Source organism: Nitrospira defluvii, assembly GCF_905220995.1.
GTDB lineage: Bacteria > Nitrospirota > Nitrospiria > Nitrospirales > Nitrospiraceae > Nitrospira_A > Nitrospira_A defluvii_C.
Genome location: NZ_CAJNBJ010000021.1, coordinates 1 through 57,671 on the forward strand (window position 1 = coordinate 1; position 57,671 = coordinate 57,671).

General features: G+C 60.9%; 46 protein-coding genes and 1 pseudogene. 21 read left to right on the forward strand and 26 right to left on the reverse strand.

Translation table 11 applies throughout. The features are described from left to right. Positions 1-182: 182 nt before the first annotated feature. The 7 genes from KJA79_RS21640 (at position 183) to KJA79_RS21670 (ending at position 13,035) form a co-directional block, all read left to right on the forward strand. Positions 183-2,795 carry a hypothetical protein gene (locus KJA79_RS21640; RefSeq protein ID WP_213044186.1) on the forward strand — a complete coding sequence of 871 codons (2,613 nt, stop codon included), beginning with the start codon at positions 183-185 and terminating at the stop codon, positions 2,793-2,795. Between the two features lie 20 nt (positions 2,796-2,815). After that, positions 2,816-3,625, forward strand: coding sequence for a hypothetical protein (locus KJA79_RS21645; RefSeq protein ID WP_213044187.1), 810 nt, complete (start codon positions 2,816-2,818; stop codon positions 3,623-3,625). 27 nt (positions 3,626-3,652) lie between these two features. Next, entirely contained in the window at positions 3,653-8,971 is a 5,319-nt protein-coding gene (locus KJA79_RS21650; RefSeq protein WP_213044188.1) for a hypothetical protein, read from the forward strand. 2 nt (positions 8,972-8,973) lie between these two features. Beyond that, complete coding sequence (locus KJA79_RS21655; RefSeq protein WP_213044189.1) at positions 8,974-10,695, forward strand: hypothetical protein; 1,722 nt, start codon at positions 8,974-8,976, stop codon at positions 10,693-10,695. Between the two features lie 52 nt (positions 10,696-10,747). Further along, positions 10,748-11,290 carry a hypothetical protein gene (locus KJA79_RS21660; protein WP_213044190.1) on the forward strand — a complete coding sequence of 181 codons (543 nt, stop codon included), beginning with the start codon at positions 10,748-10,750 and terminating at the stop codon, positions 11,288-11,290. Positions 11,291-12,145: 855 nt separating this feature from the next. Beyond that, positions 12,146-12,628, forward strand: coding sequence for a hypothetical protein (locus KJA79_RS21665; protein WP_213044191.1), 483 nt, complete (start codon positions 12,146-12,148; stop codon positions 12,626-12,628). A gap of 113 nt (positions 12,629-12,741) precedes the next feature. Then, on the forward strand, positions 12,742-13,035 hold the full coding sequence (locus KJA79_RS21670) for a hypothetical protein (RefSeq protein WP_213044192.1): 294 nt from the start codon (positions 12,742-12,744) through the stop codon (positions 13,033-13,035). 377 nt (positions 13,036-13,412) lie between these two features. Here KJA79_RS21670 and KJA79_RS21675 read toward each other — a convergent pair whose 3' ends face one another. Continuing rightward, complete coding sequence (locus tag KJA79_RS21675; protein ID WP_213044193.1) at positions 13,413-13,973, reverse strand: MarR family winged helix-turn-helix transcriptional regulator; 561 nt, start codon at positions 13,971-13,973, stop codon at positions 13,413-13,415. 117 nt (positions 13,974-14,090) lie between these two features. Between KJA79_RS21675 and KJA79_RS21680 the strand changes: the two genes are divergently transcribed. The 9 genes from KJA79_RS21680 (at position 14,091) to KJA79_RS21720 (ending at position 28,748) form a co-directional block, all read left to right on the forward strand. Further along, on the forward strand, positions 14,091-15,260 hold the full coding sequence (locus KJA79_RS21680) for an efflux RND transporter periplasmic adaptor subunit (protein ID WP_213044194.1): 1,170 nt from the start codon (positions 14,091-14,093) through the stop codon (positions 15,258-15,260). A 12-nt stretch (positions 15,261-15,272) separates the two neighbouring features. Further along, positions 15,273-18,470 carry an efflux RND transporter permease subunit gene (locus tag KJA79_RS21685; RefSeq protein WP_213044195.1) on the forward strand — a complete coding sequence of 1,066 codons (3,198 nt, stop codon included), beginning with the start codon at positions 15,273-15,275 and terminating at the stop codon, positions 18,468-18,470. A 612-nt stretch (positions 18,471-19,082) separates the two neighbouring features. Next, a complete protein-coding gene (locus KJA79_RS21690; protein WP_213044196.1) occupies positions 19,083-20,072 on the forward strand; it encodes an alkaline phosphatase family protein in 990 nt (329 codons plus the stop codon). 106 nt (positions 20,073-20,178) lie between these two features. Then, the gene (locus KJA79_RS21695; protein ID WP_213044197.1) at positions 20,179-20,538 is read left to right on the forward strand and encodes a hypothetical protein; all 360 of its coding nucleotides are present in this window, start codon (positions 20,179-20,181) and stop codon (positions 20,536-20,538) included. Next, positions 20,535-22,937: a hypothetical protein gene (locus KJA79_RS21700; RefSeq protein WP_213044198.1), complete on the forward strand. Its 2,403-nt coding sequence runs from the start codon at positions 20,535-20,537 to the stop codon at positions 22,935-22,937. The genes KJA79_RS21695 and KJA79_RS21700 overlap by 4 nt, the downstream gene beginning before the upstream one ends. A gap of 228 nt (positions 22,938-23,165) precedes the next feature. Next, entirely contained in the window at positions 23,166-23,633 is a 468-nt protein-coding gene (nrfH, locus tag KJA79_RS21705) for a cytochrome c nitrite reductase small subunit (RefSeq protein WP_213044199.1), read from the forward strand. Between the two features lie 14 nt (positions 23,634-23,647). Continuing rightward, a complete protein-coding gene (locus KJA79_RS21710; RefSeq protein WP_213044200.1) occupies positions 23,648-25,024 on the forward strand; it encodes an ammonia-forming cytochrome c nitrite reductase subunit c552 in 1,377 nt (458 codons plus the stop codon). A 790-nt stretch (positions 25,025-25,814) separates the two neighbouring features. Beyond that, complete coding sequence (locus tag KJA79_RS21715) at positions 25,815-27,527, forward strand: IPT/TIG domain-containing protein (RefSeq protein ID WP_213044201.1); 1,713 nt, start codon at positions 25,815-25,817, stop codon at positions 27,525-27,527. A gap of 231 nt (positions 27,528-27,758) precedes the next feature. Next, a complete protein-coding gene (locus tag KJA79_RS21720; RefSeq protein ID WP_281412716.1) occupies positions 27,759-28,748 on the forward strand; it encodes an L-threonylcarbamoyladenylate synthase in 990 nt (329 codons plus the stop codon). A gap of 274 nt (positions 28,749-29,022) precedes the next feature. Here the strand turns inward: KJA79_RS21720 and modA are convergent, their stop codons facing one another. Next, the gene (modA, locus tag KJA79_RS21725; RefSeq protein ID WP_213044203.1) at positions 29,023-29,829 is read right to left on the reverse strand and encodes a molybdate ABC transporter substrate-binding protein; all 807 of its coding nucleotides are present in this window, start codon (positions 29,827-29,829) and stop codon (positions 29,023-29,025) included. A gap of 429 nt (positions 29,830-30,258) precedes the next feature. Here modA and KJA79_RS23230 point away from each other — a divergent pair. The 4 genes and pseudogenes from KJA79_RS23230 to KJA79_RS21750 all read left to right on the forward strand — a co-directional run bounded on the left by KJA79_RS23230 (position 30,259) and on the right by KJA79_RS21750 (position 37,075). Then, positions 30,259-33,439: pseudogene (locus KJA79_RS23230) on the forward strand (efflux RND transporter permease subunit). Further along, positions 33,436-34,674 (forward strand): efflux RND transporter periplasmic adaptor subunit, encoded by a 1,239-nt coding sequence (locus KJA79_RS21740; protein ID WP_213044206.1) that lies wholly within the window; start codon positions 33,436-33,438, stop codon positions 34,672-34,674. Before KJA79_RS23230 ends, KJA79_RS21740 begins: the two are co-directional and overlap by 4 nt. A 50-nt stretch (positions 34,675-34,724) precedes the next feature. Then, positions 34,725-36,359 carry an efflux transporter outer membrane subunit gene (locus tag KJA79_RS21745; RefSeq protein ID WP_213044207.1) on the forward strand — a complete coding sequence of 545 codons (1,635 nt, stop codon included), beginning with the start codon at positions 34,725-34,727 and terminating at the stop codon, positions 36,357-36,359. Between the two features lie 251 nt (positions 36,360-36,610). Beyond that, on the forward strand, positions 36,611-37,075 hold the full coding sequence (locus tag KJA79_RS21750; RefSeq protein ID WP_213044208.1) for a hypothetical protein: 465 nt from the start codon (positions 36,611-36,613) through the stop codon (positions 37,073-37,075). A 218-nt stretch (positions 37,076-37,293) separates the two neighbouring features. On the opposite strand, the gene KJA79_RS21755 is transcribed toward KJA79_RS21750, so the two are convergent. From KJA79_RS21755 to KJA79_RS21765, 3 genes are all read right to left on the reverse strand, one after another. After that, positions 37,294-37,761, reverse strand: a complete 468-nt coding sequence (locus KJA79_RS21755; RefSeq protein WP_213044209.1) for an energy transducer TonB family protein — start codon at positions 37,759-37,761, stop codon at positions 37,294-37,296. 327 nt (positions 37,762-38,088) lie between these two features. After that, on the reverse strand, positions 38,089-40,515 hold the full coding sequence (locus KJA79_RS21760) for a TonB-dependent receptor (protein WP_213044210.1): 2,427 nt from the start codon (positions 40,513-40,515) through the stop codon (positions 38,089-38,091). A 104-nt stretch (positions 40,516-40,619) separates the two neighbouring features. Continuing rightward, positions 40,620-40,940, reverse strand: a complete 321-nt coding sequence (locus tag KJA79_RS21765; protein WP_213044211.1) for a hypothetical protein — start codon at positions 40,938-40,940, stop codon at positions 40,620-40,622. 175 nt (positions 40,941-41,115) lie between these two features. Between KJA79_RS21765 and KJA79_RS21770 the strand changes: the two genes are divergently transcribed. After that, a complete protein-coding gene (locus tag KJA79_RS21770; protein WP_213044212.1) occupies positions 41,116-42,174 on the forward strand; it encodes a 3-deoxy-7-phosphoheptulonate synthase in 1,059 nt (352 codons plus the stop codon). Between the two features lie 223 nt (positions 42,175-42,397). On the opposite strand, the gene KJA79_RS21775 is transcribed toward KJA79_RS21770, so the two are convergent. The 21 genes from KJA79_RS21775 to KJA79_RS21875 all read right to left on the reverse strand — a co-directional run bounded on the left by KJA79_RS21775 (position 42,398) and on the right by KJA79_RS21875 (position 57,526). Further along, complete coding sequence (locus KJA79_RS21775) at positions 42,398-44,623, reverse strand: TonB-dependent receptor (RefSeq protein WP_213044213.1); 2,226 nt, start codon at positions 44,621-44,623, stop codon at positions 42,398-42,400. 94 nt (positions 44,624-44,717) lie between these two features. Further along, complete coding sequence (locus tag KJA79_RS21780; RefSeq protein WP_213044214.1) at positions 44,718-45,056, reverse strand: hypothetical protein; 339 nt, start codon at positions 45,054-45,056, stop codon at positions 44,718-44,720. Then, on the reverse strand, positions 45,056-45,316 hold the full coding sequence (locus KJA79_RS21785) for a hypothetical protein (protein WP_213044215.1): 261 nt from the start codon (positions 45,314-45,316) through the stop codon (positions 45,056-45,058). The genes KJA79_RS21780 and KJA79_RS21785 overlap by 1 nt, the downstream gene beginning before the upstream one ends. A gap of 307 nt (positions 45,317-45,623) precedes the next feature. After that, the gene (locus KJA79_RS21790) at positions 45,624-45,926 is read right to left on the reverse strand and encodes a hypothetical protein (protein ID WP_213044216.1); all 303 of its coding nucleotides are present in this window, start codon (positions 45,924-45,926) and stop codon (positions 45,624-45,626) included. A 323-nt stretch (positions 45,927-46,249) separates the two neighbouring features. Beyond that, positions 46,250-46,408, reverse strand: coding sequence for a 50S ribosomal protein L33 (gene rpmG, locus KJA79_RS21795; protein WP_213044217.1), 159 nt, complete (start codon positions 46,406-46,408; stop codon positions 46,250-46,252). 221 nt (positions 46,409-46,629) lie between these two features. Then, positions 46,630-46,866, reverse strand: coding sequence for a 50S ribosomal protein L28 (gene rpmB / locus KJA79_RS21800; RefSeq protein ID WP_213044218.1), 237 nt, complete (start codon positions 46,864-46,866; stop codon positions 46,630-46,632). A 36-nt stretch (positions 46,867-46,902) separates the two neighbouring features. Beyond that, positions 46,903-48,150: a zinc metallochaperone GTPase ZigA gene (gene zigA, locus KJA79_RS21805; RefSeq protein WP_246507859.1), complete on the reverse strand. Its 1,248-nt coding sequence runs from the start codon at positions 48,148-48,150 to the stop codon at positions 46,903-46,905. 13 nt (positions 48,151-48,163) lie between these two features. Beyond that, positions 48,164-49,369 (reverse strand): GTP-binding protein, encoded by a 1,206-nt coding sequence (locus tag KJA79_RS21810; protein ID WP_213044219.1) that lies wholly within the window; start codon positions 49,367-49,369, stop codon positions 48,164-48,166. A gap of 86 nt (positions 49,370-49,455) precedes the next feature. Beyond that, a complete protein-coding gene (gene rpsN / locus KJA79_RS21815; RefSeq protein WP_213044220.1) occupies positions 49,456-49,761 on the reverse strand; it encodes a 30S ribosomal protein S14 in 306 nt (101 codons plus the stop codon). A gap of 41 nt (positions 49,762-49,802) precedes the next feature. Then, complete coding sequence (gene rpsR, locus KJA79_RS21820; RefSeq protein WP_213044221.1) at positions 49,803-50,018, reverse strand: 30S ribosomal protein S18; 216 nt, start codon at positions 50,016-50,018, stop codon at positions 49,803-49,805. A gap of 36 nt (positions 50,019-50,054) precedes the next feature. Next, complete coding sequence (locus tag KJA79_RS21825) at positions 50,055-50,267, reverse strand: hypothetical protein (RefSeq protein ID WP_213044222.1); 213 nt, start codon at positions 50,265-50,267, stop codon at positions 50,055-50,057. A 25-nt stretch (positions 50,268-50,292) separates the two neighbouring features. After that, on the reverse strand, positions 50,293-51,582 hold the full coding sequence (locus KJA79_RS21830; RefSeq protein WP_213044223.1) for a dihydroorotase: 1,290 nt from the start codon (positions 51,580-51,582) through the stop codon (positions 50,293-50,295). Continuing rightward, entirely contained in the window at positions 51,579-52,151 is a 573-nt protein-coding gene (locus KJA79_RS21835; protein ID WP_213044224.1) for a hypothetical protein, read from the reverse strand. Before KJA79_RS21835 ends, KJA79_RS21830 begins: the two co-directional genes overlap by 4 nt. Positions 52,152-52,167: 16 nt before the next feature. Continuing rightward, positions 52,168-52,974 (reverse strand): ZIP family metal transporter, encoded by an 807-nt coding sequence (locus KJA79_RS21840; protein ID WP_213044225.1) that lies wholly within the window; start codon positions 52,972-52,974, stop codon positions 52,168-52,170. Between the two features lie 42 nt (positions 52,975-53,016). Beyond that, complete coding sequence (moaB, locus tag KJA79_RS21845) at positions 53,017-53,565, reverse strand: molybdenum cofactor biosynthesis protein B (RefSeq protein WP_213044226.1); 549 nt, start codon at positions 53,563-53,565, stop codon at positions 53,017-53,019. Next, positions 53,562-53,915 (reverse strand): hypothetical protein, encoded by a 354-nt coding sequence (locus KJA79_RS21850; RefSeq protein WP_213044227.1) that lies wholly within the window; start codon positions 53,913-53,915, stop codon positions 53,562-53,564. The genes moaB and KJA79_RS21850 overlap by 4 nt, the downstream gene beginning before the upstream one ends. Further along, positions 53,915-54,205, reverse strand: a complete 291-nt coding sequence (locus KJA79_RS21855; RefSeq protein ID WP_213044228.1) for a DUF3386 family protein — start codon at positions 54,203-54,205, stop codon at positions 53,915-53,917. Before KJA79_RS21855 ends, KJA79_RS21850 begins: the two co-directional genes overlap by 1 nt. A 13-nt stretch (positions 54,206-54,218) precedes the next feature. Beyond that, positions 54,219-55,235, reverse strand: coding sequence for a CobW family GTP-binding protein (locus tag KJA79_RS21860; protein ID WP_213044229.1), 1,017 nt, complete (start codon positions 55,233-55,235; stop codon positions 54,219-54,221). Beyond that, positions 55,225-55,503, reverse strand: a complete 279-nt coding sequence (locus KJA79_RS21865) for a hypothetical protein (RefSeq protein ID WP_213044230.1) — start codon at positions 55,501-55,503, stop codon at positions 55,225-55,227. The genes KJA79_RS21860 and KJA79_RS21865 overlap by 11 nt, the downstream gene beginning before the upstream one ends. Continuing rightward, positions 55,500-56,567 (reverse strand): WD40 repeat domain-containing protein, encoded by a 1,068-nt coding sequence (locus KJA79_RS21870; protein WP_213044231.1) that lies wholly within the window; start codon positions 56,565-56,567, stop codon positions 55,500-55,502. Before KJA79_RS21870 ends, KJA79_RS21865 begins: the two co-directional genes overlap by 4 nt. Next, entirely contained in the window at positions 56,555-57,526 is a 972-nt protein-coding gene (locus KJA79_RS21875) for a CobW family GTP-binding protein (protein WP_213044232.1), read from the reverse strand. The genes KJA79_RS21870 and KJA79_RS21875 overlap by 13 nt, the downstream gene beginning before the upstream one ends. Positions 57,527-57,671 lie beyond the last annotated feature (145 nt).

Genomic DNA, 57,671 nt, shown 5'->3' on the forward strand with positions numbered 1-57,671 from the left:
ATTGCCTCTGAGACGGTGTGGCTGGATCCGACCCGGCCGCCGGAGCGGCCCACGCCGGGCTATGTGCTCTCGGCGGCGGTGTTGGCCCGGGTCGCCCCCTTCGGCGCCGCCGGCCAGGCCCCGGCGCGCCGACGGCGACGGACCACAGCAGTCACGACATAATTCAATTGGGATGACACATCATGCCTGAACCGACCGCAGCCACCTATCGCTTCTACTCCTGGCTTCGCCAAGGACTCCTCGCGAGCCTCTCCGGTCCCGGCGCTTCCGGCCCGGCCACAGCAGGACGCCTTGCCCTCCCCGTCCGCCTCCGGGTGAACGACCGCGCGCCCATCGACGTCAACGTGCAACTCTATGGTCCCGGCGACATCACCGGCCTCGACGCGCGCGAGATCATTCGCACCGAACCGCATGCCCACATGACCGACTTCGAGCCGAACTATTTTCCGACCATCGAGTTCGATCGGCCCGACTTCCCATGGCTCTTCACCCCGGCGGCGGCCGACAGCGCGCGACGCCTCCGGCCATGGATCTGTTTGATCGTCGTTCCCAAGGAACGGGCCACGCTCAAGACCAACCAGCAGCGGCCTTTGCCCGCGCTCACCTGCGCCCTGGAAGACTTACCCGACCTCGACCAGTCCTGGGCCTGGGCCCATGCCCAGATCGTGGCGGAACAACGCTCGACGCCCGATCCTTCACCGCGCGCCACGTTGCAACAGATCCTCAACGACCATCCTGAACGCACGCTCTCGCGGCTGCTGGTGCCCCGGCGCCTCGATCCCAATACGCCCTACTACGCCTGCCTCGTGCCGACCTACGAGGTGGGTAGGAAAGCCGGTCTCGGCGAGCCGATCACGCCGGAAGACGAACAGGCCTTGAAACCGGCTTGGTCGAAGAACACTGCGGCCGGACCGGTCACGCTGCCGGTGTTTTTCCAGTGGGAGTTTCGAACCGGCCTCGCGGGAGACTTCGAATCGCTCGCACGCCGATTGAAAGCTCAGCCCCTTCCGTCCAGCGTGGGCTTGCGGCCGGTAGACATCCGGACTCCCGGCTGGGGCATGCCGACGTTGCCGCCTGGCGCACCGGGCAGCCTGTTGGATCTAGGTGGAGCCCTTCTGACTCCCGAGACCCAGCCGCGTGACTGGCCTGACCAACCGCGCAAGGCATTCCAACTGGCCCTCGGCGCCATCCTCAACGCGCCGGCAGCGATGGCCGGTACGAGCGGAGCCCCAGCACTCCTCGGCCCGCCTCTTTATGGGCAATGGTACGTAGATCGAGACAGCCTACCGCCCGCCGACCAGCCGCCGCACTGGTTCCGCGATCTGAATCTGGATCCGCGCCACCGCATCGCCGCCGGTATCGGCACCATGGTGATCCGCAACGAACAGGAGCCGTTGATGGCCTCGGCCTGGGATCAATTGGAACAGGAACGGCGGGATCGACAGCGGCTCAAGCGCGCGCAGCTGGCGGAGGCCGTCGGCGACAGTCTCTCGAAGAAACATTTCGCCGCGCTCGACCCGGCGAGACTGCTGCAACTCACGGGGCCCGCGCTGCAAGCATTGACGGGCATCGCCACGTCCCCCGCGACGCCGCCGACTGCCACCGACAAGCTGTTGTCCGGCCATCCGGCCGTGACCGGCGCCTTCCGTCGTCTGACCCGGATGAATGGGCCGATTACGTCCCACGCCGCCACATTCGACGCGCTTCGGCTCCCCGCCAACTCGCCCGCCTCGACGGCAGGACAGGCGTTTCGCCCGCTCATGCAATTTGCCATCGCGACCAAGCAGCGGCAGGCCCCGGCGCTGCGCGAGTGGTCGGAGCTGAAGGCGGACGTGCTGCGGCGCCTGGCCCCGAAGGAGGCGGTGTTGGCGGCGGTGAAACAGTCGATGCCTACCGTCGAGAATACGGAGCTGACGACCTTCGCGCCGACTTTCCCCCAGCCGATGTACGAACCATTGCGCGACTACGCACCGGACCTGCTGTTGCCCGGCATGGACCAGGTGCCGTCGAACACCATTGCGCTCCTGAAGACGAATCCCGAGCTGATCGAAGCCTACATGGTCGGACTCAACCACGAGATGAGCCGCGAACTCCTCTGGCGAGGGTTTCCGACCGATCAACGAGGCACCTACTTCCGGCAATTCTGGGACGCAGCCGGCGAGGAACTGCCCGCCACCGACGCAGAGCGGGAGTCCCGCTTCGACATCACGCGAATCACTTCCTGGCCGATGGACAGCCGCCTCGGTTCCCACAGCGCGCGTGGCTCGGCGGTCGGCCAGATGGTGCTCCTCATTCGCGGCGACCTCCTGCGGCGTTACCCACGCGCCATGGTCTATGCACTGGAAAGCGTCTGGTCTGCGGACGGCACGAGGCGTGAACTGGGTACGACGGAACGCTATCCGATTTTCCGCGCCACGCAGGCGCCCGATATCACCATGCTGGGGTTTCCGCTGACCGAAACGGACGTTCGTGGAGCCGACAACAAGGCCGGAGGACACCCGGGCTGGTTCTTCGTGCTGCAGGAGCAGCCGACGGAACCTCGATTCGGCCTGGATGTCGCCACGACCTATGGCGGCACGCCTGCCCATTGGCGCGACCTCACCTGGGGGCACCTGGCGCCGGACGAAGCCGCGCTCAAACAGATTGTCTATGTGCCGATCGACGGTCTGCTCAAGAACACTGTGGTCGATCAGATTCCCTGGGGAAAAAACTCGGCGCAGATGGCCACCATTACCAGACAGCCGCCCTTCCGCGTGGCGGTCCATGCGAGAACCTGGCTGCCGGCCCGGCAGTAGCAGCGGAAAGAGACGAGATCATGCCCTACTTTGAACAAGAGACCGCGCGACTCCAGACGGCCCTGCAGGCCTTGGCCGCGCAACAGACAACGTTGACGACACAACTCACCACCCAACAGCAGGCGGTGACGGCGGTGCAAACTCAGCGCGCCAACGCGCTGAACGGCGTGGCCCAGGCCCAAGCCCGCATTCCGCCGCTGCAGGCAGCCGCCGCCGCGGCAGACGCTCAGGTCGCGGAGGCACAACAGGATCTGCTCGATGCGTCGGAACCGCCGCAAGGCATTCCCCCGGCTGCCTGGAGAGCGCGCCTGGCCGCGCTCAGAAAACAACTCGCCCTAGCCCAGACCGCCGCGACCGCGGCCCATGCGAAGGTGACTGTCGCACAGCAGAGCGTGGCGCAAGCCCAGGCGCAAGTACGGGCCGCAGATGTCCAGGTTGCGGCGGCTACCGCTGCGGTGCAAGCCTCCCAGACCGCGATCGCCGCCCTCCAACCCCGCCGTCAGGAGCTCCAAGCGAAGCTCGCCGAGATCGAGCGCATGAACGCAGAGATCACACGCGACCCGCTGGCGAGAGAGGCCCTACAACAGGTGGCGGCAGACCTGTCGGCCCGCACGGCAACGCTGGAAGATTCTCTTCTGACGGCGCGGTTCGAGTTGGAGGACGCCGAGACGCTCCTCGCACGCGTGATCACCAGACGCAACGAATTGACGACGCTGCTCGCCGACCTCGCCAGACAAATTCCGGAAGCGGAGGCGCAGGCGACCGCAGCCCAGCAGGCGCTGGCGTCGGCCGAAGCCGAAGTCAGCACGCATTTGCAGGATGGGCCGTAGGTTTCAGTTAGGGAAAGGATCAGCCACGTGAGACCGATCTCTGAAGGACCAGATATTCCCGAACGGGTACCCCCGGCACTCCTCCGGGCATGGGCGACCAAACTCAGGCAACTACAGGTGGCCCACGATCGGGCCGTCGCGAGGGCCCAGGCTGCGCAACGGCGGGCCGCCCTGCTCATCAGGCAACGGGCGCTCCACCAGGCCGAATTGGCTCGGGTCAACGCCCAAATCACGGCCACGCAGGAGACGGTGACTCGCAAACGGGCCGAGGTCGCGGCCCTATCCGCGCAAGTCGATGAGCACCGAGCCGCACGCGATGCCGCAACGGCCAGACTGCTTGGCACGGATCGCCTCAGCGGTACGGTCGCCACGACCCATCCATTGTTGCTGTTTCCCGTCCGTGTAGAAACCAGGTTTGCCGCGAGACGGACAGGGCCGGGCACCGACCTTCTATTGCGCGTTTATCCCGACGACATCCATCTCGACAGCCACGAACCGGCTTTCACGGAAGAAGAAGAACGCCGCGGCAAAGAGTTTTGGGCCCATGTCGCCGCCGCGCCGACAGGCCCAGACCGGCAGGAGCACGTCAGGCAGGGTTGGCAACGGCTCACCGAACAATTCGGCACCACCCGCGCCGCCTGGATTGCCCATGTGCTCGACCCCGCTCAAGGCCGAACGGTCTCGCGTCGCAACGACAGTTGGACCCGCGCGCCCCACACGCAAGTTCTGCCTGATCGCTGGGTCGCCGTCGGCTATCGCGGCGATGCAGTGCGTGTCACCGCCTGGGGCAAGGCAATCCCAGAGACCGTGGCGGTCGGACCTGACCCAGGCAGCACAGGACCGCTCGGCAGCAATGGGTTGCCGCCTGTCGATGAGGGCATGAAGTGGATCACCGATTTCGACACCGCTGAATCCATCGGCATGGGACTTCGTATTCCCATCACGGAGGAAGACGCCAAGGCGGGATTCGATCGGATCGTGGTGCTGGGCCTCAAGGCGTCATGGGACGCCCCGACCACAGCCGGCCGGCTGGTCGAACTGTTCAACGCCCACCATTACACCGGCAGCCTGGCGCTCGTGGAGCAACAGGTGCCGACGAACAACACGGCGGAAGCCTCCGCCGGGTATCGCTCGACCGGGCGTGATGCGGCCGACAGCATGGGCGTCGAACTGGGTTCCTCGCTCATCCGTCCTGGCTCCGACGGCGAGCTCCTGGCGCAAACCCTGGGCCTACCGGCGGCCCTCTTCGCGCATGTCCGCGGCGCCGACGGAGCGGAACAGCGCCGGGCTTCCCTCATGCAGGCGGCCCTGCTCGCGCTCTGCGACAGTCCGCTCTTACGGCAACTGCTCGGCGCAGCCGGAGCGGATATGCTGCGTGACCACTTCACAAAGTACGTCCGTGCTCGTGGACCACTGCCGGTCTTGCGTATCGATAGCCAACCCTACGGCCTGCTGCCGGTGGCGGCACTCGACCGCTGGACCTCGACGACCGATCAGGACCAGGACAAGGTTCTAGCGACCTGGTGGCGCGCTCAACGACTGACACGACGCCGGCAAGTACCACAGGCCCTCCAGACCACGGTAGAGTCCAACCCCGTTGTGCTCCTGGCGCAGGAAGCGAACGCCTTTCGCTACACCTTGCGCGAATTTCCGGAGATCTCCACGCAGCAACCGCCTGTCCCGCAACGGCTCCTCTCCCCGGCCTTCCGGACGTTGTTGCTGACTCGCGCACTCTCGTCGCCGCACGAACCGGCCTGGGACGAATTGACCACCCTGCCCGAACCGGTTCGGCAACAGTTGCTCGCGGAGGTGATGGATCTGCTGACCTATCGAATCGACGCGTGGGGCACTTCGCTGGCGACACGACGGCTGGCGGTGATGCGGCAGACGGCACCCACCGGCATCAGGCTCGGCGCCTACGGCTGGGTCGAACAGGTCCGGCGCGCGGCACCGCTGCAACCGGTCCCGGCACTTCCGGCCGGTGTCCCTGCACCGCTCGTGCGCTCGGCACAAAACAAGGGCTTCGTCCACGCTCCCTCACTGGGGCATGCGGCAGCCGCTGCCGTGCTACGGAGCGGCTACCTCTCGCAGGAATCGAATCGCGCATCCGGCACCTCCCCCTTTGCCGTCGACCTGTCGTCTGAACGGGTCCATCGCGCCAAGTGGCTGCTCGACGGCGTACGCCAAGGTCAGTCCCTGACCGCCCTGCTCGGCTATCGATTCGAACGCCATCTCCACGATCGCGGCCTGGACCGCTACATCCAACGATTCCGCGCCCTCACCAGCTTCACCGCCACCGACCGCTTCGCCGACATCCGCGACACCCTCACGCGAGCTGAACGAGTAGCGAAAGAGGTGACCCTGCTGACGTCGCAACGTGACCAGGCCCAGCGCCGGGCTGAAGATGCCCGCGGCTTGAAGACCGAACGGGAGCGCCGCGCGGAGACCTATCGCGCCGAGTTGGGGACGATCGCCACGCTCGCGCAACAGGCGCAGGCCGCGCAGGCACAGGTGGCGCAGGCAGCCCAGGTACTGGCGCAACAACAGGCGGCGAAACCGCAGGGCAAGGTGATCCAACCGACCGTGCGGCGTTATGCCGTCCAATTATTGGAAGCGCGGGACTTGGATGAGTGGGACAACCGCGTGGAACAGCTGACCCAGACCCATGCCACCGCCCTGGCTCAGGCCGCCGCCGCACAGCAGCTCGTCAGCGCACGCGATAGCTCACGCCTCCTCGCGGAACGGGCCCAGGCCAAATTGCTCAACGCTGCCGATCCGGATTCCATTCCCGCCGCGCAACAGATGGCCGCACGACAAGAGACCCTCGCCGCAGAACTCGACCGTCAAGCGCTCGCGAAGGAAGGAGGGCAACGTGGCAAGGCCATGGCCGACCTCATCGCCGCGAGAGCCGCACTCACAACTCGCCTCGCCGCGCAATGGAATGAGGCACTGAAGTCGCTGCCGGCTGCCGCCGTCGTCGATGGGCTGGCCCTGCACCGGCGATGGACCGCGAGCCAGCAACGCCAAGCCCCACAAACGCCCTGGGATGTCACCACCGTGCCGTTCGGCAACGCGACCTTGGGGTTTCCACCGCCCGGCAGCGCGGACTTCACGGCGCTGGTGGAGGCGCTGAAGGCACTCGACGATCTAGTCGACTCCGTGGGTGACAGTGTCGTAGCCGAGAGTGTGTATCAGCTCGTGCAAGGCAATCCGCTGCGCTCCGGCGCCACGTTGGATGCCATCGCTGCTGGTGAAGTACCGCCGCCGGAGCTGGACGTGATCCGCACGCCGAGGAGCGGCATCGGGCTGACCCATCGCCTCTGCACGCTGTTCCCCGCGACCGACAGCACGGCACCGCCCGGCTGGCCGACGAATAGCCCATCGGCACGCGCCCAGGCCGAACCGATTCTCACTGCCTGGGTCGCAACGTTACTCCCGAACCCGGCCCAGGTCCGTTGCAAGGCGGACTACGTCCATGAGCAGAGCGGACAGGTCTATCAGACCATTGAAAGCGCGCTGACCTCGCTTGGACTGACGCCGCTGGATGCCGTCTACCTGGCTGAGGGCAACACCCGGGCGCAGCAGGCAGAGCTGGAGCAACGTTGGCGATTCGTGCTGCAGCAGACCCGTCCCGCGACCGTCCCGCCGGATGCGATCATTCGACTGCAGTTCGGCCGCGACCATGGATGGGCTGCGGAGATCGTCAGTGTGAGCGAATGGTGCGAGGTCGCGACCACGCTGCGCCGACTGCTCAGCAACGCCCGCTCGCTCGACGGCCGCGATCTGTCATTGCCCGAATCGCCTGCCGACTCCGGGCTCAACCATGACGAGTTCGCCGGCCGCGCGAGCCGCGCGTCGCAAGCTTTAACCGATGCGCGCGCTAGGCTCAACAGCCTCCTGCCGCCGCCCTCTTCGGATGACCTGACTGCCGACCTCGACGAGGTTCGCCGCGCCCTCTTCAGCTTGGCAAGCTTCGGCATACCGAGCGCAGTTCCGATGGACATTGGCGGCACGGGACCGGAAGCGCGATCGATGCTCCTGACTCAGGCGCGGTCTGTGGTGCTCGAAGCCCAACGGCGCGTAGACCGTATCGCCGAATCGGACCAGGGCTTTGTGCGCGCGAATGCCACGCCGGAGGAACGGCGCGATCACGACCTGGCTCGATTCCGCATCATCTTCGGCCAAGATTTCCTGGCGCTGCCCCGAATGACCGCAGCCAATGCCGCTCAACTGAACGAGACGTTCGCCGCCGGCCTCTCGCTCCAAGGGCAAGATCCGATGGCCGCCGTCACCTGGTTCCAGCGTGCCGCCTATGTGAGGCCTGGCGCGACGCGCTTGAACGAAGCCATGCTGTACGCCGAAACCGTTGGCAGTGCCGCGCTCCGTTTTCAGGTCGGACAACTCCCCTATCAGGCGCAGGATCGCTGGGTCGCCCTCCTGCCAGCACCGGACCAACCGTTTCCACGCGGACGCCTCTCCCTCGTCGCGCAGATATCTTCGGCACAACCGCTCCGTTTCGATCAACCCTTCGCCGGTCTCTTGATCGACGAATGGGTGGAGACCGTGCCGAGCCCCAACGAAACGACGGGTGTGACCTTTCACTACGATCAACCCAACAACGCACCCCCGCAGGCGTTGCTGCTCGCCGTTCCGGCGGACCGGCGGGCAACGTGGGACCTGAACAGCCTTGAAGCCGTCCTGCAGGAGACGATGGACTTGGCCAGACTCCGCGCCGTGGCACCCGACAGCGGGGATGAATTGATCTGGGTGGAAGATCAACTACCGGAAGGCGCCACACCATTGGGAGACGGCGAGACCTGGACCTGGATTCGTATGAAACCGGAACCGCTCTCCGGGACACGCGCCCATCAATCGGTGGTCGCCGCCGGGATGCACCAACATTATTTCCAAGGTGCCAAGGCCGCGTTGTTCGTCAGCGTGGGAGACCGCCTCTTCTCCCACATCTATCTCGATCCCGCGCGGATGCCGCGACAGGTCATGTTGCAATGGCATGACGGCAGTTGGGATCATCGCGCTTACTGGGGTGAGAACCTCATTCCATGGGGCACCGACAATACGGTCAGTCGCCAGTACATGGGGCCCCTGCCGCCGCCAGGCCGGTGGGTGCGTCTCGAAGTGCCTGCCGCAACCGTGGGGCTCGAGGGACGGATCGTGGACGGCATGGCCTTCACCCTGTTCGACGGCACGGCCACGTGGGATCGCGCCGGCAAACGCGCGTTGCAGCCGGTTGGTTCCGGAGAGCAGGACCCATCGGCACCGGCGCTGCTGTTTACCGGCGGCAGCCTCGACTTCACCAGCGTGATCGACCCAGCGATAGGAGCATAACCATGCCCTCCCGAATCAGACTCGACCTCAGCACCCACAACCCCGACTTGCAAGACGGGTTGCAAGCGCGCATCCACGATCCGCTCTGGATGCTGGGACGCCAATGGCAGTTCGGCGAGTTCAACGGGGCGGATGCCGGATCGCCAGCCGCCGCGCAGGTGATCGTGGACACGGCCGCCGTCACTCGTTATCAACCGGGCCCACGTTCCGGCCCGCATCCTGCAAGACCTTACGCAGCCGCCGCCTTGGCGTTGGAAACCCTGGTTGAAGCGGAACCAGTGACGGGCGACTCGCGCCCCAACTGGCGGCTGGCGGCCGAATCAGGGCGGCATCTGCTGCGGCTGCTGGAGACGGCCCGGCTCGGCCCCACCCGCGCCCAGTGGTTAGCGAGCAGCTACGTCCTGGCGGCTCCAACTGCTGAGCAGGTCAAGCAGATCGACGCGGCAAGCCTGTCATTCATCCGCGTACTGGCCGGCCGCACCGTCGATGGGCTACGGTTCGCCGCGCGCCTGAGAGTGCTGCAGGCCGCGAACACGTTGAATGACGTGTTTCGCGAATCGCCGTTCGACCAGGTGACCGAGGTGGACCGCCCCAAATTGCTCGCCACTCTCACCGCCTGGCTGACTTGGCTGGACGGTCTGTTCCAACAGGGCGCCGCCCCTTCCGCCTGGATTCCTGAACGGATGGAATACGCCCTCAGTGTCTCCGCCAAGACGACATCGAGCGAAGTAGTGCTGACGGCGCCGGAATATCTGGATGGGCGACTGGACTGGTTCTCGTTCACGACCAGTTCAGGAAACAGTCTGGGCGCTACCGAAAGCCGCACATCGCTGACAGAGGCCTTTCTCCCCGCGCCGGTCTCCTTTCGCGGCATGCCCTCAGCCCGCTTGTGGGAATTCGAGGACGGCGCGGTGAATTTTGCGAGCGTCCAGGCCGCGCCACAGGACCTGGCGCGATTGCTGCTCGTGAAGTTCGCACTGGAATACAGCAACGATTGGTTCCTGCTGCCGCTCGAACTTCCCGTCGGCACCGTCTCACAGGTCCGCGCGCTCGTCGTCACCAACACGTTCGGCGAACGGTTCCTCATTTCCCACACGACCGAAGTGGATGGCCCCACGTCGCCCTGGCGCATGTTCAATCTGACGAACGATACCCTGAAATTGTTCTTCCTGCCGCCGGTGCTGGGCCCGCTGCTGGAAAGTCAGCCGGTGGAGGACGTGTCGTTGTTAAGGGATGAAATGGCCAACGTGGCCTGGGCCGTCGAGCGGGTCGTTGAAAGCGCCGCTGGTCGGCCGTTGGATCGTCATGAAGCCTATCAAGAGACGTTGGCGGCGCAGCCGGCCCCACCAGCCGCCGGCAGTGAAGGCGATCCATTGATCTACAGGCTCGGCACGACGGTACCCGACTATTGGATTCCGTTGCTCCCGGTCAAGGACGGCAATGCCTTGCGACTCAAGCGTGGAGTACTCCCGGCATTCGGCGAGGGCGGCATTCAGGGGGTGCACCGTCCAAAGGGACGACTCCTCGAACCCGACCGAGAACTCTTGCTGTTCGAGGAGGAAGTTCCCCGCGAAGGCGCGCGCGTCACCAGGACCTATCAATATGCGCGCTGGATCGACGGCTCGACGCATCTGTGGATCGGCCGACGCAAGAGACCAGACAGAGGGGAAGGCTCAAGCGGACTGCAATTCGATGTGGTGGGGAAGAGGGACAAGTTAGCTTAGTCCCTAATTAAGGATTCCGTGAGATCTCTTTCGGTTCCCTGGCCTGATCGCCATGATCACTTGCAAGCTCACTGGGACGACTGGTAAGGCAGTGAAGGCACATGTGCTGCCAAGAGCATTCTGCGAACTTGGAGAGAGTGATGCCGGACCGTACAAGTCAGTCACCAATGCGACCAATGTCTTCCCAAAGAAGATTCCCGTCGGTCTGTACGACAAGACTATGGTCACAGAAGAAGGCGAACGCACTTTTCAACTTTTGGACGACTACGGAACTCGATTGCTTCTAAAAAGTGAACCCGCTTTCCAGCCGTTTCCGCAAACAGAAAATATGCTCGGTTGGACATTGGCGAACTATGACTACCCGACGCTGAAACTCTTCGCACTATCTATTCTCTGGCGTGTACACGCATCAACATTTCCGGAATTCAAAAAAGTCCAGCTAGGTCCGCATGAGGCTAGAGTCAGACATCTCTTGCTGAGCGCTACCCCTGGTGCACCAGAAGATTATTCTGTGGTGATTGTGAAATGGATCGATGAAGAATTTGGCCCCGTGTTTATGGATCACTTTCGAGAGACGTATGATGGTCTAAACTAGTATCGGATTTACCTAGGCCGGTATGTGCTGTACTTCAAGGTTGATCAAAGACCGACGAATGCGGCCTTTCGTGATTTCCAATTGGGGCAGAATACCAAACTGGTCATCATCTCGCGCGACTTGAAGAAAAGCAAAGAGTGGCTCCTAATGCAAAAAATCGCAAGGCTAAATGCTGGCAAGCTCGATAACAGTAAAACCTTGTGACGGCATTTAGACAGTTCTCTCGCCTTATACAGACCTGGACGCCCCCACCCAAAGAACGAAAGAATCTTAAACAGAGGTCCTACCGCTCTTTGATGTCACGGGCTTTCTCCTTTTTCCCCGAGGCGCATTACAAACGGTCAGTCAGCATCTTGTCCCAGCAGGAAAAAAGATTCGTGCAATCCTGCCACCTTTGCTAATCGATCAACATCCTCCTCCAAATGTTACGGCCCCGAAAACACCTCGCAGGAATAAATCTGTCAGCCAAAAACCTACGCCCCCATGGATTTCCCCAGGTCTCTATCCTACTCATGCCTACAGACATTTCTCAGATCAGTGCTACGGTTACAAAGACACGATGATGACACTCGACTTCAGACTCCTCAGGTCCGTAGGGATCGCCGGCCTGGTCCTTGTCGCCGGCTGTCTGGCCGGCATTTCCTGTTCAGATCTCATCCGCCGTTCCTTCAGATTGACGCCCTCTTCAGATGAATCCGCGCCCGCATCCTCCGGCATCGCCGTGAACCAACCGCGAGGCGTGACCTCTGTGAATGACGGTCAGGACCGCGATGTCTACATCGCCATTTGGCCACTGAGTCCCGCTGGACCCTACGTCGGCTGGGCCAGATACAAAACGAGGGAGTGAGAATTCTCATGACCAATTTAACGTCGACACTGAAGCTACAGCATTTATTCATCTCGAACTTGTTGGAAGCGGCGCAGTGGATTGGTGTTGAAAAACTGCAAGCGCAGAGGAAACTGAGGGCGGCGAAAACACACCTCGTGGCGCACTTCAAATTGGAAGACACGCACTTGTACCCGGTCTTGTTCGAAGCTGCCGAATACAATGCGGACCTGAAGCGCACGTTGGACTTCCTTGCGAAAGATATGGCAGGCGTCTCGAAAGAGGTGATGCGCTTTCTTGAGCAGTGCCACCACGGTGACACGCACCAGCAACCGACACAGGACATCGGCAACATCCTCTTTCTGCTACAGACACGCATACGTCGAGAGGAAGACACGCTGTACGATGAATTCGATAGGCTTAAGGCTGCAGCTCGAACCATGGTCGCAGTACAGATACCCGATTCCCGGCTTTCTCTATGGGCTTCCTCTCCTTCAATTCAGCACATGTGAGCGACGACATCCCCACGATGAAGTCCAAGCTCGCTCTCAATTACTCGACGACCGAACCATCGGCAAATCGCCCCTGACTGAAATCACGGATATGCTGAGAGAAGAACGACCCGATGTCAGGTCGGACGAAGAACGAAGCCATCATTGAGGCACTGGAGTCAGCCGGCTATCAAGACATCAGGCTGAAAGTGGTCCCCAAACGCTTTCTGTTTAGCAATGGCCGGTGTCAAGCAGAACTAGAATTCTCAAGGAACTATTTTGACGACACCACGCTCGTCACGCTCCAAGGCCTGATGCAAGAAACAATTCTCCCTGCCATCAAGCAGCAGCTGGGGAAGAGGGTGTATGTGGACGCCCGCGGGATTCGCATCACTCCTTCGACGCATAGCCGAGCGGACAAATGCTAGTGGTTCTCCCTCGATGATGATCCCGTCACCAGATTGGTCAGGAGTTCCGGAAACCATCCAGCGCCGGAACCGGATCCTGGCAACACCAACTTCTCACAAGTGCAGGATTCTACGTTCCCACTGTTTGATCACCAACAGTCTGAACCAACGTGTGTTTGACACTCTCGTCGCAGGGCGATATCGTGAGACATGCTCGCTCGTCTGTTCACAGCCTTGTCGCTCGCGACCCTGGCAATCCTCTTCAAGCGCCTCGTGATACGCAAACCGCCGGCCCGCCCGTACCGCAAAGCTGAGTCCAAGTGGCCCAGCCGAAGCTACCGCGAACCGTCCTGAAAGCTGCCGAGGCGTCTGCAAAAGACCTTTCCTACGACTGTCCTCTACCCCTGCAACCGACTCCAGAGCTTCTCCAGCGTTTTGACGAACGCCTTGCATTCCTGCTCGCTCAGTTCTGAAAACAGTTCCGCCACCTGCTCTTTGTATTCCGTACAACGGGGCGAGAGCTCGGTCATGACGTTGTCCGAGAGTTCGATGACGGTGGCCCGGCGATCCGTGGGATGTCGCCTCCGCACGACCAGTCCGTCTTTCTCCAGCGAATCGACCAGCGCCGTCACGTTCGTCGCCGTGACGCCAAGCTCCTTCTTCAGGTCGCTCATGATCCTAGGCCCGCGTTCATGAATCAAGCCGAGAATGCGTAACCGCTGCGGAGACAACCCTTTCTCCACCAAGAGCGATTCCGACCACCGCTGATAGGCCGGGGCAAAGCTCCATAAGAGCTCAACCAACCGGTGCCGGGGCAACGTGGAGATACACGGCGAGACGCAAGCCGCTTTCTTAGCCCTGACTCGCGGGGCAACTGTGACACGTTTCATCGTACAGACACGGTACTTCAACAACGCGACACCTTTCAATCCTAAATTATTCATAACTGCATCATTCATATATTGACTATGTTTCGAAGCGTGCCGGATACTGCACGACAAGGGGTGAGGCACAACACCCGATGAATTCTTACGCTGACAGTCATCGTTCACCATCGATATTCCAACAGGTACATCATGCGCTCTATCCGATATACGTCATGCCTGCTGGCAGTGCTGCTGGCGGCGGCGGGCTGCAACAACGAACAGGCCAGCAGCGGCGGTCAGGCGCCTCCGCCCCCTGAGGTCGGGGTCGCACAGGTGATCTCCAAGCCGGTGCAACAATGGGACGAATATACGGGCCGCATCAGCGCCATCGACACGGTCGAGTTACGACCACGCGCCAGCGGCTACGTGCAGAAAGTCGCCTACAAGGAAGGCCAGGATGTGAAACAGGGCGATCTGATGTTCCTGATCGACCCCCGTCCCTACCGCGCTGCCTTGGAAAATGCTCAGGCCCAACTGGCACGGGCGCGCGTGGCGCAACAGTTGGAGACCATCCGCAACAAGCGCGCCCAGGCCTTGATCACCGATAACGCGATCTCGCACGAAGAACTCGACTTGCGGCGTGCCGCGCAGGCGCAAAGCGCGGCGGACGTCCACGCTGCCGAGGCTGCGGTGGCCACCGCCAAGCTCAACCTGTCCTTCACCGAGGTACGAGCCCCGGTCTCTGGACGGGCAAGCCGGGCATTGGTGACCGTCGGCAATCTCGCAACCGCCGACGACACCCTGCTGACGACGGTGGTATCGCAAGACCCGATGTACGTCTATTTTGATGCCGACGAAGACAGCTACTTGCGCTACAGAGAGCAGGAACGCAAGAACGAGCGCAGCGCGCAGGACAATGCCGTCCACGTCGGCCTCGCCAACGAAACCGGCTATCCACATAGCGGCAGGGTCGATTTTCTCGACACCCAGGTGAATCCCACCCTCGGCACCGTGCGCGCCCGCGCCGTGTTGCCCAATCCCGACCGCATCTTTACCCCAGGCCTCTTCGCACGAGTGCGATTCGTCAGCGGCCAGAAGGCCCAGGCCCTCTTGGTCGACGACAAGGCCATTCTCACCGACCAGGATCGCAAATATGTGTATGCGGTCGACAAAGAGGGAAAGGCGCAACGCAAAGATGTCGTGCTGGGAGGCATGGTCGACGGGTTGCGCGTGGTGCAATCCGGTCTCGCGCCGGATGACCGTATTGTTGTGGTCGGCCTGCAAAAAGTTTTCTACCCCGGCATGCCGGTCGCACCAGCGGAAGTGCCAATGGACAAGCCCTCGGCGCCAGCCGCTCCCCAAGCCTTGGCCGGGAAGTAGGGAGCGCCGGCCATGGACTTTTCCAAATTTTTCATCGATCGGCCAATCTTCGCCGCGGTGCTGTCGATTGTGATCTTCGCCGCCGGGTTGATCGCCATTCCCATTCTTCCGATCAGCGAATACCCCGAAGTCGTCCCACCGGCTGTCATCGTGCGCGCGATCTATCCGGGCGCCAACCCCAAGGTGATCGCCGAAACCGTGTCGACGCCCCTGGAAGAGCAAATCAACGGCGTCGAGAACATGATGTATATGAAGTCGGTCGCCGGTTCCGACGGCGTGTTGCAGATGACCATCACCTTCCGTCCCGGCACCGATCCGGATGCGGCCCAAGTGCAGGTGCAGAACCGTGTCAGCCAGGCGCTTTCACGGCTGCCGTCCGAAGTGGTGAGCCTAGGCGTCACGACGCAGAAACAGTCGCCCACCTTCTTGGTGATGGTGCAGCTCCTGTCACCGGAGGGCAAATACGACGCGCTCTACCTGCGCAACTACGCCAACATCAAAATCAAAGATGAACTGGCGCGCCTGCCCGGTGTCGGCCAGGTGCAGATTTTCGGCAGCGGCGACTATGCGATGCGCATCTGGCTCAACCCCGACAAGATCGCCTCGCGCGGGATGACCGCCAGCGACGTCGTCGCGGCCGTGCGGGAGCAAAACATCCAAGTCTCGGCCGGGCAGCTCGGCGCGGAACCGATCGCCAAAGACACCGACTTTCTCATTTCCATCAATGCCCAAGGACGACTGCGCACGGCTCAGGAGTTCGGCAATGTCGTGTTGAAAATCGGCGCAGGCGGGGAAGTCGTCCGCCTTTCGGACGTGGCGCGTATCGAACTTGGCGCCAACGACTATACCTTGCGAGGACAACTCGATAATCAAGATGCGCCGCCCATCGGCATCTTCCAGGCTCCCGGCGCAAACGCGCTGACCGTCCGCGATGCCGTGATCGCCAAAATGGAAGAACTCAAGACACGCTTTCCCCCCGGCCTCACCTACCGCTCGGACTACGACACCACAGTGTTCGTGCGTGATTCCATCCAGGCCGTCGTCCAGACGTTGATGGAAGCGATTCTGCTGGTCGTGCTGGTGGTCATTCTCTTCCTGCAAACGTGGCGCGCCTCGATCATTCCGCTGATCGCCGTGCCTGTTTCGGTAGTCGGCACCTTTGCCGCGCTGTATCTCTTTGGTTTTTCGATCAATACCCTCACTCTCTTCGGCCTCGTCCTCGCGATCGGCATCGTGGTGGACGACGCAATCGTGGTGGTGGAAAACGTCGAACGCAACATCGAAGAGGGCCGCACGCCGCTCCAGGCGGCACACCAAGCGATGCAGGAAGTCTCGGGCCCGATCGTCGCGATCGCGCTCGTGTTGTGTGCCGTGTTCGTGCCAATGGCCTTCCTGAGCGGCGTGACCGGCCAGTTCTACAAACAATTTGCCGTGACGATTGCCATTTCGACCGTCATCTCGGCCATCAATTCACTGACCCTTTCGCCGGCCCTGGCCGCGAAACTCCTCAAAAGCCACGACACACCGAAGGATGCCCTTTCGCGATTGATCGAACGTCTCTTCGGCTGGGTATTCCGGTCCTTTAATCGCTTTTTCAAAGCCGGTTCCAGCGGGTATCAGGGTACCGTCTCGCGTACGTTGAAACATCGCGGTTCTGTCTTTGCCCTGTATGCCCTGCTGTTGGTCGTCACAGGCATGCTTTTCCAAGCGGTGCCTCGCGGCTTCATTCCCACCCAGGACAAGTTGTATCTGATGGCCGGGGTGAAACTGCCGGAGGGCGCCTCGCTTGACCGCACGGATGCGGTGCTGCGGCAAGTCGTCGCGATCAGTAAGACCGTGGACGGCATCGCCCACGTGGTGGCCATGACAGGCCTGAATCCGCTGCAGTTTACGAACACGCCAAACTACGGCATCGCCTTTCTCATCTTGAAGCCGTTCGACGAACGCCACCGCAGCGCCAAGGAAATCAGCGAGGAGATGAATCACAAGATCTCCGCCATCAAGGAAGGCATCACCTTCGTGTTGATGCCGCCGCCGATTCTCGGTCTCGGCAACGGCGCGGGGTATGGGCTCTTCGTGGAAGACCGGGCCGGACTCGGCTTCGGGGCGCTGCAAAATGCGGTCGGCAGCCTGCAGGGAGCCGTCATGCAAACGCCGGGAATGGGCTACCCGATTTCCGGTTATCAGGCCAATGTGCCGCAGCTCGACGCCGAGGTGGACCGCGTCAAGACTAAGACACAGGGCATTGCATTGACGGATCTGTTCGCCACCATGCAGATCTACCTTGGTTCGGCCTACGTCAATGACTTCAATTTGTTCGGCCGCACCTGGCGCGTGTATGCGCAAGCCGACGGCGATTTTCGCGGAAAGGTCGAGGACATCGCGAATCTTAAAACGCGGAATGACCGCGGCGAAATGGTCCCGATCGGTTCAATGGTGAAATTCAGCCAAACGTATGGGCCTGATCCCGTGCTGCGCTACAACGGCTATCCTGCCGCGGATTTCATGGGAGAGGCCGATCCCACCAAGTTCTCGTCGGCACAGGCGATGGACACGATTCGCGACATCGCCGGCAAGGTACTACCGAACGGCATGACCATCGAATGGACCGATTTGAGCTTTCAGGAAGCGTCACAAGGAAAGGCGGCGCTGCTGGTCTTTCCCGTGGCCATCTTGCTGGCCTTTCTTGTCCTCGCCGCCCTCTACGAATCGTGGACCTTGCCGCTGGCGGTCATCCTGATCGTGCCGATGTGCATGCTCTGCGCGCTCGCGGGCGTGAAACTCACCGGCGGCGACAACAATACGTTCGTGCAGGTCGGTTTGGTTGTCTTGATGGGGTTGGCGTGCAAGAACGCGATTCTGATCGTCGAATTCGCGCGCGAGTTGGAGTTGCAAGGGAAGGGCATCGTCGAGGCGGCACTCGAAGCCTGCCGCCTGCGGTTACGCCCAATCGTGATGACGTCGGTCGCCTTCATTGCGGGCACGATCCCGCTCGTGCTCTCTCACGGGGCCGGCGCGGAGGTGCGTTCGGCCACAGGCGTCACCGTGTTCGCCGGCATGATCGGCGTGACCCTGTTCGGCTTGTTTCTGACACCGGTGTTTTATGTGGGCCTGCGTATGCTGTCCGGACGCAAGCTGATCCGGCACGATGAATCAATGCAGCACGAAGCGTTGGAGGGCGCGTCTGGGCAGGTCGATCGTCCCTGTTAATGTATCCATTGCCTCATACTTCGCGTCTACCGCTGATGGTGCTCTCCTTCTCAGACAACTCTTAACCAGGACAGAGACCTTTCTTCGACGATTGGTCGCCCTGGCTCTGCATGACGAACTCATTGGAACAGATGTCGAGACTGATCAAGGAGCACCACAACCTCCCCACCACTCAACCGAGCGGCCGCCGCCCCTTTTGACTTTTCAAGACTATGCAGCCGCCCCTTATCTCTGCACTCCGCTTCACCTGTCCCCATTTAGTCATCCAAGACCGCTTCACCTGTTCACGCCTGAAATGATTGCCTGGAAGGGCAATCCTGACCTACGCGAGACAAACGAACCAACCGATTCACTCGACAAATCAGACGCCGCCCGAATCAGTACGTGGTGCGGGTCTGCACGATCGGTGTGCGCTCTGTGCATATACACACGGTGCCATTGACGGCAAACAAGAGGACCTCTATCGCTCCGCCATCTGGATGAGCGATGCATTGCAGATTCATGAGCCGCTGTGCCGAGTTAGCCCGTGCTCCGCATTCGGAGTCCTGCCCCGCAGGCGTGGAACTTTACTTGCAGTGTGCTCAGCAAACAACTGGAGAGGCTGTGTGACTCATGAAAATGTCGTCTATGGTCATGGTCCTGCTTCTGACTGGCCTGTCCGTCCCATCGCAAATGGCTCATGCCGTTTCGGAGACAAGCTCGCCATCGTCCGAACAGACAGTTCCAGAACATGTAATTCTGTTTGTGTTGGAAGGAATCGACCGGCAGGCACTCAAAGCGGGGCCGATGCCGGTGTTGGATCGCCTTGTAAAAACTGGATCGGTCACGTGGTCGGCCACAACCGTCACGCCTCGGCTCCGGCTACCGGCGATGGCTTCTTTGTTCACGGGGCTGCCGGTAGAGAAACACGGCATCACATGGGACGCGTTTGAGTTCAGCCGAGGGTATCCCAGGCCTCCGACCGTCTTCGATTATCTCGACCTCAGTGGCGGGCGGGACAGCGCCATCTTCTTCATGGACGAATCGTTGTATCAGCTGGCGAAACCCGAACCCTATACGGATTATCAGCTATGCGGACCTCTGAGGCCGGAGTGCAGTCCGGAGCGGCTCGTGTCCTATATCAGGCAATACCTTCGCAAGGCATCAAGCGGCCATGGATACGGCCACGCCATTCTATCCTTGCCGCACTTTTTGATCGTGCACTTGCCGGAGGGGGCGCGCGCCGCGTCGATCCAGGGCTGGGATTCGAACAACTATCGCACAGCGTTGCGTACGGTGGACCACGCCATAGGGGCCGTGCTGGAGATGTATCGAGAGCATGGCCTCCTGAAAAGCACGACGGTCTTTGTCACGGCATTAAGCGGTACAGGCACGGCACAGGGACCTTCCACAGCGGCCTCATCGCTTGTCCCCTGGATCGCCTCCGGAGTTGGGATCAAAGCAGGCCACATGATCCAGCAACCGGTTTCCATTGTGGATACCGGTGCAACGGTACTGCGAGCGTTTCGGCTGACGACACATACCGAGTGGGAGAGTCGCGCAGTAGAAGAGATCTTTCGCGACACCGGCCCCATCTCGGCTATTTCGACAAAGGAACGGTGAAGCCATGATCTTTTCCCAGCACAGACCGCGTGTCACTTCGCAACTCCGGCGCGCAATCCTCGTCTGCGGCTTTGTCGCTTGGATCCCGTGGCCAGGCTCTGTTGCGATGGCAGAGCCACGCGAAATGCAGGCGAAGCTCTATTCCATCACCATTGATGCGACGTCGTTGGTGTCTCCGAGCTGGTGGCAGGTACCGGGAGTAACGCCTTCAATATGGACCTACGATCCGGAAACGTCCGATGCGTATCGGACATCTGAATCGCGCGATGTGCAATTAAAGCCAGGGACGTACAAGTTCGTCAGCTTCACCTTCGACTTTCCCTTTGAGATCACGGCGGAAGGCACGCTGCAGTATGCGCGATCGCTCAATCAATGCGTGGAAGGACGAGGCACACGAACCTTAGTCGTCAAATGCAAACGGACCTATCCGCATGGTGGAGAGCCGGACTATCCCGTCGCTCCATGAAGAACGAACAGAGAGGCACTATGGGAACGTACAATCGTCTCACGAAGGGAATATTGGTGCTGCTCGCCCTGGCCGGGCCGACAATGGCTCACGACTCCTCTGCTGCCGCCGTGCCCAAACCGGCTACGGCTGGGATCGAGCGCGCGAGTCGCATTGTGTTGCAATATGGCGCGGCGCTGGCCGGTGGCCGAGTGGAGGAATGGGCTGCCCTCGACCTGGGTTGCTTGACGCTCAGGCGGGCACGAGGCGTATCCGAACAAACCGATAGGGCCTGCTGGGACGACACGCTGAAGGTCCATCGTGAACTGGTCCAGGATCAGCCGGAAACCGGCATATTCGAGGCAGTGGGGCGCGGCGTCGGTTTCGGCTTGCTGTCCGAAACCCACCGCCATGCAGAGTACTGGAAGGACTATATGCCGGCCGTGCTGATTTCTCCTGCAGTACTGGGTACAGACGTGGGACCGGGGCCAGGGCTCGAGGTCCTGGACGTCTCGCCCGTCAGGCCATTCGCCCTCCGGAATCTCACCGGACTCGAACCAGTAAAGGTTTCCGGCCAGACCGTCACGGTTCGGGTAACCTACGTGGATCCTTTGACGGCTCCTCTCGCGCTTCGCCCGGGAGAGATCTGGTGGGCCAGCAGCGTTTTGCGGCGGTACGGGCCTGTCCGGGAAGTGACGGTCCGTTTTGTGGTGGTTTCAGGGTTACGAACGCTGGGCTATCCAATCGATCACGCCGTCGTAAACGAGGCCCTTCCCGGTGCGCCGGTTCAGGTCGGCATTCATTACGGGCGTCTTCCGCAGACAGCCGATCCCGGCGGACGACACAATGATGCGGTGAAGAATCGTTTGGGAGCAGGCGGATTGGTCCTGGGTTCCGTCCGCTGGTGGGACAGAAAGGACGCGAACCAAGCCTTTGTCGCCGCGCTGGTCCGCGCAAAGCAGATGTCGAGTTCTCCGGAGCGAACGAGCCTGCTGACCCGACTCACGCTGATCGATCAAGCCGATCCTGCCCTGCACAGGCTCATTGCTTACGATCGGCTCCAGACCTTTCTCCGAGAGGGGCTGCTCAAGAGTGGAATCTCGGTGTCAGGTGAGGCAGTGGCGGCGAGATTGGCCGAACTGTACTGGAATCTTCAGGCTCAGACCTGGCGGCAGGAACTCACCGACGTCGCTATGGGGCACTCAGCAGCGGCGGAGGCCTTTTATCAGGCGATTGAATCCTTTGAACGGGTGACGGCCGGTGGACAGACAGCTCATGAAGAGCACCGGCAGCTCGGCGTCCTCTATCGATGGAACAACGATCCAAGGGCCGCGCTCGCGGTGCATGAGGGCCTCCTGATGGGCACCGCCCCGGGAGACCCGTTACGCGGCCGGCTCCTGTCCGATGTCGCCTGGGACCGGATTCAATGGTTGTCCTGGGAACGACGCTATGAACATCCCTGGCTGGAGCAAGCCCGGCAGGAAGCGGAGCAAGCCATCCAGGAGGTGAAGGAACCCGTCGACAAGCTCATGGCCGCCTATGCGCTGGTTCTGGTTGAAGCCTTGCGTGTGCCTCGCGAACCAGCGCATCTGCAGGAGCAATTGCACATCGCGAAAACGTGGCATGATCGTATCTCCGGAGCGGCAGGCGTCTGGCCTTACCTCATCGGGAACGATGTCGTGAAGGCCCTAGTGCCGGCCGGCGGCCAGGTCACGTTACCCAGGACGGTCCGCGCATCGGACGTGAGCAACGTGGAAATCCATGCCGAACCACCGCCGCAAGATATCGTCTGGCAGTGGAACTTCGACCAGGATGCGCCCAATGCGCTGCCTGTGGGATTCGTGACCGTGAGCACCCCTGGAGCGGAGCCATCCGGCTGGCGGGTCATTTCCGACGATCAGTCCCCCACGCGAGGCAAAGTGGTCGTTCAGGATCGCCCTTGCGAGACAGGCGAGTGCGCGCATCTGCTGCTGGCAGACCGGGTCCGTACCACCTACCCGGACATCGTCGTGCAGATTCAGGATCTGTCGGCGAACGGCGGCGGAGAGGCCGGAATCGCGTTGGCCGCCCGCGACAACCGGAATTTTTATGCCGTCACGCTCAATGCCTCAACCGGCCTGTTGACCACGAGGCGCGTGCTTGAGGGCCGCGCGACGATTTTGGGGCAAACTACCGTTAAGCTGACTCAGCGCCCCTGGCACAGCTTGCGCGTCCAGCGGATCAACTTCATTCATCTTGATCGCGGACGGCTAGGCGTGTTTGTCGACGGCGCACAAGTCGCGGCCGTCGACGATGCGCTGCTTCCGGAGGATGGGTTGGTCGGACTGGTCACATACGGGCGGACCGCCGCAAACTTTGACAGCCTGCATGTGTTGGACCTGGTTTCCAATCGGCCATTGTCGCGTCCCGCAGCGTATTGAATACGGCATGTGACGGGAGGATCCCCTGCAACATCTTCACGCCCTCCAAGACCAAGATGTCTATATCTTGTGCGACACCGATAAGCACTCCGAGGACCTCGCCATGCTCCGGGTCGATGGGTAAGGACTCGACGGCATCAAGGGACACGCTGACCCGGCCTGACAGGTCAGCATCCGCGCCGGTGTTGCGGAAGAACATGTTTCGGAATGGGGACGTACGGTGGCCGCATGACTCGTTTCTCTCAACAGACTTCGTCGGGGGCCGCCGGAGGGTTCCTCGCCGCCGCGCTTGGTTGTGTCGTGGGGATCGGACTGTACACCTTCGTATACGCCCGAGGCGCGTCGTACCTCACCGATGATCCCAAGGCCTGTGTCAACTGTCACGTGATGAATCCACAGTATGACGGGTGGGTCAAATCGAGTCATCGGATGGTCGCGGTCTGTAACGATTGTCACACGCCGGAGGGGCTGTTACCTAAATATACATCGAAAGCATTTAACGGGCTCCTACATGCCGTGGCTTTTACCACGGGACGCTTTCCGGACGAGATTCAGATCAAGCCGCACATGCGGGCCATCGCCGATCAGGCCTGCCTGAAGTGTCACGCGGAAATTGTGCAGGCCATCCAAGTGTCCGATGAGCGAGCGGGACAGCTGTCCTGTGTCCGCTGTCATCGGAATGTCGGGCACCAGTAAAGAGGAGTGTGGCTATGAATAAGAAGGACCGAATATCGCCGAAGCTTGTATTGCTTGTACTAGCTGTGGCAGGGGTCGTCTTTGCCATGGCCGCGCTCCTAGTGAACATTTTCCAACGCCAGCAGGAGGCTCAGAAGATATTCGTCCGCGTCGTCGAATTAACCGATCGGACCGAAGACCCGGGAGAGTGGGGCAAGAACTTTCCGTTTCAATTCGACGCGTACCGTCGGACTGTCGATCAAGTGCGCACGCGCTTCGGCGGCAGCGAAGCGGTGCCCCGAACCCCCACCGAGGCCGATCCCCGCTCGGTGGTTGCCCAGTCGAAGATCGAAGAAGACCCGCGACTAAAAACCCTGTGGTCCGGCTATGCGTTCGCCCATGATTTTCGCGAGGAGCGCGGCCATGCCTTCATGTTGGAGGATCAGGCCTATACCGGACGACAGGCTATCGTGCCGCAGCCGGGCACCTGCCTCCAATGTCATGCCTCCGCCTATGCGCCGATGATGGCGCTCGGAGAAGGCGATTTGATGAAGGGGTTCGACAAGATGAACCAGATGCCGTACGGCGAGGCGAGAAAGCTTGTTGCTCATCCAGTGACCTGCCTCGACTGCCATGCGCCGGACAGCATGCAGCTTCGCATCACCAGACCGGCCTTTATCGAAGGGCTACGAGCGCTCAAGGCTCGCGACGGCATCAAGAACTACGACCCCAATACTATGGCTACCCGCCAAGAGATGCGCGCGTTTGTCTGCGGCCAGTGCCATGTGGAGTATTACTTTAAGGGGCCAGAGAAGCGGTTGACGTTTCCCTGGGCAAACGGTCTGCGCGCCGATGAGATGCTCAAGCACTACGAAGAAACCCAGTTCAAGGACTGGACCCACGCCGACACTGGCGCGCCGACGCTCAAGGCTCAGCATCCGGAATTCGAACTGTGGAGCCAGGGGATTCACGCACGCTCGGGTGTGTCCTGCGCCGACTGCCATATGCCGTACAAGCGTGAAGGCGCGATGAAGGTCAGCGATCACCACGTGCGTAGCCCGCTCCTCAACATCAACCGCGCCTGTCAAACGTGCCACAAATGGCCGGAGGCTGAACTCAAAACGCGGGTCGAGACCGTCCAGCACCGGACGTTCGAGCTGAGAAATCGAGCCATGGACGCAGTGGTAGCCTTGATCAGCGACCTCAAGGGAGCGCGCCAACGCGGAGAGACAGGCGCCGACGTCTCCGCCGCGCAGGCATTTCAGCGCCAAGCCCAATTCCTGTTGGATTTCGTCGAGGCGGAAAACTCCACCGGCTTCCACGCGCCGCAGGAAGCGGCCCGCGTGTTGGGGATGTCGATCGACCTAGCCCGTCAGGGACAACTCGCGCTTCGGGAACGGAAAGGGCCCTAGCTCCCACATTTGCATTGAGGGACAGAGTCCCCCGGACCTTCGGTATGGCGGTCCGTCAGTCACCATGAACCGGACGGCGACATGCGTTCGGTTGTGAAAGGGATCATGTATGGAGAGTCAACAGAATCGCTCACAGGATTGACGCAGTGGCTTGCGTCGATTCCGGACTCGGATACCTAGGGCGAAAACGAAAGCCTGGTCTGGCAAACCAGACGAGTGGCCCTTTCGGGAAACGATGGCCTCCCGGTGTGACCGGACACTCGGGACCGCGAGGACCGCATCAACCGTCAATTGACTACATGGTGCGCTGCCTTCTGCGATAAGGGAGAATTTCCTGGTCGATACCCCATCCATCACGCTAAGCGTGGAGAAGATTACGACCAACGACCACGCAGGGGGCAGGACGGGGGTACTAACAGCGACTGTCGGCAACGTGGCGGGCGAGGGCAAAGCGGTCTACTAGGCTGCGGCATACGTGAACGAGGTGTATATGCCGGACACCGAGTTGAAAAAGCTTCCCCCATACTGGGCCTTGTCCTTCTCTTCCAATAAGGAGGTCGCAGACTTTCTTGGCGAACTTGAAACCGCCTGCATCATGCGAACTCGTCCAACGGACGACTCGTCAGTTTCGGAGCTCCCGCGCAATGCCAACGCAAAACGGGCGTCCGGGCTTATCGATCTGTTCACATCACCGGGGGGTTGCGGATAGTTGACCACCGGAGCAACAACGTGTGCTGGCTTGAAATGGGAAAAGATGAGTTACAACACGTACCACTACCGAGGAGTTCCTATGAGTCGATCAATGAGTCTCCCCCGCAGATCGTGGGGCCTGATGGCTATGTGCATCACGCTTGGATTTGCCGGCTTCCTACCGGACCTTGATGTATTCGCGCAACAGATCATACCCAAACCCGATCATGCCCCTCCCGGCGCGACGGTCGTCTTGCGGGGAAAGGGGCTGGGCTCATTCAAGTCCGCGACGTTCAATAGAGTCACCTTCGCCGGAGTGCCGGCGCTGATTCAGCGCTGGGAATCTGATCTGGTCGAGGTGAAGGTGCCATTCACAGCGACAACTGGTCCGATCGAAATGCTCGTCGGCAAAAAGAAGCTCTCTGCCGGGACCTTCACCGTAGTCACGCCGCATATCTCCTCCGTCAGCCCGAGAGAGGCTGAACACGGCGCCATCCTGACGATTCTCGGTGAACACTTCGGCGAGACCGCGGGCGGGCGCGATCCGAATACCATGTTTGGAGTGAATGATGTGATGATCGGCGGCGGCGTAGTGCGCCCGCAGCAATGGACCCACGACCGTATTGAAGTCGAGATCCCATCAAACGCCGTCTCCGGTGATGTCGTCGTTCGATTAGCCTCTTCCGATCCGCTCCCGGACGGGTCCTGCTGCAGACCAGCCGAATACGTGTTCAGCAATGCGGTTTCACTCTCGTTGATCCCGACTGTCCGCGTCGATCCTCTGAGCGGGCCGGTTGGGACGAAGGTGGTGCTATTCGGGCAGGGGTTTGGCGCCGACAGGCGGACGAACGACGCTGTGCTCATCGCAGGGCAGCCGGCCACAATCGCCCAATGGAAAGATGATGTGATTGTCGTCCATGTGCCCCTGGGCGCGAAGTCTGGCCCCGTGACGATCAAGAGCCGGGGACGCGAGCGGACGGTGGCCCACTTCACCGTTCATGCTCCCAGGGTCACGAACATCGCTCCGGCCAGCGCACCAATCGGCACGTTGCTTCGCATCAACGGCGAGCATTTCGGGTTCTACTCGGAGAACGGCGCGACTCCATACAACTTCATGGATTTCAATACAGGCGAGAACCGGGTCGAGATCGGTGGCGTGCCGGCCGTGATCTACCGCTGGCACGACGATCGGATTGATGCCTGGGTGCCCTTCAGCGCAAAGAGCGGGAAAGTCGTGGTGTATCGAAATGGGAACAAGCCGAATCCCGACGGGTCCTGCTGTCTTGAACAGGGTAGCGTGGCGACGGAGGCGGGAGAGTTTTCACTTGTGACGCCGGTGATCGAGTCGTATCAACCGACGTCGGCCGGCTTAGATGAGGTGGTCACCATCAAAGGCCGGGGGTTTGGTTCGTTCCTGAAGACCGCGGAACACACGCATCTGGGGATCAATCAAAAAGTGTATAAGCGCGGAGATGTGACCCTCAATGAAGCGGAAGCCGATGCAGTGGTGTCGAATGTGTCGCGCACGGAAGTGTTGTTCAACGGGATCGCCGCGCTGGTTGAGTCCTGGGGCGACACCGAAATCGTCGTACGGGTACCCCATCGCAATCTCTATGGCGTCGGAAAGAAGGGCGAGTTTTTTGACAATCTCGCGACCGGACCGCTTGTCATCCGGCGCGGTTCCTGGGACATCCTCCCGAACGACACCTGCTGTACTCAAACACAATGGTTGAGCGTGGAAGCCGGGCAGTTCACCATTGAGGCCAGAGGTCTGCCGGACAGGGATTATTGGAAGCACAACAGACCTGATTGAAGACGAAAGAGACGTCAGCCAGTGCGAGTCAGCACACGGGCTCGAACGCCTCGCAGATCTGTTGACTCTCCGGGAGCATCGGTGCTCTGGCTACTCGTCATCCCAAGGCATGCATCGAGGTTGTGACCAAGCCATCTGGATTGCGAATGATGCCGTGGCTCGTGGGGCTGATGTGCGGCGACGGGCACCTCGGCCTTCCCTTCGAAGCGAACGTGACATACCAAGACGACGATGATTCGGACAGGGAGGATAATCCCCGCAGCAAGGAAGGAGTCGATAACGCTGGCCGCAGAGGTGATCCGGAAGGGTGGCCTTGTCGCCTTCCCGACCGAAACGGTGTATGGGCTCGGGTGTGACGCGCTGAATCCCGAGGCTGTGGCGCGTGTCTTCGAGGCCAAGCAACGGCCCTCGTTTGATCCCCTCATCGTGCACGTAGCGGAGAAGGCGGCTCTCGACGGCCTGACACAGACAATCAGCCTCAGCGACCACCGATTGATGGAGCGGTTTTGGCCTGGTCCGTTGACTCTGCTCCTGCCGAAGCGCGCGCGAGTCCCCGATCTCGTCACGGCAGGGCTTCCCACCATCGCCGTTCGGATGCCGTCTCATCCTGTGGCGCAAGAGTTGATCCGGGAAGCAGCCGTCCCGATCGCCGCGCCGAGCGCCAACCCTTTCGGCTACGTCAGTCCGACATGCGCACAACATGTGGCGGATGGGCTCGGTGAGCGAGTTGATCTGATCCTCGATGGGGGCCCCTGCCAGCTTGGTGTGGAATCCACCATCGCGTCGATGATCGGAAGCCGGCCCGAACTCCTTCGACCGGGCAGCATCACGCTCGAGGAGATCAGCAAGGTCGTCGGCCCGGTCGTGCGAGCCCGCGAAAGCCTGACGATGGCCGTGCCTGGACGGCTCGCTCGTCACTATGCCACACACACACCTCTGACCATCCTGACGGGGCATACAGTCCGATCCGTGAGGCCTCTCGGTGAACGGGCAGGATTGCTGGCCATGACGGCGCCACGCCACGGGGAGCAGAGATACTGCGCGATCGAGGTGCTCTCCCCATCCGGCGATCTTCGCGAAGCGGCACAACATTTATTTGCGGCGCTGCGGCGGCTGGACGCGCAGGGATTCGATCGCCTCTATGCCGAGCCTTGTGACGAACGAGGCCTTGGAATGGCGATCATGGATCGCCTCAGACGCTGCGCGGAGCCCCTCACCTGAGGCTGTGGCACCGCCACGGCATGGCCACGAGACAAGAATCCCACTGATGAGCGGGTGAGCCTTTAACCTTTGGGGGTGACACGACAATCGCTCAACGCTCTTGAGGACATGAAAACGTACTCTGCGGTTAGAGCCCCCCAGGGTCCCCCGAGCCCAAGAACGCGGAGGGCGGTTTGCTGCGTTTCGCTTAACCTCGACTACCTCGTGAGCCCACTTCTTTCCTCGAAGACCGCCGAAGCCCCTATTCTGCGTGGCCGTCTTTCTGGGTGAGACGTCACCGGACAGCCCCTGATTTGAATGGTGCCACCGGTTCGAATCCATATTTGAGCAAGAGCTTTTGAATCCGGGGACTCGTGAAGAAATCGGAAAACTGCTCAGCAGCGGCGCGTGACTCATCGCGGCAGGTCCAGACGACCGCCTCTCCGAATCGGACGGTGATGCGCGCGCCCGCCGGCGTCTCGTCGATGATCCGCACGTGGCCGTTTCCGATGGCGTCGACCCGAAACACAATCCCCACATCGGCCCCCCCATCTTGCACCGCGTTCATCACCTCGTCGCTTTGCCGGGCATAGATCGTCTTGAAGCGCTGCTTGAATCCCGGATCGAGCATCGTCAGCGCCCGACTTGTGATCGTGCCCAAGGCCGACGTCTGCGGATCACCGAGAACGAGTCGAGTCGTGCGATCCGCATGCTCATCGTGCAATGAGACGGCGAGCGCCCGTGAAGAGAAAGACATGACCAACACCAGGGAGGTTTGTGCATAGACACGTGGCACGCCGCTGAGCGTCAATCCCTTGCGATGCAGGATCTCAAGCTCATCCACCGCTCCGGGAAAAAACACATCGACCGGCGCCCCCTGCTCGATCTGTCGACGCAGGATCTGCGAGGGCCCATACTCGACATGCACGTTCACCCCGTACTCGCTCTCGAACATGGGGACGATTTCTCGGAATGCCGATTTGAGGCTCGGGGTCGCCGCGATCGCCAGGGACTCGGCTTGGGCAGTACTCTTGATCGCCCCCATCCCAACGATCAGGTTGAACACCGCCGTCACCAGCATTACCAGGGGTAGTCCGGCCATAATATCCTCTCCTTCTGTGAACCGAGGCTCGGCGCTTCTCACAGCTGCGACTGCAAAATCGGCACCACAGAGTCGGCCTGTCGTTCCTGACCCGTAGGTTGTGCGGCCTCGACCAGCGACTGTTGAATAATCATCGCGACAGACCCGCCTCACTTCTGGACGAAGCCTGGAATGAAATCGTGAACTTTCGCACCATCCGCTCGGTGCTCTCTCGCACGGTTGTAAGAAACAACTCTCAGATCCATGCCCTCCACTCCGGTGACGGCGCTGCCAGGTTGCAGGATGACGCCGCCCAGGGCTCGGCACCATTCATGCTCCTTTGAATAGGCGGAAGAGGAGTGAGCAGATGTGACCCGGCAGACTCAACTGCTGACTCGATCAGGAGCGACTCAGCGATGAGCATAGCCATCGCCATCAGAGGTTTGCGACATGAACGCCATCGTCCTCATCGCACTCCGCAGACCCTATACCTTCGTCGTGATGTCCATCCTCATCGTCCTGCTGGGAGGCCTCACGGTGCTCCACATGCCGACCGACGTTTTCCCGAATATTACGATTCCCGTCACCTCCGTGGTGTGGATCTATTCCGGTCTGTTGCCCCAACAGGTGGAGGGCCGCATCACGTATCTCTTCGAACGGTTCCTCACCTCGACAGTGGAAGGGATCAAGTACATTCATAGCCACTCCTATTTCGGCAGCAGCATTACCAATATTTCGCTTCAAGACGGAGTCGACGTCGGACGGGCCGAAGCGGATATCGTGGGCATCGCCCAAAATGTGGTCAAAGCGCTGCCGCCCGATATTTCCCCGCCCATGGTCATGCGTCTTGCCCCGTCCTCAATCCCCGTGGCTATGCTGGAGATCAGCTCCGAACACCTCACGCCGGCCGAGCTCTATAACCTTGCCTACATGCGAATCCGTCCGTTGCTCGTGACCGTGCCGGGGATTGTGCTTCCGCACCCCTACGGGGGGCAGGATATGCAGGTGATGGTCAATCTCGACCAGCAAAAGCTGCTCGCGCGTCACCTGACCCCGGCCGACATTCACGAGAGCCTCATGAAACAATACCTGGTGCTCCCCGCCGGCGACATTAAGATCAAATCCACCGACTGGATCGTGCAGACAAACGCATCACCGATGCAAATCGATCACTTCGGCGACATCCCGGTCAAGCGGGAAGGCAACGCGTTCGTCTACCTGCGCGATGTCGCCACCGTGAAACTCATGGGCCGGGTGCAACAGAACGCTGTGCTCGTGAAAGGCAAACAAACGGTCATCATCGTCGCTATGAAAAGCACGGAAGCTTCGACGCTGGATGTCGTCGACGGCATCAAAAGGATGATCCCTCGCGCCCAGCAAATCTCTCCTGAAGGCGTGCGCATCAGACTCCTCGACGACGCATCGACCTTCGTGAAGGATTCGATTTCCGATGTTCTGCATGAAATGGCGACCGCCGGCGCGCTGGTCGGTGTGATCGTGCTGTTGCTCCTCGGCTCGTGGCGAGCCACGGTCATCGTCTGGACCTCGATCCCGCTGTCGATCCTGACCGCGATCATGGGCCTGCATATGCTGGGGGAAACGATCAACGTCATGACCTTGGGCGGACTCGCGCTGGCCGTAGGCATTCTGGTCGACGACGCCACGGTGATGATCGAAAATATCGACCGCCATCTCGACATGGATAAACCGCTGGAACAGGCCATCATCGACGCCGCGAATCAGATCGTCGTCCCGACCCTCGTCGCCACCCTGTGCATCGCGATCGTGTGGTTTCCATTGTTCAAGCTCGGAGGCGTCGCCGGGTACCTGTTCAAGCCTATGGCGGAGGCGATCATCATTGCAATGCTGGCCTCGTTCATCCTCTCGCGCACATTGGTGCCGACCATGGCGAAATACATGATGAAAGGCCACCATGTCCCAACCGCATAACGAACAGGGACCATCCGGCTTCACGCCCTCCCGCAACGGCTTTGTCCGGTTCCAAGAGGCCTTCGAGCGGGGTTTCAATCGGCTCCGCGACCGCTACGGCATGCTCCTCGAACAGACCATCGCCCGTCGGCGCGTCTTCGTCTCTGTCTCGCTTGCGATCGCACTGGCCTCCCTGTCGCTTTTTTTCTTCCTGGGGCGCGACTATTTTCCCGAGATCCGGTCGGGGGTTCTTCAGATGCATATGCGGGCGCCGCTCGGGACGCGCATCGAGGTCTCAGGGCGCATTGCCACACTCGTCTCGAACAGCGTCGAAGCATTGCTCCCCGGTCAGGTCGAAAACATCGTGAGCAATTGCGGGTTGCCGGTCGGGCCGCACAACCTCGCGTTCATTCCTACACCGACAATCGGCTCCCAGGATTGCGACTTGACGATCCTCTTGAGAGATGAAAAATCCCCGGTGTGGGACTATCGACGTATCCTCCGCAAGGGCTTGAAGGAGCGATACCCGGGCACCGAGTTCACCTTTCAGCCGTCTGACCTGACCGCGAAGATTCTGAACTTCGGCGCGCCGGCGCCGATCGACGTCCAGGTCAACGGCCCGGATATGTTTCCCAACTACGAGTTCGCCCGGAAACTGGCGGAGAAGTTTCGCACGATTCCAGGGGCGGCGGACGTGGTGATTCAACAGACGATGCGAACCCCCACCCTCATGGTCGAAGGCAATCGCACGTTCGGACTTGGAGTCAACAGGACCGAAAAGGACATCGCCGACAATCTCCTGATGACCACGGCCGGGAGCCAGCAGGTCGATCAGATCTATTGGCTCGATCCCAGTACCGGCATGTCCTACCTGATCAACGTCTATACGCCGCAGCCGCAGATCAACAGCGTCAACAGCCTGAAGACGATCCCGGTCGATTCTGCAGGCAGCGCGGGAACCGATCATGATGTGCAATTGCTCGGCAATTTGGCCGACCTGACGGCGGAGGGCACACCGGGGGTGATCACGCACGGCAACATCATGCCGTTGTTCGATATCTACGTGTCTGCGGAAGGGCGAGACCTGGGGAGTGTGCTCACAGACGTCGAGCGGGTGGCCAAAAGCATGGAGGCCGAACTACCTCACAGCGCGAAACTCGAAATCCACGGCCAGGCTTCGCTCATGTATGAGGCCTATGCCGAACTCATCTTCGGACTGCTCGCCGCGATCGTGTTGGTCTACCTGTTGATCGTCGTCAACTTTCAGTCCTGGCTCGACCCCTTCATCATCATCACGGCGTTGCCGGGCGCACTCGCGGGGATCGCCTGGGCCCTCTTCCTGACCCACACCCGTCTGTCGGAACCGGCGCTGACAGGCGCGATCATGACGATGGGCACGGGAACCGCCAATTCGATCCTCGTCGTATCCTATGCGCGCGAGCGGCTCCAGGAACATGGCAATGCGCTGCAGGCGGCGATCGAGGCCGGAACCACCCGCTTCCGTCCGGTGCTCATGACAGCGTCGGCCATGATCATCGGAATGGTCCCCATGGCGACGGGATATTCACAGAATGCCCCCTTAGGCCGCGCCGTGATCGGCGGCCTGCTGATGGCCACCGTCTTCACGCTGTTGTTCGTCCCCTGTGTCTACGCGATGGTCTATAGCCGGCGAATGACCCGGCAAGAGGGACACGTGTCATGATGCAGTGGCTCCGCGAAAAAGGCGTCGTGCTGTGGATGGTCGTGCTGTTCGTCCTCTACGTCGGCTATCGCGTCTATGAGAATAAAAGCGACGCCGCTCAACTGCGTGCGAGAACGCTGGAAGACGCCGTGCCGACGGTCGCGGCCGTCCATCCCAAACCGATCGCGCCCACCGAGACCATTGTCCTTCCCGGCAACGTCGTGGGCTGGTACGAAGCGCCGATGTATGCGCGCGTCACCGGGTACGTCAAGATGTGGTACAGGGACTACGGCGATCAGGTCAAGGCAGGCGATATCCTCGCCGAAATCAACGCGCCGGACCTCGATGCCGAATATGCACAGGCCAAGGCGGATCTGGAGACGGAGCGCGCGAGATATAAGCTAGCCGAGGTGACCGCACAACGCTGGGCGGCGCTCCGCCCGAATCATGCGGTCTCCGAACAATCGATCACGGTCAAGGAACAGGAGCTGAAGGCCGAAGCGGCAAAGGTCAAGGCCGCGGAGCAAAAGGTCAGGAACATGGAGGCCTTCATCCGCTTCAAAACGATCGTCGCACCTTTCGACGGCGTGGTGACGCAGCGCAACATCAATGTCGGCGACCTGGTCAGCAAGGAAGGGAATCTGAGCACGCCCAATGCAAAAACCAACCTGTTCACGGTGGCCGACGTCCATGTCCTCCGTCTTTTTGTCAACGTGCCGGAAGCGTTCGGGCCATTCCTGCAACAAGGCTTGACGGCCGACGTGACCGTGCCGCAATTGGCCAATCGTCACTTCACCGCGAAATTCCTGACCGTGGCCAAAGGCTTCGACATCAGCACGAGGACGGCGGTGACCGTCTTCACCATCGATAACGAGGACCGGGCGCTCTGGCCAGGCTCCTACGCCGAGGTCCACCTCACTGCGCCGGTCGATCGTCAGGCATTCACGATTCCGTCCACCGCGCTAGTCTTCCAGGAACACGGCACGCAAGTGGCTACCCTGACGGCAGAGAACCGTGTCCATTTCCAACCGATCACGGTCAGCCGACTGATGGACAATGCCGTCGAGGTTGCGGGGGGCCTGTCCGCACAGGACCGCCTCGTGAACAATCCCAGCGCCGCGTTGCTTGAAGGCGACCAGGTGCGCGTCGTGACGCCGGCCCCCGGCTATGACTTGCTCACCGATCCCGAATCAGCGCAAAACGACCGGTTTCCCGAAAATCAGGCCCGGCAACCACCGAGTTCAGCGATACACTAGTCGGCGGCTTGAGTCGCCCTTCAGGTAAACCTCTTCGGAGCCGCTTCAACATGATCGATCTCCGGTTGCAAGCACGACGAAATGCAGCAGGCAGAACCGACCTCATGCGCTGGTTCGGTCTGGTTCTGGTATGCATCCAGGTTACGGCTTGCGGCACGGATTGGCTGCCGCACGTCGACCTGTCGCCGCCCTATCAGCCGCCCCAGTATGTGGTCCCGGCCTCATGGCATGGAGAGACCCCCTTTGTGGAGGCCGCACCATCGGACGCCGAGTTGCGCCCGGATTGGTGGAAGCTCTACGACGACCCGGTACTGAACAACCTGATCGAACAGGCCATGGCGGCCAATCCGGATCTTCAAGCGGCCGCCGAGCGCTTCGTTCAGGCCAGGGATGTGATGATGCAAGTCCGCTCGCGACGGATTCCACAGATCGGCCTCGGCGGGAAACTCGGAGATAGTCAGAACCATGTCGATCCGCTCAGAGTCCCGGGGGATCTTCCGGTCGGGGGGACGGTCGAAGCCGGTGCCGGACTTGCGTCTTGGGAACCGGACTTTTGGTCGGCGATTCGTAACGCCACACGCATCGAAATCTATCGCGCCGAAGAGCGAGCGGCGGACTGGGGCCTCGCGCGCCTCAGCCTCCAAGCGGAGGTTGCGGCAAATTACTTTACGCTGCGCGGGTTCGATGCTCAGAGCGCGATTTACAAGCAATCCATCGACCTCTACCGCAGTTCGCTCAAACTCGTGAACGCCCAGTTTGCCGGTGCGATCGCCTCGGCGCTGGACGTGGCCCGCGTGGAATCCCTCCTATTCAGCACCGAGACCAAATATGCCCAGATCCAAGGGCAGCGCCAGGTGACCGAACAGGCCATCGCCATTCTGCTCAACGTGGCGCCGGCCGGTTTCACGATCGACCCGATCGACGATCTGCGCGTGGCACGTTTCACGATTCCACGCAGCCTCCCCTCCACCCTGCTGGAGCGGCGACCTGACATCGCTGGAATGGAGCGGCGGATGGCGGAAGCCAACCGCGCCATCGGAATCGCGCGCGCCGCCTTCTTCCCCGACGTCCGCCTCTCTGCCGATGGAGGAATCCTGGGTGCCGGCTTCGATATCGCCAAACTGACCGCCGCGATGTGGTCTTATGGCGCAACCGTGGCCCTGCCTGTCTTTCAGGGCGGGTATCGTCGCGCGCAATTACAGCGAACCTGGTCGGCCTATCGCGAGACAGAAGACCGATACCGCTCGACGGTGCTTAACGCATTTCGAGAAGTCGAAAACAACCTGAGCCTGAGCAACCAGCTCACGATGGCGGCGAATCGCCAAGATGCAGCGGTCGGAGCAAACCTGAAAGCGCAAAACCTGACCATGGAACTGTATCAGGGAGGCCTGGCCTCCAGCCTCGAGCTCATTTACGCGCAGGTGCAAACGCTCACGGCACGCATCGATTCCGTGCAAATCAAGGCCGAACTGTTGCGGTCCACGGTCGGGCTTTTACGCGCGCTCGGCGGGGGGTGGAACCGCCGTCAATTACCGAACGACGAAGAGATTCAGCCGTTCGGAACCTTCCAATACACTCATCTCGATAAACCGCCGTCGGTTCGCGGCATCGATGTGAATGCCGACAATAACTGGGTCCATAACGATTTGACCACACGGCCGGTGCCCTTACGGCCTCGCCCGTAGCAGCCCCTGATTCGTACAGGGAACTGCCATCGCTGGCCGATCTCCAGCGAGGCGTTCCAGGAATCAACTGGTCGTTTCGCACTGCGCGTCCTGTGCGCGACCGCTCACCCCTTGCGCGTGCGTCCTATGCACCCTCGACATTTCCATCGGTTCCGAGCCGACCGGCAACTGGCACCCATGTTGCCTCCCGTTGAGGGAGACTTCGCCACACCGGCCGACCACTGCCCACCTTCAACTGAAAGGAGTCCATCATGGCACGATTCTTCCGACAGCTGGCGTTCTTGCTGACCATTCCGGCATGGATGGCCGTTTCTCTCGGCCCCGTCGACGCGAACGCCTGGATCGCACCGCCGTGGATCGACAAAATCGCGTTGATGGTGATGGAACAGAAAAACCTGTCCACGAGTGGGAACTTCGCCCCTTACTTTCAGCAATTGGAAGTGGTCAGTGAAGCAGCCGTGAAGGGGGAGTACAACGGGAAGCGAAAGGGCATGAATCGTTTTCTCGAAATGCTGGAGACAAGGGAAGGCGGGATTAGCGCCGACGCAGCACATAAGATCTTTTCCGCCGTGGTCAAATCGGTTCCTTACGCGGTACTCCTCCCCCTGAAGAGCGAAGACAAGCTGGACCCGGAAGAGAAGGCATTGGTCGAGCGCATGAAGCGTTTTTCGGCGGCGATCAAGGACCAGGACGAGCGGGCCGCCCTCGCGTTCTGAGCGGCTCTGTTCATACCAGCCAAGCCTGGCAGCGAATGAGTTCGGACAGCATCCGGTCCCACGTCTCGATGCGTGGGATCGGGGGACTTGGTGTCACGCCTCCTGTGAAAAAGGCACCCTATTCCCGGCAGTCCGTCTTGTTCTCGATCCGTATCAAGGTGGAGAGGAGGACCTCGTCGAGCGGCAGGCGTCGCGTGTGCCGCTGGATCTTCACGGACCTACTGAGACCGAAAGTGAATCCGCACGGTGAGTTCGCCGTCGACAGGGTCGTCGCCTTTGAGTTGCGGCAGAAACGTCCATTTGTTCAAGGCAATGATGCCGGCGACGGTGAGCTCGCGATGTTTCGCCGGCTCCAACACCACCACCGTCACCTGGGCATCTTTCGAGACGAGCAGACGGGCCTTCATCCAGTCATCCAGCGGCTTGCCGTCCAGCGAGGAGGGAATGGCAGGCCAAGGCGTTGCTTTCGGTACCGGCCCCACCTGCTGATCCTTGTTCAGCGGAAGTCCATGCACATGGACTTCCGGCAGCTCAATGATGTCCGCATCCAGCGCATGATCCGCCTCATGCGTCGCCTCATCGCCCGTCGCCGCATGAGCCGCAACCGCCGACGGACACAAGCCCAAAACGCAGCTCGCGACTATTCCTCTGGTGATGCGATCTACTGACTCGAAGATGTTCGCCATATCGTCGTCCCAATTATTGCAAAGTGATGAAGCTCAAACTGGCCTTCCAGCAAGGCTGCATTTTCCCACAGTCCGAAGCAGATGCCCAACAAGATTGTCCAGCAAGGCCGCAGGGAACTCGGCAACTGAGGCGTACCCTTGCGGTACGTCGCAGGGAGACGAGTGACTGAGAACGCCGCTGGTACATATTTCTCTGTCGGAATCGGATGCTCAAACGGGTCATCCAGCAAGGCCGCAGGCGACCGCAACACCGGAAGCGTAGCCTTGCGCTACGTTGAGGATGTTGCGGAGCCGAGAACGATGCTGGTGACCCGTTTCAGCATCCGATCAAAAGAACCACTGGCCCCGGAAGAAGAACGACCGTGGCATCCCCGCGTGCGACACACCCAGCCCAATACTCCCTTCCCCCTGATTGATGTAGTACCGCTGATCCAGGAGATTCACGATATCAAAGCCGAGCAGAAACTTCTGCCCTTCCCATGGCAACGGAAACACATGTGCAATCGAGAGATTGTAGATGGTGTAGGACGGGCTGTGGGTGGAATTCGTCTTGGCATCTTCGTTCTCCGATGTGCGTAACCCTGAGGCAAATAACATCTGCCCCGTAAAGGTCGTTCGTTCCAGCAACCGGTAACTCACGATCGCCGAACTCGTGAGGGTCTGCATGTGATCGCAGAACACCCCGCCCTGCGAATTGATGTCGGCAATTTCTTTGGCCTCCAGCAGGAAATGCCCGGACTGCAACCCGTAGCCCTTACACTGCCCCCAGGCCACGTTGCCCCGCGCCGTGAGATTCTCGGTCAGCTGCAGTTTCAAGGCCCCGTCGATGCCGCGCTGCCAGCCGCGCTCGAACGCAAAATAATTGAGCAGCGGCGTGGTGCCGAATTGTCCCGCATCGGAGAGAAAATTACTGAGCTTGTACCACCCGGTGAACTGCAGCGTGGCGTACCGGTTCAATGCATGGTAACTCCCGACCTCGAAGTAGTGCGCGCGTTCGGCTCGTACCGTATTGTTGGTCAGATCTTCCGGCTGCGCCCTGGTCCCGAGCGTATTGAGTTTTGCAAACGAGATCGCCTCCAGATTCGGCGGCGTGAACATGCGGCCGTAAAACACGTGGAACACGTTCGACGGATTGTACTTGTAGCTCACGCCGATGCGCGGGCTGACCTGACCTTCATTGCGCTGATACTGCACGATGTCGCCGCGCAGTCCGAGGTTGAAGGTCCACTGGTCGTTGGGGCTCCACTGATCCTGAATCCAGAACTCTTGCCGATAGCCGATCTGCCGGTTGTCGGCATTGAGGCTCAGCAGGTCCCCGGTGGGATTCCCCGCCCCGTCGTCTAGAAACGTGAAGAGCCGGGTCTTGTTGACCGACTGAGTGCGGTCAAGTTGGAATCCGGCTTTGATGAGGTGTTGCTTGCTGTGCACGTAGGTGTAGTCGAAGCGAAGCCCGGTCGAATAGGCATTACGATCCTGATCGGCGGCAGAAAACGGCTCGGCCGGATCAGCCGTATAGGCCAGCAGATTGAGCGGATCGGTTTTGAACGTGGCGCGCGTATGCCGCATGTAGCCAGACAGGCTGAAGAAGTTATTGGCATTCACGTCATGCCGCCAGACCATGTGGCCGTATTGGTTGTTTTCCTTCTGAAACTCGTCGATCGCCTGCGAGGCGACTGGCGAGAACCCGGGCCGACTGCCCTGCAAGAGCGGCAACATCTGTCCGCTCGGATCCAGTTCGCCGCCTGGCGCCGTAGGGATCTGATACTTGGCGACGGAGTTGAGGAACAACCAGGTGAAGTTGTTTTTATTGTCGTGTTGATAGTCGCCCCGGATGAACGTTTGATTGCGTTCACTCTGCCCATGATAGACGGTTCGGCCCAACGTCGGCGGCTCGATGCCCCGGTTCGTCGCCGTGTGGCTGTTCAGGATATAAAATCGAAACTTCTCGCCAATGGTGCCGCCGTATTCGAAGGACGGGTTGATGGTCTTGTTCGAGCCGCCCATCATCTGCACCGACCCGAAGGACGGTTTCGTGCCGCTCTTCGTCGTGATGTCCAACACGGCCGCCGTCTTGTTTCCGTATTGCGCCTCCATGCCGCCCAGGATGATGTCCGCCCGCTCCCAGGCCCTGGGACTGATTACATCTGAAAAGGTGGAGGAGACAGTGTCCGGAATCGGCACACCGTCGATTCGCAATTGAAGATTCGCATGGTCCTGGCGAATGTGCACCTGCTTGAGCGACCCGTAGACCGCGCTCGGAATCGTCAGCAACACATCGTGGAGCTCATTGTTATTCCCGCGCGGCAGGGCCTCGATCTCCTTTCGGCTAAGAGCGTAGGTTTCGCTCGAGGCCTTGTATTGAATGGGCGCCAGAGGGGAGACGACCTCGAGTGCGATTTCCTTGGTTTTCGAGAGCGTGAGGGACAGCGGAACCGGAGCCTCGGCCCCGACCTTCACGATGGCATATTCGCTGCGGTAGGTATCCTGGACCGCGCTCACCGAATAGGTTCCCTCGGACGGCAGCTCGACGGAGAATTCTCCGGCGTCGTTCGCGACCGCCGTGCCCACGACCGTCCCTTCCTGATCCTTCACTTCTACCGAAGCCTGCGGTACCCGCCGGAGATCCTGATTTTGCACCGTCCCGGTTATCGTTCGCGCAGGATCCTGCGCGAAGGCCGGATCACCACTCAAAGCAAAGGCCGACAACAACAGTCCAAGACACAGATAAGAGACGACTCTGACCGACGACAACATGCACACCTCCCCCACATAATTCCGCACGGGTCACAGCCCGGCACAAAGCCGTGGCCGGGACGAAGCGGTGAACGCCACAATGGAATCGAACGATGGTGTTGAGGTTAGGTCAGAGGCGGCGCCCGGGAGGCGCGGGATGCAGGGAGCGATTGAGAGACGAGAATCGGTGCGCGCACCACTTGCGGCGGCGCATGGGCCATGAACGCACAGGGGACCGGCGCGTCACCGATCAGCGAGTGCCCGGTGTGATACTGCACCCACTGGCAGAGGTCGGTGTCGGAATGTTCGTGCCCATCATGGTCGGCAGCCGCCAGCTCGTGGTGAATCTCCAGCGCGGCGGCAAAGGGCGCCATCGCGAGCAGGAGGCACGCGACGAGAAGCGCGACAACGGAGCAGGTTTTGTTGCGGGCACAATGACGAAACATCACCGTCCAGACCGACAGATTCGTAAGGCGTGAGTTGTAACAAAGGGGCCGCCGCGAATGCAAGCCGATCCTCCGGTGCTCCCTCACACTGGACTTTATCCTACAGAATTCGATATGTTAACTCGCAATCTCGGATTGCCACGCGAACTCGCCAGACCTTTCAACAAGGACCACCATGACCAGGCCGATAGACAACCAGCACGTCATTGAAATCAAGCCGCTGCCCTCACCCCGCGAGGTCAAGACGCAACTGCCCATCACGGACGCGGTGTCCGAGCTGGTGTTTCAGACCAGACAGGCGATCAGAAACATCCTGCACGGCCGTGACAACGACCGGCTCATCGTGATTGTCGGCCCCTGCTCGATCCATGACCCTGCTGCCGCCTACGAATATGCCGACCGGCTCAAACCGGTCGCCGATGCCGTGCGCGAGAAGCTGCTGGTCGTCATGCGCACCTACTTTGAAAAGCCTCGAACGACGGTCGGCTGGAAGGGCCTGATCAACGATCCCCATCTCGACGGCACGTGCGAGATCGCCCAAGGCATCCAATTGGCCCGCACGATCCTCCTGAACATCAACGGCAAGGGTCTGCCCTGCGCCACGGAACTGCTCGACCCGGTTACCCCGCAGTACATTGCCGACCTGCTGAGCTGGACCGCGATCGGCGCGCGGACAACCGAAAGCCAGATTCACCGGGAAATGGCCAGCGGCCTCTCCATGCCGGTCGGGTTTAAGAACGGCACGGAAGGCAGCCTGCAAGTGGCCATCAATGCGATGATCACCAGCCGCAGCCCACACCATTTTGTCGGCGTCAACGCGGACGGCATCACCTCGATTATCAAGACCACCGGGAACCCCGACCATCACATCGTGCTGCGCGGCGGCGGCGGACGCACCAACTACAGTGTCGAAGATATCGCCCGCGCGGAAGCGGCTGTCGCCAGCGAGGGGTTGGCCCGCGGTGTGATGGTGGACTGCTCGCACGACAATTCCGGCAAAAACCACCAGCGCCAAGTGGAAGTGGCCGGTGAAGTCCTCAAGCAATTCCAGCAGGGCCGCCGTTCGATCATGGGCCTCATGTTGGAGAGCCACCTGCAGGGCGGCCGGCAAAGCTGGGACCCGAACAAGGCCTTGACCTACGGCATGTCCATCACCGATTCCTGCCTGGGCTGGAACGACACCGAAGCGTTGCTGTACGGCATGGCGGAGTCGCTCGCCGCCAAGGCGGTGTAGCGGACCACAACGTGGTCTCTCCTCCAATACTCGGACGCTGCCTGTGATCTGAAAGGGGAACCTCCTTCCGGGGTCTTCCACCGACCGCACTCGCAGAAGTTAAGGCCCGGTCTTCGAGCTGTCGCCCTGCTCCGTCGCCCACATCCGCCACCTCCCGACAAGCCGACCCTCCATGGCCCGATGAACCATCGACACCTCGACGCCCCTCGCGCATAACGTCATCTCAGAACCGCGCCGTCATCATGAGTTCCACCGTCCTCGGGGCCCCGATCAGAACCTGACTGGGGTAGAACGGGTCCGCCCAGATGGCATAGGTCTTATCGAGCAAATTGCGGCCGCGTAGCATGAAGGTCATGTTCTTGTACGGAACCGAGACCCAGGCGTCCGTGGTCATGTAGGCATTGAGCCGGACGGCGTTCGCGTTATCCGCGTAGCGGTGGCCGACATACCGGAACGCCGCGCCGAGATCGAACGGCACGACAAACGGCACCCGATACACGCTCCATAGATTCGCCATCACTTCCGGCACGTTCGGCGGCCGGTTACCGCCACGACTCGCGACGCTGCTGCCCGCCGACTCGGAGAAATCAGCAAACCGTGCTGATAGGACCGTAAAGTTTCCCTGCAATCGCCAGGCATCGGTCGGCCGGATGGCGCCGCTCAGCTCGATGCCCTTCGACGTCTGTCGACCCACGTTCTGCGCCGTCGTCAGAGTCGTTTGTGTCAGGATGTTCTTTCGATAGATGTCGAAATAGGCCACCGTCCACTCGGCCCGGTTGTGCCACATCTGTCCCTTTGCGCCGACTTCCCACTGCGCACCGGTCGCCAAATCAAAATTCTCCGCCGCCCGCACGATGAACACATTGGTCCCGACCGGATCCGCCGCCGTGGAGTACTGACCGTAGAGGGTCAACGTCGGCAGCAGGTCATAGACCAATCCCGCTCGCCAGGTCGTCGGATTGAAATCTCGCTCGAAACTGGCCGTCGAATTCAGCGCCCCGGATGCGCTGAACAACTTCCGGTCAAGGTCGATATGATCGTGCCGCAGGCCACCCACGAGTTTGAGCGAATCGCTAAGGTTGAATTGTTCCTCGACAAACAGCGCCGCAGTCGTGATCGTCGTCCGCTGCTCAGCCGAGGTGATCGATCCGAAGGACCCGCTCGGGATCGCCAGCGGATCGATGCTGTCTCCCCCGCCGAAGAAGCTGGGGCGGTTCAGATGCAGATGGCTGAATTCCACGCCGATCACAAACCGGTTTCCGTGCTCAAAGAGCCGCTCCTTGATCTGAGCCTCCAGCCGATCGCCGACAATGTACTGATCATGCTGCACAAAGAACCGGTCTCGATCGATCAATTGCGTACCCGGATTGAACTGGTACGTCTCGGCGTTCTGCCAGTTGCGTTCGGCCCAGTAGTAGTAGGCCTGATTGCGGAGTTCGATGGTGTGTACCGGCTGCCAGTTCGTCTTGAACTTCGTCCAGTAGGTCGTCGCACTCATGTCGGCATCGACGACATTGAAATTCTGCCGGAGAATCCGGCCATCGATCGTCCGGCCGTCGTTGGTCGTGACGACTCCGTTGATCGCCGACGACCCGGCAAACCCTCCCGGTATCAACGGAGTCCCCCAGTAGGGCACGCTCCGGTCGTGTGTGACGTCGAAGGAGAGCTCGAGGGTGAGGGAGGAGGCGGCGGCGTACAACAAGGCGCTCGTCAGGTTCCAATACGTATAGGGCGACCGCTGCACACCGGCGTAGTGGTCCGCGCTCTGATAACTGAGATCGACACGGTAGTGGAGCTTGTTTGATCCCAGCGGCCCGCCGCTGCCCAATGCCGTTCGAAGCGTATTGAAGGAGCCGATGGACAACAGCGCATCGGTGACCACATGATCCTCCCGGAACGGACGTTTCGTCACAAAATTGATCGCCCCGCCCAACGCTCCCTCGCCGTAGAGCACGGATGCCGGCCCCTTGAGCACTTCGATCCGGTCGAGATTCCACGTGTCCCGCGGCCGTGATGTCATTTGCGCCGGCCCAAGGAGGAGACCGTCATACAGCAGCCGCAGTTGATTGTTCGTAAAACCGCGCATGGAGAAATTGACGGGGTTGCCGGGCGAGTCGCCCACCGACAGCCCGGTGGCCCCCTGCACGGCTTCTGAGATTGTCCGAAGTCCACGCTCCTGCATCAGGGTCTGATCGACTACTTCCACACTGGCCGGGATCTCCCGAATCGAGACGCCCAACCGGCTCGCCGACTGGCTGACCTCTTCCAAATGCAACGATCCCGTTCCGCCGGTCTGAATCGGTTGGTCTCGCACCTCCACCACCGGTAATTCCAGCTCCCCTGAACTTTCCATGCCACCGGATTCCGCCAAGATCGGATCCGACCCGATGGCGATACTCCCCACTAGCCATATGACAACACCCACCATAATTTGACGATACTGAGTCACGGCACTCCTCCCCCACGAGGCAGCTCGCCCCCTCCACTGCTTGCAAAGATGATGGCAATTGCTCCCGCACCGGCACACACCGGGCGGGTCCACCTCACGCCGGGCCACCCCGACTCAGGTACTCTGCGCGTGACCGGATTGGGGGAGGAGGACCACGAACGGAAGGAAGCGACACTTCAAAGGATGCGCTAAGGACTTGACTCGAATCGCTCGTCGGCGCGAACACCTCCGCGACGCAAGAGGCGCTCCCTCCGGACACCTCGCCCGCCCCGGCTGCATGGTCGAGCCAGGCGTGATCATCCAGGGTCGTGTGCGCCGGATTACCCATCAACAGTCCCAATTGGTGATCGAGCAGGACAAGGGGCAGCGGCAGTGCCAGCACCAGATACGCGAGCACGAAGCAGAGACGGATCATGAGGGTCGGAATGGACATCAGAGGAACATTCCCAGACTCAGACCGAGCGGCAACCCCAGACGTCGCAACAATCCTTTCACCAGTCTCGTCCGCATGGCTTGCCGGACGGCCCGGCAGCGATGGCGCGCGGTGATTCGGAGCGCCGGTCCCGCCGGTGTGCTCACCCCATCCGGTTTCACAACGTAGCGCTCTTGCGTGCGCCGCCGTTCCCGCATGAACAACCGTGCCACCAGACTCCGCCGATGGTTTCCGCAACAGCGGAATTCATAATCAGACATGGTCACCCCTTCCTGCCGACTCAGCGAGACGGCCTATCAACGTCGGTTCACAACCGTCTCGCCTGTGAATAGTCACGGAATACCCGATCGTGGCCCTGATCTCTCAATCTGCAAATAGCGATTTGTGGCACACGACGACAGACACAACGGAGATCCGTCGTTCATCCGCTCCCCCCCGACGCATCCAGCAAGCCATGGTCTTTAAGATGCGTGCGGTCTCCTCGAATGAATTGAGGCACGACGAGCCTTTGCAAGCGCTTGGTACGGCTTGCGTGACATCCGACGTACGAATGAACGAGGAGAACTGTCAGACAAGGGGTGGACCGCGACTCAGATCGGACTTGCGATAGAAGCCGAGCGAGGGATTCGGATGAATCTGGGGGACCAGGGAGACCGGAAGATTCCTGGCCTCAAGCAAGGGCCCGCACTCAGACAGGCCGGACTCTGCCGCATGGTCGAGCCAGGCGTGGTCGTCGAGGGCCCCGTGGGCCGGGTCTCCCGTCAAGACACCCAGCTCATGGTCGAGCAGGACCATCGGCAAGGATAAGGCCAGCGTCAGATACAGGGGCAGGATGAGGATGCTGGCGCGAGAGGCGCGACCTCGAATCATGGCGATTCCTCGCTCGACGAAGTATCGTGGCCGGGGAGCGGGCCATGACCGCAACCCTGGATATTGAGCCCGCCCCCGAAGATGTTCTTCACGGTCGCCGGAGGCGCTTGCGATCCTGCCGGGGCATCGGCCATCCCGGCGCTGCGCGCGACAAGACCAACCCCGGCCGAAAACAGGGAGGGAATACGTTCCAAGGGAGCCCGACATATCACGCAATTCGTGACAGGGTGGTCATTCATCGACTGCCAAAAGGCGAATCGCTTCGGACAGTCGGCGGGCCCCCGGCAGTCGTGTGCCTGATATTCATAAACCGGCATGATGACCTATCGCTTTTCCTTGTGCGTCGCATGCTGTCGGCGACGCGCGCAGTATTTCTTCAACTCAATGCGATCCGGATCATGCTTCTTATTCTTCGTTGTCCAATAGACCGACATGCCCGGCGTCTCACAACCGGTGCAAGCCAATGCCACGATCTCACGCATGATGTCGTCCTTTGTCGCTTAGTAGTCTACGGAAAAACTCGATGATTGCGTCATACGTCGCATTTCGCGCACGGGCCGTGTCGCGTCAGAATAGCCCGCAGGATGCGCAAAAAGGCCGTCCAGCAAGGCCGCAGCGAACGAAGAGGCGAATCGTACTTGTGCCGTACGGTGAGCCTCTGAGCGATGCGAGAACGCCGCTGGCGGACTTTTTCCGCATCCTGTTAGAACGTCTGGCCGGCCGCCCGCAGATCCGCCACCACGCGCGCCAGCCCCTTCTTATCGATGATTCTCATGCCACGGGTCGACACCGACAGCGTGATCCAGCGGTTCTCATCCGGCAGGAAATAACGCTTCCGCTGAAGGTTCGGCAAAAACCTCCGCCTCGTTCGGTTGTTTGCGTGACTCACATGGTTCCCGGCCATCGGCTTTTTTCCCGTCACCTGACAATAGCGTGCCATCAAGTCCTCCTGTGCTTCCCTTCATGTCCAGCCGGCTTATGCGCCGGCCGACTCCAGTTCCGGATCGGGCGCCTGTCGCGGAAACGGATCCGCCGCTACACGCCACTCGGCCAAACCCGGTCGCCATTCGTCGTCTGTCAACAGACATTCGTCAAGCATGGAGGTGAGTGAGATCTGGTCCATATTCCGTCCGATCACGACCAGTTCCTGTGTCCGATCGCCGAACTCGGGATCCCAGCCGTTGTCCATGCGCCGATGGTCCGCCTCGCCGTCCGGCCATTCCGTTTCCGGGATCGCAGCAAACCAGCGCCCGATCCACCGCACCGAACCGGCCCCACCGGCCTGCGACCAGAGGCCGATCAAGTCAGGCCTCGACGCAATCCAAAACAGCCCTTTGGATCGGAGCACGCCAGGCCACGTCAGTTGCATCGCGTTCCACCAGCGTGTCGGATGGAACGGCCGCCGCGCCCGGTAGACGAAGCTCGTGATCCCGTATTCATCGGCTTCCGAAGACTCCTCGCCGCGCAAGGTCTTCATCCAACCCGCCGCCTGGCCGGCCCGCTCAAAATCAAAGCGCTTGGTGTCGAGCAGCGCCGCCACCGGAACACGCCCTTGCTCGGCACGGAAGATCCGGGCCTCGGGATTCAGCTTCGCAAGAATCGCCTCCAGCGTCGCCAATTCTCCCGAGGACACCAGATCCGTCTTATTGACGACCAGCACATTGGCAAATTCCACCTGATCGATGAGAAGGTCCGTAATCGTTCGCTCATCCTGCTCGCCGAGCGCCAATCCGCGCGCAGCCAGATCCTCCGCCTCCTGATAGTCTTTCAGGAAACTGGCCGCATCGATGACGGTGACCATCGTATCCAATCGGGCCACCGTCGAGAGACTTCGTCCGCCTTCGTCCTGGAATTGAAACGTTTCCGCCACCGGCATCGGCTCTGAGATCCCGGTCGACTCGATCAGTAAGTAATCGAATCGCCCCGCCTCCGCCAAACGCGCCACCTCTTTGAGGAGGTCCTCCCGCAAGGTGCAGCAGATACACCCGTTACTCATTTCCACCAGCTGTTCCTCAGTACGACTCAACGACGCGCCCCCCTGTTCCACGAGGGCGGCGTCGATGTTCACCTCACTCATGTCGTTGACGATCACCGCCACTCGAAGTCCCTCGCGGTTGTGCAGGACATGATTCAGCACTGTCGTCTTCCCTGCTCCTAAGAATCCCGACAGCACCGTCACCGGCAATCGACGGTCCTGGGAGGCCTGCGCCATCGTGGTTGTCATCCTTCGACTCCTTTCATTCCGGATCCGTTTCATCCTCGCGCGATCCCGCCTCCTGCGTCGCCCGCTCGAAGGGGTCGGCGAATCGGCGCCAGGCCTCCTCGCCGAGCAAGAGTTCATCGGTGGTCAGCAGGCACCGCTTCAGCCGTGCGAAGAGCGTCTCCTGGTCGGCTCCATACCCTATACACGCCAGTTCCTGGCGGCGATCTCCGAACTCGATCGTCCACTGCGACTTCAGGCGGCGCAGAAAGGCCTCGTTGGTCGGCCACTCAGGCTGCGGCGTCGCCACCCACCAGTGCCCCACCCATTCGAAGTGCCGACTACCGGCCGTCTGCTCCCAGGAGAAGCAGCGGTCAGGCTGCGAGGCCAGCCAGAAATACCCCTTACACCGCAGGACACCGGGCCAGTCCTCTTCAACACAGCGCCACAAGCGTTCCGGGTGAAACGGACGGCTCGCGCGGAACACTCCAGTGCTCCATTCTTGCGATGACTCAGGCAGACTGTCGTTCCCGTCGATCAGCTTGGCCCAGCCGGGCTGGAAACTGATGCCGTGCTCCGCTCTGTCCCTCGGAGCTAGAATGCGCGCTGCCCCTGCTACCCTGTCGGCCGCCAACAGGACCTCTGCCTCCGGATTCAGATACCGGAGAAGCGTGATGACCCGTTCACGGCAGTTCCCGTCGATCGCTTCACTCCGATTGAGAGCGATCAATGAGCAGTGCTCGATCTGCTCCACCAGCAGTTCCGAGAGCACCCTGGTATCGTCTTCGCCGCCACTCATTCCCCGCTCCCCCAACGCATCGGCGCTGCGAACGCCTTCCCAGACGGTCGCGGCATCCACGACCGTCACCAGCTGATCCAGTCGCGCCAGCCCGGCGAGCGGCTCCTCATCTGCAATGGCATCATTGAAGACCGCCGCCGCCATGGTCGCTTCGACCAGACCTGAACATTCGACGATCAATCGGTCAAATCGACGCATACCGGCGATGGTCAGAATTGCGTCCGTCAGTGCTTCGCGAAACGAACAGCTCGCGCACGACCGCATCAATTCGGCCAATGACTCCCCCAACGAGTAGATGTCTATTGCGTGACCGGTCCCGTCGACCGCCGCCCACTCATGCTCGCTACGGTCGTGGAGGAGCAACGCCCATCGTTCGCTTCCCCGTTCGGCGACCCACTCCCGAATCACCCTGCTCTTTCCCGCTCCAGCACATCCGCACACCATCGTGACCGGCAACGGACGCGATGAGATCTGCTCAGTCGACAGGAGTCACCTCCGGTATCTTCCGACTTCGAGCTCCCACCCCATGGTCACCAACTTGACTTCCGCACGCCGGGAATCTCCCCCTTCAGCGCCAACAAGCGGAAATCGATGCGCGACATTCCGAATCGTCTCAGATAGCCACGCACCCGACCGGAAATCCCGCAACGGTTCCGGACCCGCACCGGAGACGCATTGCGCGGCAACGAGTTCAACCTGCTCTGGGCCTCCTGTTTCTCTTCCAGACTAGCGGCCTGGTTCCTGACGACTGCTTTCAAGGTTCGGCGTTGTTCGGCATACTTCGTCACCAATTGCTTGCGCTTCTCGTTTCTCAACTGGCTGCTCAATTTGGCCATGGCTCTGTCCTCATTGGTTGATCAACCGGCTATTTTCCAGACTACGATCCTTCCGACCCCGCAAACGGCAACAGCGCCATATGGCGAGCCCGCTTGATGGCCTGCGCGATCACCCGTTGCCGCTGCAAACTGTTGCCCGTCATTCGCCTCGGCAACATTCTTCCCCGTTCGCTCAGAAATCTCCGCAACCACTCGACATTCTTCCAGTCCACGGACGTGGTGTCGTCGATGACTCGACGCCGTCGTTCAGGTAACATTCCTCCCCCTTTCGTCGACACACGCAGCTCAGCCAATCACCCCCGCTTCTCACATGTGAAGTCGCGCTCCTCGCATTCCCTCGGGCCCATTCCGATCCATGTCCCCTGCTGCACGGTAAAACACTGCCGACAGGTCGGGTCGGAAAACGGCGAGAGTCCCAGAATCCAATCGCGCGAGAATTCCCCCTGATATTCTTTGGGGAGAAACGCAATAAATCCTGACGGTGGCGTTGCAAGCGATTCAGTCATCGTGCTCCTCATAGTCAATCGTTCATCACAGCGTTTCAGGACGCTGATATACAGTCATCCCGGCCACCAAGGTCCGTACGACCTGCCCCTTCAGCACCCAGCCCGCAAACGGTGTATTGCGGCTTTTGGATCGAAACCGTTCGGGATCCACTGTCCAGGACGCTTCAGGGTCGATCACCGTCACGTCGGCCGCGGCACCCGGCTCGAGCGTCCCCCTCGGCAGACCCAAGACCGCGGCCGGAGCGCTGGTCAAACAGGTCATCGCGCGCTGCAACGTCACTCTTCCTTGCTGGACGAGCCCCAGGGTCAATCCGAGGGCGGTTTCCAACCCGATGACGCCGAAGGGCGCCCAATCCATTCCCCACTGTTTCTCGTATTCCGCATGCGGGGCATGGTCCGTCGCGATCGCGTCGATGGTGCCATCCGCCAAACCCTCGATGACCGCGGCACGATCCCGCTCACGCCGTAAGGGGGGATTCATCTTGGCATTGGCTCCATACGTAGGGACTGCGTCGTCCGTAAGCGTAAAGTGATGCGGGCTTACTTCCGCCGTGATCCGTACTCCATCCATCTTGGCCTTTCGCACCATCTCGACTCCGTCTGCCGTACTCAGATGCGCGATGTGCAGCCTGACACCGGTGTCCCTTGCCAACCGGATGTCGCGGGCGATCATTCGGTACTCCGCATCACCGGGCATGCCCCGCCACCCCATGGCCCGAGACACCGGCCCGTCGTTCATGCATCCGCATCCCGATGACCTCGTGTCTTCGCAATGGTCGATGACCGGCATATCCAATTCGGCGGCAGACTGCATCGCCCGCCGCATGATCTCCTCGCCCATGACGGGCCGGCCGTCGTCGGACACCGCCACACACCCGGCTTGTTTCAGTGCGCGAAAATCGGCGAGTTCGCGGCCCGCCGACCCCAGCGTGATGGCTCCAATCGGATGGACATGGGCAGAGGCCGTGGTTTTCGTCCGTTCGATGATCCAAGCAGTCACAGCGATGTCATCGTTGACCGGATTCGTATTCGGCATGCAACAGACCGTGGTAAACCCACCCGCCACCGCGGCGGCAGTTCCGGTGGCAATCGTCTCCTTGTATTCAAACCCCGGCTCCCGAAGGTGTGCGTGGAGATCGACAAAACCCGGCACCACCAGCAATCCCTCTGCATCGATCCTGGTCACGTGCCGTAGATCAGTACGCTTGGCCAGCCCTGCCTGCACAGCCATGACTCTTCCTTCGCCGATCAAGACATCGGCCTCGCCCACGTAATGACCTGGGTCCAATACTCGTCCGCCATGAACCAGCATCATGAGTGACGGCCGATCGCGCTCCGTTCGACCGTCATCAGACACCGAGCGGCGTCCCGCAGGAACTGAGTCACTTCGACCGACCTCATCTGATCCGTCGGTACCTCGCTCTTCAGGAACACTCCCTCTCGCAGGAGGAACAACCCATGCGCAATACGACGGTGCCCCTCCACGCCGACGCCGAACGCGGTCACGAACGCCTCACGACTCGCAGCATCCGCAGAGCACAACGAATAGCCGGCAGCCTGGATGTTCGGATGGAACTGATCGACCTCCTGCCAATGGCTCTCGTGATCCGCCGAGATGTGCACGATTCGCAGCTGTTCGGATAGAGCACGGCCTCGTTCCTCCAAATCGACGATCTGTGAGAGGCAGGCATGCTTGTGAATGTTCGGAAGGGTCGAGACCACGATCACGCCTCGGCAGAGATCTTCGGCCGTGAGCGGACGGTCCGCACGCCTGGCGGCCGGAACCACGAACTTTCCCCGAAGCCGCTCTCCGGGTGCGGGGACGATTCCCGTTAAATGGATGGTCTGCGTGCCCAGTTGCGCCTGCCTTCTCGTCGAGTCCATGCCCGCCTCCTCGCCATCAATGCGGCAACATCGTGAGCGCCCCGATTGTGACCATTCCCGCAATCATCATGGCGAATTGCCACAGGCCCTTGGCGGCGCCGACACGCCCGTGCAACCCCGGCACCAAATCCGCGAGCCCGATGTAGAGGAAGCTGGCAGCCGCCACGCTGAGCGCGTAGGGCACAATCGCTTCTGCATACCCGAGCCCCCCATAGGCGATCACCACCCCGACGAGGGTGCCCAACCCCGAGACCGTGTTCCAGAAGAACGCCCGCCAGCGGGAAAACCCGCTGGAAAGAAGGATCGTGAAATCGCTTAACTCTTGCGGCACTTCATGCCCCAGCACCGCAAGCGTCGTCACGAGACCAAGTCCTGGAGACGCCACACAGGCGGCACCAATGGCGATGCCGTCCGCGATGTTGTGAACCCCGTCGCCGATCAACACGAGCATCCCGGTCTTCTTCGCGATCCCATGGGCGTGACCATGGTCATGCCTTGAAGAATGCGGCTCGTGGCCGGACTCGTCCCCGTGCGCGTGCCGCCAGATCACCGTCCACTCCAGGATGAAAAACAACACCAATCCGGCCAGCAAGGAGAGGCCCACTTCAAGAATCGGAATATGTTCCAGCGCCTCGGGAATGAGGCCGATAATCGCGGTGGCTAACATCGTCCCGGTCGCGTAACTCAGGAGGTACGGCATCGCGCGGTGCCGCCATCCATCGGAGATGAACAGCACGAGACAGGCCGGGATCAAGGCACCCAGACTTCCGAGAAGCCCCATCAGAACGGCAAATCCCCAGGTCGGCTCGGCGGGGACCATCATGCGAATGCCCTCCAACCCCGCATGCCCTGTAATATAAAGACGTTATGCGTCGACATGCGGCTCCTGTTCATCTCGCACCCTCGGCAGCAGCTCCACCAGATTGCAGGGCCGATGCTGGATGTCCAACTGGGGCAGGATGATCTGCTCCATGCCGAGCCGGCAGGCCCCGGGACTTCCGGGAAGCAGAAACACAATCGTGTCGACACACACGCCGGCATCGGCCCGCGACTGAATCGTCGAGGTACCGATTTCCCCATAACTCAACCAGCGAAACAGTTCACCGAACCCGGGAATTGGTTTGGTGAACAGGGAGCGAACGGCATCCGGCGTGACATCGCGTCGCGTGACGCCGGTTCCTCCCGTCACGATCACAAAATCGATCATGGGGTTCGCCACCCACCGGGCGACGGTCGATCGAATGGTCTCAAAATCGTCCTTGCACAACTGTCGGTCGGCGAGGCGGTGACCTGCCTGGGTCAGTCGATCGACGATCGTATCGCCACTCCGATCCTGCTCCAGCGTCCGACTGTCCGACACCGTCAGTACCGCCACATCCACAGGAGCCGCCACCCTTGTAATCGTCGCCGTCATGATTCGGTGTCCTTTCCCTCCGTGAGTGCATCCTGCAGCACCGCGCTTAAATGCCTGGCCTCCGAGAACCTCACCGACCACCTGGTGCTGCCTTCACGATCCCCGACTTCGTCCAACAGATGCCGGATCGCATCTGCCAGGGCCGCCGCTTCCGCCGAATGCATCAGCCCGGCAAAGGACACTTCTGCCGCCTGCGCCAGGTCCCAGGCCCGTTGATACAACACGACCAGCGGCAACATGGAGGCCGTTCGGCCATCTCGGATCTGGGCTGTGTCCAGCGCCAGTTCCCCTGCCCGCAACTCCGGCCGCTCCGGTATCAGGCGAGCCAGGTCCATCTGATTGTCATCCATCACCACACCTCATGTTGTGAGAGCTCGATCACCCGCATCTTGACCACCCCGTTTTCTCCGAACGACATGCAACGGCGCAGCGGCATCCAGATGCCGTTCACCTCCAAATACTCGTTGACGTAACTCTCCATTCCCACGACCGATTGCCCATCCTCGTTCAACGTCACGTGCGCCCGATAACCGGCAAACGAGGCCGGCCACTTGTACATGCGGCTGTGCGCATCTTTCACCAGCAGGCGCGCAGCAGGATCATCGACCAAGGTTTGTCCTTTGCTCTCCACCGGCGTCATGACCGTCCCTCCCTCATTGCGACACTCGCTTTCCGGCCGGACGACGACGCACCACCCGCCGCCTCGGCCACACGAGACAACGCTCCAGCCCCTCCAGAAACCGCTGCCAAGCCACCCGCCGGCCGATCACCACAATCTTCGCCTGCGACTGCTTCACACCCTGGTACGGCGCAATCGATAACGATCCCATCACCCACTGCACCTCCTGCATCCCCTGGCGCCCCTGAACTCTGACGTATCCCTTCAGGCGCACCACGGAACGTTGATATCGCCTCAACCAGCGCCCCAGCCGATCCGGCTCGAACGGCCGCAGGATTTTGAAGCTGCCGCTCCGGTATCCCGCCGTTGATTCCTTGATCGTACCGGTGACTATCTGTGCCACGCGCCTTCCCGCCGGCCGCTCCAACAGTCGATCGATCGGGACATCGGCATGTATTGCCCTGACAATGCGGGCTGCGGGATTGACCGATCTGACTCGCCGCTCCACGAGTGCGGCCTGCCGGTCGTCGATCTGGTCGAGTTTGTTGAGGACGACCGTGTCGGCTTGTTTCAGATGATCGTCCGCCGCCGGCCAGTATGCGCCGAGCTTCAGGAATCGCGGCGCGTCGACCATCACGATCACCGAGGCCAACCGGGCCCTAGCTGAGTGCTGCGCCAGTGCCTTCTCAATGCCGACCACCACCTGGCCGGTGTCCGCCAAGCCGGTGGTCTCGACGAACAGCGGAGCACCCTGCGTCTTTTTCAGAAGATGGCCGACCTTCTCGGTGAATGCTCCCGACAGGTCGCAGCAAATACACCCGCTCAGCAAGGACTGTAGCTCGATGTCATTTGACCGGGGATGGTCATGCAGGAGAGCCCCGTCGACATCGACTTCCCCGAACTCGTTCATCAGCACGGCCGGCTTGATGCCACGCTCCAACTCATGGGCCAGCGCCCGTTTCAGCAACGTGGTTTTCCCGCTACCGAGAAAACCGGCGATCACATAGACCGGGGAACCGGAGGCTCTGACTTGTGCGGCCTTAGTGGGCATGGTGCGGCTCCTCTCCAGTCGCCAACGCCTCGACATCCGCTTGAGACACCTCGTCGGCTGCTTTGTGGATTGTGTATTGTGTCGTTCGTCCCGGCCCTTCGAGCACCGCGATAACGGTTTCGATCGGCGGGCATCCCGGCTCACGGCACTCTAATTCCGTCACCATCACGGTGGTCTCGTCGGACAGTGCCCACAGCCTGCGAGCCCAGGCCTTGATGCGCTCGGCCCGATCCGGAGCGATGGTACGACGCCCTCCGAACAAGTTCATGACCGTCCTCCGACGCCTTCCACGGAGAACAGCGACACCACGCCGTCATTCGTGCCGGTCGCCAGCCATGTGCCGCGAAGACTCCAGGCGACCGATGACAGTCCGCCCCACTTGTTCACTTCCTGGCTGAGAATCGGCTTCGTGGTCTGCGGCTCCCAGATACAGAGGAGGCCGTCTTCACCAACCGTCGCGACAAGCGACAGGTTGGGATGACAGGCGATCTCCTGAATCCATCCCAGATGCCCTTTGAAGAGCCGTCCTCCCGTGCCTTCGAATTTTTTCATGTTCCAGGCAACAAGCGCCGGACCGGAGGCAGTGAACAAATTGAGCCCGTTATGGTCGAATCGCACCGAAGTCACCTTCATCGGATAGCCGGACATGTGCCAGTTCTGCTCGCTGTCCGTGCGAAACAAATGCACCGAGCCGTCGAGATTTCCCGAGGCCAGATATTCTCCGCTCGGACTCACCACGAGAGACAGTAACGCGCCGTCGTACGGGAACAGCCGCACCGGTTTGTCCGTTCCCACCTTCCAGAGCCACGCACCTCCATAGCAGGAGGAAATGACACCGCCCCCATTCGGCATCCAGGACAGCGCCGACACAGTCGTTTTGTGCGCCGGCACATCCGCAACCAGCTGCGGTCTACTCGCCGCATCCACGCCCCAAATCTTGAGGCTCTTCCCTGCCGATGCCGCCAGAAAGCGCCCGTCCGGAGACCAGGCCAGATGTTCGACCCACGAACCCTGCTCTCCCACGGGAAGCACGGCTCTCTCCGCGCTTGCATCGAGGCCCCAGAGCCGGACGACGCCATCCTGCCCACCCGTTGCCAACTCGCTCCGGCTCGGATGCCAGGCGAGCGTGAGCGCCGACCGGTCATGGCCTCTGAGATCGCCGATCGGTTGCAACCTAGGCACCTGCCAGATCGAGACTTGTCCCGATGCGGAACAAGCCGCCAGCCCGGTGCCATCCGCAGAGAAGGCCACGCGATTGATGTAATCGCCGAGCGTGGCATACCCTACCGAGCCCAACGTGATGACCGCCTTCGACTTGGCTAGACGAGGCATGACCGAAATCCTTTCGTCAACGCCGCGCGGTCGAGGTCTTTCCCGATAAACACCAGTTGGTTGCTGCGGGCTTCCCCCTTCTTCCAGGCTCGGTCCGCCTTGCCGTCGAACAACATATGGACCCCCTGAAACACGAACCGCTGGTCTCGCCCTTCGACGTTCAGAATGCCCTTCATCCGGTAGATCTGCGTCCCCATGGTGGAGAGCACCTCGCGGAACCAGTCGTTGACTCTGCCCTCATCAACCGCCCCTTCTTCGACCAGCGCCACAGAGAAGACGCTCGGATCATGTTCATGGGCTTCTTCGCCGAGGAAATTCTGATCGATCTCCAGCTTCCGGCTCAGATCGAACGCACCGATGTTCAACAACCGGTTGATCTCCACCTGCGCATCCCTCGTCCGATGAATCTTCGCCATGACGTTGATCGCCTTGATTCGAGCTTCGAGCCGATCAACCTCGGCCGACGGCACCAGATCGATCTTGTTGAGGAGGATCACATCGGCAAAAGCGACCTGCTCCTTGGCTTCTGGACTCTTGTCCAGGTGATCCCAAATATGTTTGGAGTCGACGACGGTGACGATTCCGTCGAGCGACAACCGCCGCTTCATCTCGTCGTCGACAAAGAAGGTCTGGGCCACCGGCGCAGGATCGGCCAACCCTGTCGTCTCGATCACCATGTAGTCGAATCGATCTTTTCGCTTAAGGAGGTTGCCGATGATGCGGATCAAATCGCCCCGCACCGTGCAGCAGATGCAGCCGTTGTTCATCTCAAATATTTCTTCGTCGGCGCCGATGACGAGTTGATTGTCGATCCCCACTTCGCCGAACTCATTGACGATGACCGCCACACGCTTGCCGTGTTCGGTCGTCAAAATTCGGTTCAGCAACGTTGTCTTTCCTGCGCCCAAAAAACCCGTCAGAACCGTCACGGGCACGGGCGCCATCACATCGGTAGCCATACTCACCTCCCATGAATGAAAGTCCTCAACAGAGCGCGCAGACCATGCGCGCCTTCTGCAGGAGAAGACCGAGCGCTGTTCTTCCGGGCGAAGAACAACCCAACCCCTTGAGCTCCTGCCCCACAGGAGGCGCGAGCAGGCAGCT

What these genes read in the sequence shown, in the direction of transcription:
- KJA79_RS21640 (WP_213044186.1), top strand. Translation starts at nt 183, where the DNA reads ATGCCTGAACCGACCGCAGCCACCTATCGCTTCTACTCCTGGCTTCGC.
- KJA79_RS21790 (WP_213044216.1), bottom strand. Translation starts at nt 45,926, where the DNA reads ATGATTCGAGGTCGCGCCTCTCGCGCCAGCATCCTCATCCTGCCCCTG.
- KJA79_RS21645 (WP_213044187.1), top strand. Translation starts at nt 2,816, where the DNA reads ATGCCCTACTTTGAACAAGAGACCGCGCGACTCCAGACGGCCCTGCAG.
- KJA79_RS21780 (WP_213044214.1), bottom strand. Translation starts at nt 45,056, where the DNA reads ATGTCCATTCCGACCCTCATGATCCGTCTCTGCTTCGTGCTCGCGTAT.
- KJA79_RS21680 (WP_213044194.1), top strand. Translation starts at nt 14,091, where the DNA reads ATGCGCTCTATCCGATATACGTCATGCCTGCTGGCAGTGCTGCTGGCG.
- rpsR (WP_213044221.1), bottom strand. Translation starts at nt 50,018, where the DNA reads ATGTTACCTGAACGACGGCGTCGAGTCATCGACGACACCACGTCCGTG.
- KJA79_RS21765 (WP_213044211.1), bottom strand. Translation starts at nt 40,940, where the DNA reads ATGTTTCGTCATTGTGCCCGCAACAAAACCTGCTCCGTTGTCGCGCTT.
- KJA79_RS21665 (WP_213044191.1), top strand. Translation starts at nt 12,146, where the DNA reads ATGACCAATTTAACGTCGACACTGAAGCTACAGCATTTATTCATCTCG.
- KJA79_RS21720 (WP_281412716.1), top strand. Translation starts at nt 27,759, where the DNA reads ATGATTCGGACAGGGAGGATAATCCCCGCAGCAAGGAAGGAGTCGATA.
- moaB (WP_213044226.1), bottom strand. Translation starts at nt 53,565, where the DNA reads ATGACGGCGACGATTACAAGGGTGGCGGCTCCTGTGGATGTGGCGGTA.
- KJA79_RS21700 (WP_213044198.1), top strand. Translation starts at nt 20,535, where the DNA reads ATGAAGAACGAACAGAGAGGCACTATGGGAACGTACAATCGTCTCACG.
- KJA79_RS21830 (WP_213044223.1), bottom strand. Translation starts at nt 51,582, where the DNA reads ATGATGCTGGTTCATGGCGGACGAGTATTGGACCCAGGTCATTACGTG.
- modA (WP_213044203.1), bottom strand. Translation starts at nt 29,829, where the DNA reads ATGGCCGGACTACCCCTGGTAATGCTGGTGACGGCGGTGTTCAACCTG.
- KJA79_RS21835 (WP_213044224.1), bottom strand. Translation starts at nt 52,151, where the DNA reads ATGGACTCGACGAGAAGGCAGGCGCAACTGGGCACGCAGACCATCCAT.
- KJA79_RS21770 (WP_213044212.1), top strand. Translation starts at nt 41,116, where the DNA reads ATGACCAGGCCGATAGACAACCAGCACGTCATTGAAATCAAGCCGCTG.
- nrfH (WP_213044199.1), top strand. Translation starts at nt 23,166, where the DNA reads ATGACTCGTTTCTCTCAACAGACTTCGTCGGGGGCCGCCGGAGGGTTC.
- KJA79_RS21860 (WP_213044229.1), bottom strand. Translation starts at nt 55,235, where the DNA reads ATGCCCACTAAGGCCGCACAAGTCAGAGCCTCCGGTTCCCCGGTCTAT.
- KJA79_RS21840 (WP_213044225.1), bottom strand. Translation starts at nt 52,974, where the DNA reads ATGATGGTCCCCGCCGAGCCGACCTGGGGATTTGCCGTTCTGATGGGG.
- rpmB (WP_213044218.1), bottom strand. Translation starts at nt 46,866, where the DNA reads ATGGCACGCTATTGTCAGGTGACGGGAAAAAAGCCGATGGCCGGGAAC.
- KJA79_RS21695 (WP_213044197.1), top strand. Translation starts at nt 20,179, where the DNA reads ATGGCAGAGCCACGCGAAATGCAGGCGAAGCTCTATTCCATCACCATT.
- KJA79_RS21710 (WP_213044200.1), top strand. Translation starts at nt 23,648, where the DNA reads ATGAATAAGAAGGACCGAATATCGCCGAAGCTTGTATTGCTTGTACTA.
- KJA79_RS21850 (WP_213044227.1), bottom strand. Translation starts at nt 53,915, where the DNA reads ATGGATGACAATCAGATGGACCTGGCTCGCCTGATACCGGAGCGGCCG.
- KJA79_RS21825 (WP_213044222.1), bottom strand. Translation starts at nt 50,267, where the DNA reads ATGACTGAATCGCTTGCAACGCCACCGTCAGGATTTATTGCGTTTCTC.
- KJA79_RS21785 (WP_213044215.1), bottom strand. Translation starts at nt 45,316, where the DNA reads ATGTCTGATTATGAATTCCGCTGTTGCGGAAACCATCGGCGGAGTCTG.
- KJA79_RS21755 (WP_213044209.1), bottom strand. Translation starts at nt 37,761, where the DNA reads ATGGCGAACATCTTCGAGTCAGTAGATCGCATCACCAGAGGAATAGTC.
- KJA79_RS21740 (WP_213044206.1), top strand. Translation starts at nt 33,436, where the DNA reads ATGATGCAGTGGCTCCGCGAAAAAGGCGTCGTGCTGTGGATGGTCGTG.
- rpmG (WP_213044217.1), bottom strand. Translation starts at nt 46,408, where the DNA reads ATGCGTGAGATCGTGGCATTGGCTTGCACCGGTTGTGAGACGCCGGGC.
- rpsN (WP_213044220.1), bottom strand. Translation starts at nt 49,761, where the DNA reads ATGGCCAAATTGAGCAGCCAGTTGAGAAACGAGAAGCGCAAGCAATTG.
- KJA79_RS21690 (WP_213044196.1), top strand. Translation starts at nt 19,083, where the DNA reads ATGAAAATGTCGTCTATGGTCATGGTCCTGCTTCTGACTGGCCTGTCC.
- KJA79_RS21870 (WP_213044231.1), bottom strand. Translation starts at nt 56,567, where the DNA reads ATGCCTCGTCTAGCCAAGTCGAAGGCGGTCATCACGTTGGGCTCGGTA.
- KJA79_RS21715 (WP_213044201.1), top strand. Translation starts at nt 25,815, where the DNA reads ATGAGTCGATCAATGAGTCTCCCCCGCAGATCGTGGGGCCTGATGGCT.
- KJA79_RS21675 (WP_213044193.1), bottom strand. Translation starts at nt 13,973, where the DNA reads ATGAATGATGCAGTTATGAATAATTTAGGATTGAAAGGTGTCGCGTTG.
- KJA79_RS21655 (WP_213044189.1), top strand. Translation starts at nt 8,974, where the DNA reads ATGCCCTCCCGAATCAGACTCGACCTCAGCACCCACAACCCCGACTTG.
- KJA79_RS21810 (WP_213044219.1), bottom strand. Translation starts at nt 49,369, where the DNA reads ATGGTGTGCGGATGTGCTGGAGCGGGAAAGAGCAGGGTGATTCGGGAG.
- KJA79_RS21865 (WP_213044230.1), bottom strand. Translation starts at nt 55,503, where the DNA reads ATGAACTTGTTCGGAGGGCGTCGTACCATCGCTCCGGATCGGGCCGAG.
- KJA79_RS21685 (WP_213044195.1), top strand. Translation starts at nt 15,273, where the DNA reads ATGGACTTTTCCAAATTTTTCATCGATCGGCCAATCTTCGCCGCGGTG.
- KJA79_RS21875 (WP_213044232.1), bottom strand. Translation starts at nt 57,526, where the DNA reads ATGGCTACCGATGTGATGGCGCCCGTGCCCGTGACGGTTCTGACGGGT.
- KJA79_RS21745 (WP_213044207.1), top strand. Translation starts at nt 34,725, where the DNA reads ATGATCGATCTCCGGTTGCAAGCACGACGAAATGCAGCAGGCAGAACC.
- KJA79_RS21670 (WP_213044192.1), top strand. Translation starts at nt 12,742, where the DNA reads ATGTCAGGTCGGACGAAGAACGAAGCCATCATTGAGGCACTGGAGTCA.
- KJA79_RS21760 (WP_213044210.1), bottom strand. Translation starts at nt 40,515, where the DNA reads ATGTTGTCGTCGGTCAGAGTCGTCTCTTATCTGTGTCTTGGACTGTTG.
- KJA79_RS21660 (WP_213044190.1), top strand. Translation starts at nt 10,748, where the DNA reads ATGATCACTTGCAAGCTCACTGGGACGACTGGTAAGGCAGTGAAGGCA.
- KJA79_RS21855 (WP_213044228.1), bottom strand. Translation starts at nt 54,205, where the DNA reads ATGACGCCGGTGGAGAGCAAAGGACAAACCTTGGTCGATGATCCTGCT.
- zigA (WP_246507859.1), bottom strand. Translation starts at nt 48,150, where the DNA reads ATGACAACCACGATGGCGCAGGCCTCCCAGGACCGTCGATTGCCGGTG.
- KJA79_RS21750 (WP_213044208.1), top strand. Translation starts at nt 36,611, where the DNA reads ATGGCACGATTCTTCCGACAGCTGGCGTTCTTGCTGACCATTCCGGCA.